The organism is Phenylobacterium sp. (assembly GCF_036963605.1).
Lineage (GTDB): Bacteria > Pseudomonadota > Alphaproteobacteria > Caulobacterales > Caulobacteraceae > Phenylobacterium.
This window is the reverse complement of sequence record NZ_JBALUY010000017.1, coordinates 1-45,564: the sequence shown is the minus strand read 5'-3', so window position 1 is coordinate 45,564 and position 45,564 is coordinate 1. Positions and strand designations below refer to the sequence as shown.

The window sequence follows — 45,564 nt, the reverse complement described above, 5'->3', positions numbered from 1 at the left end:
GGCGGCCTCGTCGGCGGGCGACCAGCCGGCGCCGCTCCTGGCCAGCCAAAGGGCGGCGGCGGCGTTGACGGCGTCCTCGGCCGAGCCGATATCGCGAAAGACCGGGTGCGGGAGGCTCATCGCAAGCGCCGCGCCAGGTGCGCCGCGGCGCGGATGACATGCTTTTCGACTGCGCTCACCGAGACGCCCAGCCGTTTCGCAATCTCCGCCTGCCGCATTTTCTCAACCCGAAATAGAATGAAGATGTCCCGCGTGCGCTCGGGCAACTCTCCGAGCGCGGCCAGCGCCTGACGCAGACGCTCCCGTTCTATCAGGACGGTTTCGGCCGACGAATCCTCAGAGGCCAGATCGAAAGGGGCCTCGCCGGCCACCAGGAGATCGAGGCTGACGTGCCGTCCGGCATGCCGCGCCGCCCGGGCGCGCGCCCGGTCGCGGGCCAGATTGGCCGCGATGGTGAACACATAGGCCTCGGCTGAACGCACGTCGGTCTCGCCCCCGCGGCGCATGGCGCGGACGAAGACTTCCTGGGTCATGTCCTCGGCTTCTGCGGGGTCGGCCGAGCGCCGGCGGAAGTAGGCCATGAGGGGTTTGCGCAGCCGTTCGCTGAGCTCGGCGAGGCCGTCGCCGACGATCGTGGGCGGGTGGAGATCGCTTTTCAAGGTCACCGAAACGCAGGCCCCAGCGTCGTGCGGCCGAGGGTGCGGAAGAGGTCACGGCCACCGCGGCGCGCCCCGCTCATTCCATTTCTGTGTGACAGTTTTCGCAGCGGACGGCGGAAAAAAACCGGTGAGGATTCCCTGAACCGCCTCGTCCTGCCCAGTGACGCCCCAAGCTGGAATTGGGGCCAAACGGGGGATTATCTGGATGAAATTCTGCAAAGCGCCGCTGCTGTGCGCAGCCTCGACCCTGGCCGTCAGCTGGGCCGCCGCCGCCGAGGCCCAGGACCTGGAGACCGCCGCCGCGCCGATCGAAATCGGCGAGGTGATCGTCACCGGCTCCCGCATCGTGCGGAAGGACTATGTGGCCGAAAGCCCCATCGTGACCCTGGAGCGCGGCGTTCTGGACGCGGCGGGGCCGGTTTCGCTGGACATGACGCTGAACCAGCTGCCGCAGTTCGCGGCCAATGCCGGCGCCAACTCCACCAGCCAGGCCCGCGGCGGCCGCGCCAACGCCAACCTGCGCGGGCTGGGCGCCGTGCGAACCCTGGTCCTGCAGGACGGGCGTCGCATGCAGCCCTCCGATCCCCTGGGCGGGATCGACCTCAACACCATCTCCGGCGCGCTCCTGCAGAATGTGGAGGTCATCACCGGCGGCGCCTCGGCGGTCTATGGATCGGACGCCATCGCCGGCGTCGTCAACTTCCGCCTGAACGACCGCTTCACCGGCCTGGTGGCGGACGCCCAGTATGGCGCCACCGAGCGGGAGGACGGCGAGACCCTCGATGTCAGCCTCGCCGCCGGCGGTCCGATCGCCGACGGGCGCGGCCACGCCATGTTCTCGGCCTCCTACATGGATCGGCAGCGGGTGAACCGGGGCAGCCGCGACTTCTTCGCCGACGGCGGCATCACCTCGGTCCTCCCAAGCGGCCTGATCTATCCCGACGCCGCCAATCTGCCGACCCAGGCGGCGGTCAGTGGGGTGTTCGCGTCCTACGGCGTGACGGGCTCGGTGCTGCGCAGCGCCGCCTTCAGCCGCAACACCGACGGCACCCTGTTCACCATCACCAACCCGATCCAGAACTTCCGCTTCCCGGAGGACGGCCTCTACACGATCACCGCCAACAATCAGGTGGCGCTGCCGATCGGCGAGTTCGCCCCGCTGCTCCAGCCGCTGGAGCGCCAGACCCTGTTTGGGCGGGTGAGCTATGATCTGACCGAGGACGTGGAGGCCTACGGCCAGTTCAACTACACCCACTATACCGCCGACCAGACCTGGTATGGCCGCAACCAGGCCATCACCCGCGACGTCTATGTGCCGGTCACCAATCCCTTCCTGCCCCAGGGACTGAAGACCATCGCCGCCTCGCGGCCCAACCCGAACGCGCCGCTACTGCTGTATTTCAACACGGGCCGCTATTCGCCGGACGTCGTCGAGAACACCTACAATGTCAGTCAGGTGCTCGGCGGCCTGCGCGGCGACCTGGACATCATCGACGGCGGCTGGGACGTCTATGCCAGCTTCGGCCGCACCGAGCAGAACACCCGCATGGGCGGCTACATCGACCGCGCGGCCTTTCTCTCCCTGGTGGAGGCGCCGGACGGTGGCGTGAGCCTCTGTCAGGGCGGCCTTGACCCGCTGGCCTTCGACCGCCCCTCGCAGGACTGCCTCGACTACCTGCTGCGGGAGATGCACGAGTCGACCGAGCTGCAGCAGACCGTCGCTGAAGGCAGCCTGCAGGGCCGGGTTTTCGATCTCCCGGCCGGCGAGGTCCGCTTCGCCAGTGGTCTCAGCTACCGCAAGAACACCTACGAATTCTCGCCGGACGCTCAGCGGCGGACGGGGGCGGTCCTGGCGACCAGCCTGTCCAGCCCGACCCTCGGAAAGACCTCATCGACGGAGTTCTTCCTTGAGATCCTGGTGCCCATCGCCCGCGACCTGCCGCTGATCCGCAGCCTCGACCTCGACCTGGCCTACCGCTACTCCGACTACGACTCCGTCGGCGGCGTGCACACCTACAAGGGGGGCGCCAACTGGGAGCTGACCGACAGCTTCAGCGTCCGCGGCGGCTATCAGCGCGCCATCCGGGCGCCCTCCGTCGGCGAGTTGTTCCAGCCTTCGGAACAAAGCGGGACGACCGTCGGCCGGATCTCGGCCGGCCTGGGCGATCCCTGCGATGTCGCCAGCGCCTATCGCACCGGTCCGCAGGCCGCCCAGGTCAAGGCGCTGTGCCTGGCCACCGGGGTGCCCCAGACGATCATCGACACCCACCGCTTCGCCGGCACGTCGGTGCAGTCGGAGGTGTCAGGCAACCGCAACCTGATCGAGGAGACGGCCGACTCCTACACCGCTGGTCTCGTCTGGCGTTCGCGCTTCGACAATCCGCTGCTCAGCGGCCTGACCGCGTCGCTGGACTATTACGAGATCAAGATCACCGATGCGATCGGTCTCATCACCGGCGACGTCATCGCCCAGCGCTGCTTCAACGGCGATAACGCTTCGAACCCCACCTACGACCCGCAGAACTACTATTGCCAGCTGATCAACCGCGGGGCCTCGGGCGGCTTTTCGACCATCACCACGCCGCTCCTGAATCTGGCCGGCTACGAGATCGCCGGCGCCGATCTGCAGGTGGACTGGAGAGCTGAACTCAGAGACTTCGGCTGGGCCGACGCGCCTGGCGAACTCGGCCTGAACCTCATTGTCTCCTACACCGACAAGTACGCCATCCAGACCCTCGCCGGCGGCGCCTTCGTCGACTATGCCGGCACGATCGGCAACGCCCAGATCAGCGCCGACGCCATCTCCCATCCCGCCTGGAAGGTGAACACCAGCGTCGACTACAAGATCGGCCAGGCCCGGCTCAATCTGCGCTGGCGCTGGATCGACAGCATGGACAACTCGGCCAATGTCGGCGCCGCCGTCGCCAGCGCGCCTGGCGTCAAGGCCATGGACTATTTCGACCTCAGCGGAACCTACCGGCTGAACGAGCGGGTCGAGGTCAGGGGCGGCGTTCTGAACATCGCCGACCGCCAGCCGCCGGCCTGGACCGGGGAGGGCGCCACCGACGCGGCCCTCTACGACGTGCTCGGCCGCCGCTTTTACGCAGGCGTCAAGCTCAGCTTCTAGCCTCCCTCGAACGCCCCAAGGAGAATGACCATGACTCAGACGAAGCGAGCCGCCGCCCTGGTCGGCGCGGCCCTGATCGCCCTGGCCGGCGCCGCCCAGGCCGCCCCCGCCAGCCCCGCCAAGACGCCGACGGCGGCCGGCATTCTGAAGGCGGCCGAAGGGCGGCTGCCGCAACTGCTGGCCTGCCTGCGCGACCAGAAGGTCGCCCTGGTGGGCGCCCACCGTGGCGGGCCGCTGGCCGAGCACCCTGAGAACGCCCTTGTCACCATGGACTACACCACGTCCCTCGCGCCGGTCTTCATCGAGACCGACGTGCAGCAGACCTTCGACGAGGTCCTCTTCATGAACCACGACGCCGTGCTGGACCGGAACACCACCGGCCACGGCGTCATCGCCGAGCAGCGGTGGACCCAGATCTCCACCCTCAAGCAGCGCGATCCCACCGGACAGCCGACCGCCTCTTCCCCGCCCAGGCTGGCGGACCTGCTCAAATGGGCCGATGGTCGGGTTCTGCTGCTTCTCGACGTCAAGCCACAGACCGACGCCGACCTGCTGATGGCCGAGGTGAGCAAGGCCGGCGCCGATGGCCGGGTGATGTTCCTCGCCTATACTGTTCGCCAGGCCAAGGCGATGAAGGCGCTGCGTCCCAACGCCGTGCTGGCCATTCCCATGTTTGATCGGGACATGCTCCAGGAGGCCAAGGCCGCCGGGCTGATCGGACCGAGCACCATCGCCATGGTTCGGCCGGCCAATGTCGACGCCAGGTTCATCCCGGAGCTTGAGGCGCTGGGGATGACGGTGATGTCGGGAACCTACGGTGGGCCGCAGACGCCTGACGCCGTCTACCGGACGCCCGGCGACGCGGGCGCCTACCAGGCCCTGGCGGCGTCCGGTCCGCGGCTCATCGTTTCCAATCGCCCGCTGGCGGCTGCGGAGGCCATGCTCGCCGATCCCACCTATGCCCAGCGGCTGGCCGTTTGCGGGGTGACGGGCTGATCCGCACGACGGCCAGGCGTCCTCTCGTCTGGCCGTCGATGACTTGGTGTTGAGGGGCCCTGCCTTTGGAACTCGCAGCTTGAGGTGGCTATCGATGGCGGGATCGCCGGGGGACAGGCGCCGCCTGCAGGTTGCCCTGGCCAGAGCAATGGCGCTCCTTTTCGGGTATTTCTAGCCGTCGGAGAACTGCTGGTAGGCGCACGGGTATGTCTAGAACCGGATGGTCATAAGATCTTATAATATATCCACAATTGCCAGATGTTTCGAGTCCCGCCGGGCCTGCTAGCGGAGCGGGGCCGTCACGGCCAGGCCAATGCGGGCTCATCCGCCGCCACACTTTTCTTATCGATCGCCAGAGAAGCGGTGACGGTTTTCCCTACGCTGCGTCTTCCCTTGGGAGGCCTGGAGCCTCATCGGGATTCAGGATCGTCTCATGCGTCAGCAGCACTTCGTCGCCACGGCCATTGGCCTGTCGCTTCTCGCCCAGGGCATGGCCTTCCCGGCGCTGGGCCAGACGTCGGGCGCCGTCGCGGCGACGCCTGCACGGCTGCCGGTCACCACGCCCAAGGCCGCCTACGGTTTCGGTATTGGCGATAACTATCACCTGGCCAACTACAGCCAGATGGCCAGCTACTGGCGCACCCTCGAGAGCCAGTCCGATCGCATGCGCGTAGTCTCCATGGGCAAGACGACCGAGGGCCGCGACCAGCTGATGGCCATCGTCTCGTCGCCGGACAATCTGGCGAACCTGGACCGCTATCAGGAGATCGCCCGCCAGCTCAGCCAGGTCGAGGGGCTGACCGACGCCCAGGCCCGGGAACTGGCCGCCGAGGGCAAGGCGGTGGTCTGGATCGACGGCGGCCTGCATTCCACCGAACAGGTCTCGACCCAGCAGCTGACCCAGACCCTCTACGAGATGGTCAGCGGGCAGGACCCCGAGACGCTGAAGATCCTGGACGACTGCATCATCCTCTTCGTGCACGCCAATCCGGACGGCAACGAGCTGGTCGCCGATTGGTACATGCGCAACCAGAAGCCCGAGGATCGCGAGTACGAAAGCCTGCCCCGGCTCTACAACTGGTATGTCGGTCACGACAATAACCGCGACTTCTTCATGTCGAACATGAAGGAGACGGTGAACATCAACCGGGTTCTCTATCGCGAGTGGTTCCCGCAGATCGTCTACAATCACCACCAGTCCGGCCCGGCCGGGACGGTGGTGTTCATCCCGCCGCACCGAAACCCCTACAACTACAACCTCAATCCCCTGGTTCTGACCGGCCTGGATTCGGTGGGCGCCCGGATGCTCGACAGGCTGATCGCTGAAGGGAAGCCCGGCGGCGTGCGGCGGGAATATGCGCCCTACACCAACTGGGCCGGCACGACGCTGCGCTCCAACGCCCTGTTCCACAATTCGATCGGGGTGATCACCGAGATCATCGGGGCGCCCAGTCCCGCTCAGCTTGAACTGGTGCCACGCCAGCAGTTGCCGACCAACGACAACCTGACGCCCATCCCGCCGCAGACCTTCACCTTCCAGGACGGCATTGACTATTCCGTCGCCCTGAACCGCGGGATGCTCAACTACGCGGCCAGCAACCGCGAGCACCTGCTGTATTCCATCTATCTGATGGGCAAGCAGAACATCGCCCTGGGCCAGAAGGACCACTGGACGATCAATCCGCGCAGCATCGCGGCTCTCGAGGCCGCCGCCGAGGGCGGGACCTACCGCCAGGGCGTGCCGCGCTGGGGCATGGGCTTCGCCGCCGACGCCATCGACCCGTCCCTGTACGACCAGGTGATCCGCGAGCCCGAGACGCGCGATCCACGGGGCTACATCCTCAGCGCCGACCAGCCGGATTTCCCCTCGGTGGTCATCTTCATGAACGCCCTGATCAAGAGCGGCCTGCAGGTCGATCGCGCGACCGAGGCCTTCACCGTGGGGGGCAAGACCTATCCCGCCGGCTCCTTCGTGGTGAAGACCGCCCAGCCCTATCGCGCCCAGGTCATGGATATGTTCGAGGCGCAGTTTCACCCCGACAACATTCCCTATCCCGGCGCCGATCCGATCCCGCCCCACAATGTCACCGGTTACACCCTGGCCTATCAGATGGGGGTCGAGTTTGACCGCGTCCTCGACGGCTTCGAGGCGCCGACCGCGCGCGTGCCGGACGTCCTGGCCCCGCCGCCGGGCCGCATCGTCGGCGTCGGCGCCGCCGGCTATGTGGTCAGCCACGAGGCCAACAACGCCTTCCTGGTCCAGAACCGCCTGCTGAAGGCCGGCCTCTCGGTCGAGTGGCTCACCGAGGCGGTGGAGGCGGGCGGCGAGTCGTTCGCGCCCGGCGCACTGTGGATCCCCGAGGCTCCCGGGGTTCGCGCAACCCTGGAAGGCGCCCTGCGCGATGCGGGCCTTGACGCCTATGCGGTGGCCCGGAAGCCGGATGCGCCGGCCCTGCCGATGAAGCCGATCCGCATCGGCCTGGTCGACCTGTATGGCGGGGTGATGCAGTCGGGTTGGAATCGCTGGCTCTTCGAATCCTACGAGTTCCCCTTCGAGGTGATCTTCCCGCAGCAGCTCGACGCCGGTGGGCTGAAGGACAGGTACGACGTCCTGGTCTTCTCCGACGAAACCGTGCTGGAGCCGCCGGCTCCCGACCGTCCGCGCCGGGGCCAGCCGACGCCGGCCGCTATCCCGGCCGAATGGCGCGACAAGCTCGGCCATGTGACCGAGGAGAAGACCGTCCCGCGCCTGGCCGAGTTCGTGAAGGCCGGCGGCGCCATCGTCGCCATCGGCAGCGCCACGCAGCTTGCCGAAGACCTGGGCGTGCCCGTCACCGACGCCCTGGTGGACGCGAACGGCAAGCATCTGCCGCGTTCGGAGTTCTTCGTGCCGGGCTCGGTGATGGCCAACAAGGTCGACAACACCCAGCCCCTGGCCTTCGGCCTGCCCGAGGAGGTCAGCGTCTACTACTACAATAGCCCGGCCCTGAAGGCGGGGGAGGGGGCTAAGCCCATCGCCTGGTTCGACAGCGCCGAGAGCCTCCGCAGCGGCTGGGCCTGGGGGCAACAGCGCCTCGAAGGGGCCGCGTCCATCGTGGAGGCGCCGCTTGGCGCCGGGAAACTCTTCCTGATGGGGCCGGAAGTCACCCAGTTGGGCCAATCCCAGGGCACCTACAAGTTCCTCTTCAACGGCCTCTACTACGGGCCGGCGAGCGCGGGCCGCTAGTCGGTACGGGCAATTCCCTGGCGGGGGCGACGTCCCACGCCAGGGCGCAGCCCCGGCCCCTTTCACGCCTTTCCGAACAGTGGAGCGTACGTCTTTGAGTCCCTCGTCCCTTCGCGTGGCCACGCGCCTGAAGAGCATCAAGGTTTCCCCGATCCTGACGTTGTCGCAGCGGGCCCGCGACCTACGCGCGGCCGGCCGCGACATCATCGACCTGACCGTCGGCGAACCCGACTTCGACACGCCCGAGGAGATCAAGGCGGCGGCCAAGGCCGCGATCGACCGCGGCCAGACCAAGTACACGGCCCTCAACGGCGCGCCGGAGCTCCTGGCCGCCATCGCTGATCGGATGATCGATCGGGGGATGAATCTCGCCGACCAGTCGATCATCGCCTGCGCCGGCGCCAAGCAGGTGATCAGCCACGCCCTGGAGGCGACCCTGGAGGATGGGGACGAGGTCATCCTGCCGGCGCCCTACTGGACCTCCTATCTCGACATGGTGCGTCTGAAGGGCGGCGAGCCGGTGGCGGCGTCCGGTCGCCACGATCCCCGCAGCGGCTGGCGCCTGGACGCCCGGTCGATCGAGGCGGCGATCACGCCTCGGACCCGGTGGCTGATCCTCAATACGCCGAACAATCCCACAGGCGTGGCGGCTACCGACGAGGAGCTGGCCGACGTCGCCGACGTCCTGCGCCGTCATCCTCAGGTCTGGCTGATGTGCGACGACATCTATGAGGACCTGGTCTATGGCCGCCGCGCCCGGCCGCTGCTGGTCAGCCATCCCGACCTCGCCGAGCGGGCCCTGGCGGTCAACGGGGCCTCCAAGGCCTACGCCATGACCGGTTGGCGGATCGGCTGGGGGGCGGGGCCCTCGGATCTGATCGCCGCCATGAGCGTCGTGCAGAGCCAGACGACCTCGGCGCCGTCATCGATCAGCCAGGCCGCCGCCCTGGCGGCCCTGACCGGCTCCCGGGCCTCGGTGGAGTCGATGCGTTCGGCTTTCCGCAGCCGGCGGGACCTGCTGGTCTCGCTGCTCAATGAGGTGTCGGGCATGAGCTGCCCGCTGCCGGATGGCGCCTTCTACGCCTTCCCCTCCGTCCGCGGCCTGATCGGCGCGCGCACGATGAAGGGCGAGATGCTGGCTTCGGATATCGATATCTCGACCTACCTGCTGGAGAGCGCGGGGGTGGCGACGGTGCCGGGCACCGTCTTCGGCGTTTCGGGCTATCTGCGGCTGTCCTTCGCCGCCAAGGCCGAGACCCTGGTCGAGGCGTGCGCCCGCATCGGCGCGGCCTGTGTCGCCGTAACGTCGGTGACGGCGACACAGGCCTGAGGGCTTGCCTGGCCAGGGGGTGAACCCGGCCAGGGCCCTGCATCAGAAGGCTATCTGCAGGCGGGCCAGGACCGCGTCGCCGGCGTCGCGCCGGAGGCCGGCGACTGTGCGGTTCTCCACCTGCCAATGGCTGGCGTTGAGCATCAGTCGCGCCCAGGATTCCAGCCGCCAGTTCAGGCCCACGGTCACGTCGTCGCCGGCGCCGCCCAGGGGCGCGTCGCGGTTGTCCAGCCTCTGCACCCGGCCGGTGAGCTCCAGGCTGCCCAGGCCGCCGCGGGACAGGGGGGCTGTGGGCGCGCGGCGCACGAAGGTTCCGCTGCGGGCGCCGTAGGGCGCCGGGTCGCCGGTCAGCATCCAGCCGGCCGAGAGGGTCCAGGCCCGGACCTCGGCGCTCAGACTGGCGGTCTCGATCCGGCGTTGGCCAAACTCCAGGAAGGCCCAGGTCGGTCCGCGCACGGCGCCGATCTCGCCGCCGAGGCCATCGGCCCGCCTGGGATCGACTAGGCTTCCCAGGGCGACCTGGACGTGGTCATTGACCGGGCTCACCCAGTTGGTGTTGCGCGACAGCCGCTTCAGATCCGGGGTGAAATCCTCATGGAACCCCCAGGCGCCAAGGTGGATGAGCCCTTCGCCGGAGCGGACAGGGTTCCAGTGACCTCGCACGGTGGTGGTCACCGCGCCTTCGGTGAGTTCCGGGCGGTTGACGTCGTCGCCGGCCACCTGGCCCGCCAGGTGCCAGTTGTCGGCGAACAGCTTGGCTGACAGGCCCATGCCATAGAGCCCCTTCTGGGGCGCCAGGGCGCCGGCCACGGCGTTGCGCTCGATGAAGGGAAGGCCCTCCGATGAGCTCGATCCCTCCAGACCGCGCTCGGTGAGGCGATTGCCCAGGGTGATCTCAAGATCTCCGGCCGGGGTGGGCTCGCTCCAGGCCAGGTAGGCGCTGCGCAGGGCCGGCTCGTCGCCGGCGAAGTCGGCCACCAGGGTGAAGGTCACCCTGTCAACGGCGCCTTCCACGCCGAAATAGAGGGTGCGGATGTCGTGCGCGCCGGCGTTGCGGGCTGGGTCGTCGGAACCGGAGATGCTCGCGCCGTCCAGGAAGATGCGGGCCTTGGGCCTGATCTGAACACGGCCGCCGGCGGACTCGTACTTCAGGGCGTCCAGGCTGATCGTCTGAGACGCCGCAACGGCCGGGACCGCCAGAAGGCAGGCCCCGGCCGCAAGAACAAGGCGCAGGCGAGGACGAGCCTCGCCTCGCCTCACCGACCGGCCCCGGCGGGGCTCGCGCCGCTCTGGGCCGCCGCGGCCGGTCCGTAGAACAGGCCGTTGAACAGGAACTTGTAGGTTCCGTGGGACTGGCCCCGCTGGGTCACTTCCGGGCCCATCAGGAACACCTTGCCGCGGCCAAGGTCGGCTTCGACGATGGAGCTGGCGCCGTCGAGCTTGGCCTGGCCCAGGGCCCAGCCGCTGATCATCGTGTCAGGACCAGGGAAGCTGGCCACGGTCCGGACGCCGTCGGCGCCCGGGGCGACCTTGAAGGCCGGGCTGTTGTAATAATAGACCTTTACCTCCTCGGTCATGCCGTAGGCCAGGGGATCGCTGACATCGACCACATTGGTCATGATGGCCCCGGGGACGAAGAACTCGGTCCGTGGCAGATGCTCGCCCTGGGCGTTGACCAGCGCGTCCTGCACCGGGAGGCCGAGGTCCTGGGCCAGGCGGGTTGAGCTGCCGATCGCGATCAACGCGCCCCCCTGCCGAACGAAGCGATCCAGCTGCGGCACGGTGGTTTCAGGCGTGATCTTGCCGAGCCAGCCGCGGAATTCGGCCGGGATCGAGGCCGCATCCGGCTGGCCCCGTTCGCGGCGTGGATCGGACGGGATGACGTCGTTGGCGAAGACGATGACGTCATACTTGGCGTTGAGGTTTCCGGCGTCCAGGCCTTGAGGATAGACCACCTCATAGGGGAACTCGAACTGCTCGAAGATCCAGCGGATCCAGCCCGACGGCATGACGCCGCCATAGGTGTCCACAAGGGCGATGCGCACCGGCTTGATCGGCAAGGTGGGGGACGCCGGCTGGGCGGCGGCGGCATAAGCATTAACCCCCGTGTCGCGGACCGCGTCTTCCAGCAGTTCGCGAACGCCGTCGCCGGCCGGGACCCAGAAGGCGCCCGGGGCGAAGGTCTCGCCGCCGTGGACGACTTCCGAAGTCAGCCAGAAGACCGGCTTGCCGGCCGCCAGCAGGCGGTTCTGGATGATGAAGGCGTTGTTGGTCTCGTGGCTGATCAGATAGCCGCCGGCGCCCTGGCCGAGGATGCGGCCCGGGGGCGGGGCGATCACGTCGGCGACCGGTTCCACTGGGGCCTCGAACCCGTCGAGGATGCGGTCGAAGTCCACGCCCATCTGGTAGGCCAGGGTGTAGCCGGCGACGTCATAGGGCGGGATCGGCGGGCCGCCCGGATAGGGGAAGTCGTCGGGATGGTTTTGCGGCTCGAAGATGTCGAGCACGGTGGAGCGGTAGGCCTGGCCGGTCTTCACCACATAGGAGCCGGCGGGATAGGTCTTGCCGCCGACGGTGAACGACCGGGTGGCCCGGTCCACGTCAACCCCGCCCTTGATCAGCACATTGACCAGGGCCACAGCCGTCGGAAGGTCGGCTTGGTCGGCAGGGATGATGTAGCCGCGGGGATCGCGGTCCGCGGGCGCGCGCAGCGTAGAGAACAGGGCCGGATCGACCGCCTCTGACCGCCGCCAGGTGTCCCCGGTGGGCTTGAAGGGCGGCGCAGCCTCAACGGCGGCCTCGAGCTTGGCGATGTCCGTGGGCGTGATGGTCCAGGAGTCCCGCTGGCCCTTCTCGATGCCGTTCCGCCCCATGCGGTACATGCCGAACAGCAGGTTTTCACGATTGCGGGACGCGAAGTCGAGCACCGCGCGGTTCATGCTGACCGAATAGGCGATGGGCTGGTGAAAGCGCCATTCCTGCGGTGCGATGGGCATGGGCAGGTCGTTGCGGGCGATCTGGTTCTTGGGCAGCAGGTCGATGGTCATCGGCGTCGGGGAGCCGGTGATCTCCGTCAGGATGCCGATGGCGTTGTGGAAGAGGGCCGTCGATCTCAGGGTGGCGTTGGTCCAGTTGGAATAGGTGGCGACGCTGCGGCGGCCAGATCCCGGCTTGCCCTCGCGGATCAGCCGGTCGGTCATGGCCGCGCCGACCCCGTCCAGCCCGGTGATGACCATGGGCTCGAGGTTGTAGTTGTAGGGGTCTCGGAAGGGCGGGATGAACACGACCATGCCGGGAGGCCCCGCCTGGTGGTGATTATAGACGATCTGGGGAAACCACTCCCGATAGAGCACCCGGTTGATATTGATGTTCTCGGGTTGGTTCGACATCAGGAAGTCGCGGTTGTTGTCGTGGCCGACATACTTTTGATAGAGCCGCGGAATGTCGCCGAAGCTGCGCTCGGCGGGATCGGACTTGCGCATGTACCAGTCTGAAACCAGCTCCATGCCGTCGGGATTGGCCGGCACGAACAGGATGATGTTGTCCTGCAGGAAGCGCTTGGTCTCGGCGTCCTGTCCGCTGACCATCTCATAGAGCGTCTGGGTCAGCTGCTGCGCGCCGACGGTCTCGGTGGCGTGGAGGCCGCCGTCGATCCACACCACCGTCTTGCCCTCGGCGGCAAGGGCCTTGGCCTGGGCCTCGGTCAGATCCTTGGCCTTGGCCAGGCGGCGGGAAATGCCCTTGTAATGGTCGAGCTGGGCGAGGTTTTCCGGGGCCGAGACGATGGCCATCAGCTGGTCGCGCCCCTCGGCGCTCTTGCCGATGGTGGTCAGCAGCATCCGGTCGGACTCACCGGCCAGCCGCTTCCAGTAGGTTTCGAGCTGGGTGTAGTCGGCGAGCTTGTAGTCGTCGCCGATATCGAATCCGAACACCGTGCGGGGCGGCGACACCGTCCCAGCGGTCTGCGCCTCCGCCCCTACGCCCGAAAGAAAGAGGGCCGTCCCAAGGACGGCCACAGCAAGTTTCCCACGCATCTCCACAACCCCAGTTCCATCGCCTGCGCGCCGTGCGCAGCCCATACAGGGGTAGACGCAGCCCGCCGGGACTTCGCCACCTGGGCGGCAGGATCGGGGGCCGCCGCCGTCCTTGGCGTCGGGCGCTCAACGGATCGGCGCCGGGACGTCGGGGGCGCCTGAGTTCAGGGCGTCTGTTTGCGCCGGCCTTCGACGGCGGCGCGGGCGCGCGCCCTCATGGCGCGGGCCAGTGGGTCCTCGGCGGCGTCGCCGAGATGAGTCCACAGCGCATTGACCTCATCCCAGGCCCACGCGTTTTCCGGCGATGCGCCGATCCACTGCTCGGCGGCGCCGCGGGTCTCAGGTGTGACGTCAGTTGACTGCAGACGCGCAAGCCATTCGGCGGCGGCGGCCAAGCACGCCGCGCTCGCAGGACTCGATGTCGGCTTGCGGTTCATGCCTCTCCAGGACCCGGGCCATCAGGTGGCGCATCGAACGCGTGACGTGCTTCTGAACGGCGCTGACGGAGATGTCGAGAAGCTCGGCCACTTCACTGTAGGACATGCCCTCCCATCGCAGAAGGATCAAGATGGTGCGGCTGCGCTCGGGCAGCTCCTCCATGGCCTGGAGCGTGGTCTTGAGCTGTTCCCGCGCCCGGAGAATCCGTTCGGGCGACATGTCGTCGGGCGGGTGATCATGTTCAAGCAGCTCGCAGTGGTCCTGGCGACGGCGGACCTGGTCGCGGCGGTAACGGTCGCGCAGGACGTTGCGGGCGACGCGGATCACGTAGTGCTCCAGATTGTCGATGCCGCTGGCGTCGCGGCCATGCATGCGGATCAACACCTCCTGGATGAGGTCGTCGACCTCGTCTTCCGGCGCCTTGTTTCGAAAAAAGGCGCGAAGGGAAGGGCGGAACGACAGCACCTCCCAAGCAGCGATATGATCTGAAGTCTGAATGCTGGTCTGTAAAGCGGACATCTCGCCCCCCGCAGAAGAAGTCACCTATTACCTAATGATGACTGTAATCCCGCGGTGACCCTAAGATAATGGCGACCACAATACGAAAATTCGTTATCTGCTTAGTTTTCTAACATCAGATGACGCCTTGGTGACGCCAGTTGATGATCGATTTTCATCGCCTCATGTCTTATGATCAACGTGTATTGATTTGAATTTCGCTCGTTCAAGTTGTGGGCTTGGCGAGGTAGATGTCGCGGTCGAGCTCGCCTTCCCATTTTGCGACGGTGACCGCCACGGCCAGGTCTGAGGTGCAGTTCGGCACGGTCCGCATCATGTCGAGGATCCGGTCGAACGGCAGGATGAAGCCGACCACCATGGCGGTCTGCTCGGGGCCGAGGCCCAGGGTCTGCAGCACTCCGGCCAGCAGGAACAATGAGGCTGATGGCACCGGCGCCGAGCCCACCGCGATGACGGCGATGGAGATGACCACCAGCAGGCCCTGCAACAGCGTCACCTCCACGCCGAAGGCCTGGGCGGCGAACATGGCCAGCAGGCCGACATACATGGCCGTTCCGTCCATGCTGATGGTCACGCCGATCGGCAGGCTGGTGGAGGCGACCACGCGGCTGACCCCCAGGTTTTCCTCGGCGACACGCATGACCACGGGCAGGGTCGCGGCGCTGGAGGAGGTCGAGAAGGCGACGACCACCGCGTCAGCGATGTCCCGCAGAAACGGCGTCACCGGCAGGCCGGCCGCCAGACGGATCAGCCCTCCATGGACCACCAGGACCTGCAGGGCGCACCCGGCGAGCACACAAATCGCCAGCAGGAAGACATGGATGAAGGCCGCCGGCCCGACCACGCCGGTCACCCAGGCGATCAGGGCGAAGACCCCGAAGGGCGCGACCTCCATCACCCCGCGGGTCATCTTCTGCATCACGTCGGCGAGCGCGGCGAAAGCCCTGGCCACCGGGCGGCCTGCTTCGCCGGCGGTGAGCACCGCCACGCCGAAGATGATGGCGAAGAAGATGACCGCCAGGATGTCGCCCTCGGCCAGGGCGGCCACAGGGTTCATCGGCACGATGGCCATGAACTGGTCGGTGAGGGAGAGGGGGGCGGTTACAGCCTGCGCCTCTGCCGGCTCGCCCAGCACCACGCCCACGCCCGGCTGCGCCAGCGCGCCCAGGCCAAGGCCAAGGGCCGCGCCGATCAGGGTGGTGACGAAGTAGAGGAACAGGGTCTTGGCCCCGATGCCGCCCAGGCGGCGGATGTCTCCCATGGAGACCACGCCAGCGACGATGGTGGCGAAGACTAGTGGCGTGACCAGCATCCGGATCAGCCGGATGAAGAGGTCGCCGATCCAGCGGATCTGTTCGGCCTGCTCCCCCAGCAGCAGGCCCGCGCCCACGCCGAGCGCCATGCCCAGAAAGATCCGCTTCCAGAGGGTCACCCCGAACCAGTAGGTTCCGAGGAAGGTCGACAGTCGGCCCCGCGGTCGCTCGTCTTCGACGGCCGCAGTCGGCAGGTCCAGCCTGGTCATCGCCGGACCATGGGGACGCTGGATGGATGGGACGTGACGAGAAGGCGGGCCGCAAAGCCCCGTTTAGTCTCGGACACGATCACCCCCGAACGAAAAACCCCTTGTTCGGATGGGAAGGTTTCACCCGATCGGCCATCCCCGAAAGCGATTTATTCTGTCCGCCTCATGACAAAACCGCATGGCGCCGGGCTCTTCGCGCGCGCGATTCCTAACCCCCGCATTGATCGCCGCGGCGCAAGTCCAGCGGCTCGGCCGTTGCGCGATCTTCGGATGTGTCGGTTTGTGCTGAGCCCGCGTCTTCCCTGCAGAGGCCCCACGAGCGGAGCCCTACGGCAGGACAAGGGGATAAGTTCATGCGCGGAATATCATCAGGACTTGGCGTCAAGCTCGGCCTCGTGGCCGGCGCGGCGATCGCGGCGCTTTCGGTGGGCGCGGCGTCAGCCCAGGAGGCCACCACCCAGGTCGACGAACTCATCGTCACGGCGACCCGGCGCGACACCACGGTGCAGACCACGCCGCTGGCCATCACCGCCCTGGGCGAAACCGCCCTGGAGAATATGGGCGCCACCGGACTGCAGGACATCACCTCCATGGTGCCCAGCCTGAAGATCGGCGGGGGATCGGACGGCGGCGGCCGCATCACCCTGCGGGGCATCCAGGCCTCCGGCGAAGCGACGGTCGGCCTCTATTACGACGAGACGCCGCTCACCGGCCCGTCCGACACCAGCCAGAATTCCGGCGGCCGCTCCCAGGACGGCAACCTGTTCGACGTCGAGCGGATCGAGGTCCTGCGCGGGCCCCAGGGCACCCTCTACGGCTCCGGCTCCATGGGCGGCACCGTGCGGGTCATCTTCAACAAGGCCGACACCCGGGAATATTCCGGCTCCGTGGACGTCATGGGCGCGGCCATGGAGGAGGGCGAGGCCAGTTACTACGCCAAGGGCGTGGTCAATGTGCCTCTGATCGAAGACAAGCTCGGCGCCCGCCTGGTCCTCTATGAAGAACAGCGCGGCGGCTTCATCGACAACATCCGTTACGGCGCCGAGGACATCAACGATCGCATCACTACCGGCGGTCGCGTCATGGTTACCGCCCTGCCGCTGGATAATGTCTCCTGGCACGGCATGTTCATGCGCCAGAAGACGGACTCGCCCGGCGGCGGCTCCACCTGGTATCCGTTGCTCGGCGAGAAGGAATACAGCACCGACCGCTATGTCATTCCGATCAACCGGGACGAGCTGACCCTCTATTCCAGCGACCTTGAATGGGATGTCGGGTTCGCCGACATCACCTGGGCGGCGGCCTATTACGAGTGGGATCAGGTCAACGCCAGCGACTACACCTATACGATGCTACGCAACTCGACGAGCGTGGCCAACTGCACAAACTGGTTCAACCTGTCGCTGGGCGTGCCGACCTCGTCGTGCAACAGCCAGCAACTCGCCCAGTTCACGGCCTTCGCCATCTCGCAGACGCCCACCACGCTTTACAAGCCGGCCTGGCTGCACACCTTCAACAGCGAACTGCGCATCAGCTCCAAGGGGGACTCGAAGCTTAACTGGACCTTCGGCGCCTTCATCGAGAAGCGCGAGGACTATGTGGACAGCACGCTGGCGGTGGTCGACTCCAGCACCGGGGTGATCGGCGTTCCGCCGACGATCTTCTTCCACCGCGACATCACCACCGAGACGGACCAGACGGCCCTGTTCGGCGACATCTCCTACGAGCTGATCGACGGCCTGACCTTCAATGTCGGTCTGCGGCAGTTCAAGTACGACAAGACCACGTTCGGCGAGACCGATATGCCCAACTGGGTGTCCGGCTCGCTGGTCGAGCCCTGGCGGAGCTCCAGCGCCGACGCCGAAGGTTGGCTGGAGAAGTACAGCGTCAACTACCAGCTCAATCCCGATCTGATGGTGTACGCCACTGCAGCCGAAGGCTTCCGTCCCGGCGGCGCGAACAACACGCCCAACCTGGAGCCCGAACTGGTGCCGTACGGGCCAGATGCGGTGTGGAACTACGAACTGGGCATAAAGACGTCCTGGTTCGATCGTCGGCTCACCCTCAATGCGGCCCTCTATCAGATCGACTGGAAAGATATCCAGACCTCGGCCCAGACGCTCAGCGGCTGCTGCAGCTTCATCGTCAACGCCGGCAAGGCGCGCATCCGCGGGGTCGAGTTCGAGTACATGGCGCGCCCGATGGCTGGCCTGTCGATCTCCGGCGGGCTCACCTTCTCCGAACCGGAACTCCTGGAAGACCAGCTGAACCCCAATATCCGCGACTCCACCTCGCTGGGGGACAAGGGCGACCAGATCCCGGACATCAGCAAGTTCTCGGCCTCGACCAGCGTCGACTATGTGTGGCCGGTTAACGACGCCTTCGATGGGATGCTGCGGCTGGACTACAGCTATATCGGCAAGTCCTATTCCCACTTCCGGCCGACCAATACCTACTATGAGAAGCAGGGCGACTTCGGTGTCGTGAACCTGCGGACGGGCCTGGAGGGATCGGACTGGGGCGCCTACGTCTTCGTCCGCAACGTCTTCGACATCTACGGGGCCTACTCGGTCAGCTCCGGCGCCGGGTCGGAGCAACTCGTCAACTCGACCCAGCCTCGGACCGTGGGCGTCAACCTTCGCAAGTCGTTCTAGCCCCCTCACGAACGACAGGCGCGGCCGCCGCCAATCCGACTGGCGGCGGCCTTGCGCTGTTCGTGTCTCAAGGCGCGCCTTGTTACACCCGTGGCGCCTGCAACGGCGGCACATGAGCACGGCTTCTGAACTTCTCACCCGGGCGCTGGGCGAAAGGGGGTCAATCTGCTGGCTTCCACCCCGGACGTGACGTCACGTGAGTTCTACGCATGACCTGTCAGTATCCATGTCCCGCCATTTTCTGCTTCCCTCCATCGGCGACCTGACGGCCTTCGAGGCCGCCGCTCGCCATGGCAGCTTCACCCGGGCGGCGGTGGAGCTGAACCTCACCCAGAGCGCCATCAGCCGCGCCGTGCGGATGCTGGAGGACCGGATCGACGTCGTCCTGTTCGAGCGGGTGCGCCAGAGAGTGGTGCTGACGGCGGCTGGGGTCGCCTATCTCAAAGAGGTGCAGCGCATCCTCACCGAGTTGCGCCAGGCGACCCACAAGGTGATGGCGTTCACCGAAGCCACCACAACGCTGAATATTGCGGTGCTGCCGACCTTTGCGACCCGCTGGCTCGTGCCGCGGCTGCCGACCTTCGTCGAGTCCCATCCCGACGTGACGCTCAACTTTTCGGGCCGGCTCGAGCCCTTCGATTTCGAGACGGAGATGTTTGACGCCGCCATCCACTACGGCGCGCCGACCTGGGCCTCGGCCCACTGCCACCACCTGATGAACGAGGTGACGGTGGTGGTGACCAGCCCGGAGTACCGGGCCGCCAGGCGCCTGCGTCAGCCCGAGGATCTTGAGCGGGCCACCCTCCTGCATCAGACGACGCGCGCCACGGCCTGGGCCGACTGGTGCGATGTGGCCGGCGTGGACCTCCCCGGGGTGAACCGCGGGCCGCGCTATGAGCAGTTCGCCATGATCGCCCAGGCCGCCGCGGCGGGTCTCGGCGCGGCGATCCTGCCGAAGGTGCTGATCGAGGACGAGCTGACCTCGGGGCGTCTCGTGACCCTGTTCGAAGACCAGCCGCTGAGCCTCAAGGCCTATTACTGGGTGGTGCCGGAGAATAGGGGCGCCTCCGAAGGCCTGCGAGCCTTCACCAACTGGATCATCGTCCAGGCCCATAGCTGATCGGGCCGCTCTAGCCGTCCAGTATGGAACGACGAACCCGCATGGGCTGATGAGAAACTATCGCTTGGTCAGTCTGCGCCGTGGGCGGAAAATTCCATCTCAATGTTCAGTCGAGGTGGGGGTCTTCCATGTGGCGGGGCGTACTGCTTGCTCTTGCGATAAGTCTTGGCGCGCCAAGTATCGCTTCGGCCCATCACGGCTGGGGATCCTATGCGGCCAACCGTAGCATCACCCTCGATGGCGCGGTTCAGTCGACGCGGTGGCGCAACCCCCATGCGGAGATGGCGATCACGGTGGGCGACGAGGTCTGGACCGTCGTTCTGGGCCCTGTGGCCCGGGTCGCGGCGCGAGGCCTGAGCGCCAAGGATCTTCCGGCCGGCGCCAAGGTCAAGATCGTGGGCTACCCCCGGACCGACGGAACCCTCGAGGTTCGCGCCGAGCGCATCATCGTGGCTGGCAAGACCGTCGAGATGCGCTGAGATGGTGCTGATCGAGGCGTTTCAGGCCTTCGCGGTCGCGTTTGAGCAATCGCCCCTGGGTGACGCGGCGCGCAGCGGCGGCGGGCTCTACCCGATCGCCAACCTCGCCCATCTTCTGGGCCTGATCCTGCTGATCGGCGGGATCGGCACGGTCGACCTGAGGTTGCTGGGCTTCGCGCGCGCCCTGCCGCTGGAGCCCTTGTCCCGATTCATGACCCCGCTGGCGGTCGTCGGGCTCGGACTCTTCGTGATCAGTGGCCTTGTGGTGTTTTCAGCCGACGCCGGTCCCCTGGCGCAGAACAATATCTTCCTCTGGAAGATGGCTGGACTCGCCCTTGGCCTCGTCAACGCCCTGGCGTTCAACCTGATGTACAAGAGCCGCCTGGCCGGTTGGGACGCGGCTCCGCCCCTGGCCGGACGCCTCATGGCCGCCTCTTCCCTGCTCATCTGGCTAACGGTGGGCGGGCTCGGCCGCTTCATCGCCTATAGCGCCTAGGTCGAACGCTCATGCTCGCACCACCTTTCGCCCTTGCCTCGGCCTTGACTGGCGTCGGGCTCGCCCTGGTCCTGGCGTCGTCGGCGGCCGCTCAGGAGGATGAGATCACCTTCTTCAGCGCCCCGGACTTTGCGGGCCAGAGTTTCACGACCCGGGAGGATCTCGCCGACACCAGGGCGGCCATCCCGTTTCAACCCCTGAGCGCCAAGGTGACCGGCTATTGGGACATCTGCGGCGCGCCTGAATTCACCAACCCGTGCACGGTGCTAAGACGCGACACGCCGAACTTCGACTATGTGCCCGCGCGCGTTGGGGCGGAGAGCTTCGAGGTCCGCTCGATCTTCGCGACCTATCGCGGGGTCGAGGGCGACGCCGCCGCCGCCGAGCCGCTGCTCGAACTCTACGCCCGCCGCGAATTCATGGGGCTGCGGCTCTCGGTGTCGGAGGCCGCCCCCGAACTCGAAGCGCCGGGCGAAGGCGGCGCGCCCCTGAGCGCCCATGTGACCGGCGCCTGGCAATTGTGCGAAGGCGTCGCCTTCACGGGCCGCTGCGTGGTTCTTGAGGCCGACAGGATCGGGTTTGAGCCCGCCGAGTTGCCGCCGGTCATCCGCTCGGCGCGTCCGGCGCCCTGAGATAAGGCCCTCTCAGCCGAGGGCGGCGAAATCCACGGCGCCGAGCGCACGGTGGGCGAAGGCCTCCTGGACGCGGGCGGCCAGGCCTCGCACGGGCGCTGGCGTGAGGGCCCGATACTGGGCGAGGTTCGCTCGGCCCAGGCCGTGCTCGCCGCTGAAGCTGCCGCCGAACTGCAGGCAGGCGATCTCATAGACCGCCTCGCGAAGCTGGGAGAGCCGGTCGGCGGTGGGCGGCGCTTCGGGATCACAGACCAGGTTGAAGTGAACGCCGCCATCCCCGATGTGGCCAAAGTCGCAGATCTCGAACTCAGGGAAGGCGACAGCCAGGCGGGTGACAGCCGTCCGCCGGAAGGCCGCCAGATCCGAGCGCCGGAAGGCCAGGTCGAAGCCGATGACCGGGCCCTTGGCCCGAAGGCCTTCGGAAATAGCGTGGCGGATCGCCCAGAGCGGTTCAGGCGCGCCGGTCAGGATATCGATCGCGCCGCCGCCATCGTCGGTCTCCAGCCAATCAGCCAGCACTTCCTCCAGATGATTGGTCAGGCTGGCGTCTCCGGGCTTCAGCGATCGGGTCGTGCTCAGCTCCACCAGCACGGCATAGGGGGGCAGGGGACCGGAAAACGGACTGCGCAGGCCCGGGCCATGGGCCAGCGCCGCGCTCAAGGCGGCCCGGGACATGCCCTCAAAGGCCGACAGGAGTTCGCCGCCCTCCCGCTCCATGTGCGACAGAAGGGGAAGGGCCGCCTCCAGATCCTCCAGCAGGACCAGGGCCGCTGCGGTCTGGGCGGGACGGGGATGAACCTCGAACTCCACGGCGGTGATGACGCCGAGCGCGGCGCCGGCCCCGATCACCACCTGGCGCAGGTCGAGCCCGGTATTGTCCTTTCGCAGCCCGCGGCGCAGTTGCACGATGGTCCCGGCCGCGTCGGCCAGGACCATCTCCAGGCCCAGCACCTGCCGGCGCATGTCGCCATAGCGGATGAAGCGGGCGCCGCCGGTGTTGGTCGCCGCCATGCCGCCGACGGTGGGATCGGCGCCCAGGTCAATGGGCAGGAAAAGGCGGTGCGTCTCCAGGACGGCGTTGACGGCCGAGAGCCGGACCCCGGCTCCGGCGCGGACGCTGCGGTTGACGGGATCGACCTCCAGCGGCGACTGCAGCCGTTCCAGGCTGAGCAGCACCTGGCGGCCGCTGGCATCCGCCGTCGAGGCGCCGACCAGCCCCGTATTGGCGCCCTGGACCGCCAAGTCCACCTGGTGGCCCACACACCAGGCGACGATCGCCGCGACACTGGCCGGGGTGCGGGGCCGAACCACCAGTGCGGCGCGGCCGCCCTCATAGCGCGCCGCCTGGTCATAGGCCGCCAAGTCCTCCGGCGCCTCCACCAGGGCGTCGTCGCCCACCAGTCCCGCGAGGTCGGCGGCCAGCTGGACGTTCATGCCTCAGCGATCAGCGCCGGCCGCGGCGGTCATCTTGAAGATGCCCTGGGCGTTGGAACTGTCGAAGGCGAGGTCCAGGCGAGGACGACCTGTCTTCTCGTCGGTCATCTGCATGCGGGTGATGAACTCGTAGAAGGAGCCGGGCGCTGGCCGCGTGACCGTGGTCCCATCGGCGTCCACGAAGTTCCGCATCACCTGGGCGGCGCGGAAGGCGGTCTGCCGCACGCGGCCTGAACCGGAGACTTCGACCGTGTCCTTCATCGGTCGGCCCAGGCCCTTCTGGGTCTCTGCCACGGCCTCGACGTCGTCCACCCGGTCGGTGGCGTGATTGAAGGCGTTCCCTTCGGTGGCGATCCAGGCCATCTCCGCCGACTCCGCCAGCAGGGCCTCGTAGTCAGCCTGGGTCGGGGCGTCGTGCTGACGATCAAAGCAGGCGGCCAGGACGGGCAGCACGGCGGCCGCAGCGGCGAGATCGATCTCGCCCTCGGCCTGGAATGTCGCCAGCACGGCCTTGGCCTCGTCCGAAAGCGGGTCGCGGGACGTGGCCGTGATGGCGCGGGCGGCTTTCACGAAGTCCGGCGAGAACCGGTCGGTGTGCAGTTCACTGACGAAGAACTGGGCGATGTCCTCGGGATAGTCGAGCTGGGCGTAGGAGCGTCCTGTCATCTTCAGGCGCTCGAGGGGATAGAGTCCGTTCTGCTGGTACCCCAGAGGCTTGAGCACCCGCACGATGGCGCCCTCACCGGAGGGGAGCGCGCCCATGCCGCTCATCACGACGGTGCGCACCGCGCCATGGTCATGGAAGATGGTCCGACCGTCCCGCAGGCAGTCCGCTGCATATTCCGCCGCGGCCGGCACCCGAAGCAGCAGGTCGCTGAACAGGACCATGTTGAGAGCCTGGGCCATGACTGCGCGGCTGACCCGCTCGGCAGGCGCCGTCAGGTCCCGATGGACCACCAGAAGCCTGAACATCTCATCGGAGCGGTCGGCGCCCAGCACCGTCTCGACCAGATCTTTCAGCGGCGATGCGCTCATCGGTTCTCTCCCTCATCGTTCAGCGGGAGGCTTGAAGCCGGGGGGGCCAACTGAAAAGCGATATGTTCTCAGGACTCCATGAGGCCCAAGAATGAGCTGCGTCGCAGCCCTGCGGTTCAGGGTCGCCGCCGGCCTTGGACCTGGAAGGCTTTATTCTCCCATCCACCGATAGCCGACGCCGGGCTCGGTCAGGATCAGGCTCGGGGTTGTGGGATCGGGTTCGATCTTCTGGCGCAGCTGGCCGATGAAGACGCGCAGGTACTGGACGTCGGTCTCATGCGCGGGACCCCAGACGGCGGTCAGCAGCTGGCGGTGGGTGACCACCTTGCCGGCGCCTTGAACCAACTGGGCCAGCAGGTCGTATTCCCGGGGCGACAGGCGAACAGCCTCGCCAGCCCGGGTGACCAGACGCTTGACCAGATCGATGGTCAGGTCGCCCGCGACGACCACCGGCTTGGCCCCTTCGCGGGTGGCGGCGTGGCGCAGGGCGACCCGGAGACGGGCCAGCAGTTCGCCCACGCCGAACGGTTTTTCCACATAGTCGTCGGCGCCCAGGTCGAGGGCGTCGATCTTCTCGGTCTCCCGGTCCCGCGCCGACAGGATCAGGATCGGCCCGCTATAGAAGGCCCGCGCCTTGGCCAGCACCTCCTTGCCGTCCAGGTCGGGCAGTCCCAGGTCGAGCACCACGGCGTCGGGCGCCCGCCGCGCCAGTTCACGCAGGCCTGCTTCGGCGGTGTCGGCGCGGACCGGCTCATAGCCGGCCGCATCAAGGGCGGGGCCCAGGAACCGGTGAATCTGCGGCTCGTCGTCGATGACGAGGATGCGGGGACGGGAGCCGCTCACAGGAGTCCTTCCGGCGTGGCCCGCGACTTGGGCAGGCTGATCAGGATACGTGTGCCGCGGCCCTCATCGATCGGCGAGGCCGCGGCGATGCGGCCATCCATCACCTCGATGAAGCCCTTTGAAATGGCCAGGCCCAGGCCCGATCCCTTGCCGCGGTCGCTGGCCTCGTCCAGTCGGCGGAACTTCTCGAACACCCGTTCCAGGTCTGGGGTCGGGATGCCGCGGCCCTCGTCCTCGATGCTGATGACCACATTGCGATGGTCCTCATAGCAGGCGACCTCGATCGTGCTGTCGTCGGGGCTGTAGGCGATGGCGTTCTCCAGGATGTTGACCAGGGCCTGCTCCAGTAGGGTGGGGTCAGCCATGACCAGGGTGACCTTGTCGGGAAAGTCCCACTCGACCTTGCGGCCACCCATCCGGCGCCTCACCCGCTCGACGGCGGCGCGCAGCACGTCGCGGGCGTCGAGCCAGTCGCGCCGGGCCACCAGGGCGCCGCCCTCCAGCCGGGTCATGTCCAGCAGGTCGCCCACATAGCGGCTCAGCCGTTCGGCCTCCTCGCGGATGGACTGCAGGAGATCGTCCCGCACCGCCGCCGACAGGCCCCCGCCGTAGTCGATCAACGTTGTGACGGAGCCTAGAACCGTTGAAAGCGGCGTGCGCAGGTCGTGGCTGACGGAGTTTAGCAGGGCCGCGCGCAGGCGATCGGTGCGGCGCAGGGCCTCGGCGTCGGCGGCCGTGGCGGCGAACTCGGCCCGCTCCAGGGCTACGGCGCCCTGGTCGAGCAGCGCAGCCACGAACCGCTCGCCATCCTCCGTCGCCACGGCGGAAGCGCTGACCGCGGCCACGCCGGCGCGCGCCTTCACCCCCTGGAGGGGCCGGAAGACCCAGGCGAGGTTCGGCATGGTGCCGGTGCCGGCGCCGGCCGGCTCGCCGCGTTCCCAGGCCCAGCGCGCAGCGGCCATGTCGCCGGGGCTCAGGGGCGGCGCGCCGGGGGAGGCGGCGCTGAGTTGAAGGTCATCATCGGTCGGGGTCAGGACCACGGCCTCGCCGCTGGTGGCCGCCGCCAGCTGTTCGGCCAGGGCGGTCGCCGCGCCCTGGGCGTCCGGCGCCGACGACAAGCGGCGGGTGGAGGCCAGCACCGCCGAGATGGCCGAGGCGCGGCGTGACACGAGCCGCGCCTGATCCCGCACGCGGCCGGTCAGCCAGCCGGTCGTCAAGGCGACGGCGAAGAAGACCGCAAAAGTCAGCACGTCGGCGGGATGGCCGATCCAGACCGTCAGCCGCGGCTGGAGGAAGAAGAAGTTGTAGAGAAAGGCCGAGGCCGCCGCCGCGGCGATCGCCGGCCAGAGGCCGTAGGCTAACCCTGCGACCAGGACGCTGAGCATGAACACCATGGCGAGGTTCACGCTCTCCACGTATCGGTCCAGGCCATGGGCGATGGCGAAGCCGATGGCCACCAGGGCCAGGGCGCCGGCCTGCGGCCGCCAGGCGAAGCCAGCCGGTTGGGCCGGGGCGGGGGCCTTGGGGGCAGGCGGTTCGGAACCCTCGGTCACCACGTGCAGGGCCGCGCCCTGGGTGCGGGCCAGCAGCGCCTCGGCCAAGCCTGGCCTGAAGGGGCGCCTCACTTGGCTCTTGCCGATGACGATCTGGGTGACGTTGTTGCGCCGGGCGTAGTCGAGGACGGAGCCCACGATGTCGTCGCCGGTCAGGGTGACGGTGGAGGCGCCCAGCTGTTCAGCCAGCTTGACCGCCTCGCGAAGCCGCTGAGCGGCCTCGGCCGAGATCCCGGCGCGATTGGGCCGCTCCACATGGGCCACGCTCCAGGGCGCGTCCATCATCATGTCGGCCAGCCGCCGGCCGGCGCGGACCAGGGAGCCGGCCATGGGGTTCGGGCCGATCAGCACCAGGATGCGCTCTCCCGCCGCCCAGGGGCCTTCCACGCCCGCCCGCCTCATGGCGCCCATCAGCTGGTCGTCCACCGTCTGGGCTGCCCGGCGCAGGGAGAGCTCCCGAAGGGCGGTCAGGTTCTCGATCTTGAAGAAGCGCTCCGCCGCCAGGCGGGCGGTCTCGGGCACATAGACCTTTCCCTCGCCCATTCGCTCCCGCAGCTCGGCCGGCGTGATGTCGACCAGCTCGATCTCGTCGGCGCGGTCGAGCGCCATGTCCGGAACGGTCTCGCGCTGGCGCACGCCGGTGATCTTCCAGACCACATCCACCAGGCTTTCCAGGTGCTGGATGTTCAGCGTCGTCCAGACGTCGATCCCTGCGGCCAGCAGTTCGTCCACATCCTGCCACCGCTTGGCGTGCCGCGACCCGGGGGCGTTGGAGTGGGCGTACTCATCGACCAGCAGCAGGGCGGGCCGTCGCGCCAGGGCGCCGTCGAGGTCGAACTCCAGAAGCGTCGCCCCGCGGTGTTCCAGGGGCGCCCTGGACAGAACCTCCATGCCTCGCAGCAGGGCCTGGGTCTCCTTGCGCCCGTGGGTATCGACCAGGCCGACCACCACGTCCTGACCTTCGGCCTTCCGGCGGCGTGCGGCGCGCAGCATCTCGTAGGTCTTGCCCACACCCGGCGACATGCCCAGGAACACCTTCAGCAGACCACGCCCCGCCCGCGTGGCCGCGAGCAGGGCGTCAGGATCGGGCCGGCGGGGCGTGTCGGGGGTCATTGCGGCGCAGGTTGCTCCGGCGCGATGGCGGCGTCGAGGGCGAGGTTGGTCCGCAACACATTGACCCTTGGTTGCCCCAGAACGCCGAAGGTGCGGCCTTCGACATGATCGGCGATGACCGCGCGGACCTGTTCGATGTCGGCCCCACGAGCCGCCGCGATGCGCCGCGCCTGCGCCAGGGCGTTGGCCGGTGAGATGTGGGGATCCAGGCCTGAGGCTGAGGCGGTGACCGCGTCGCCGGGGACCTCGGCGCTTCCGGTCGCGGCCCGCCATGCCGCCGCGCGGTCAGAGGTCTCGGCGATCAGCTCGGCGTTCAGCGGTCCCAGGTTCGAGGCGCCGGAGCCTGCGGCGTCATAGCCGACCACCGAGGGCCGGCCCTGCAGGTAGCGGGCCGAGGTGAAGGCCTGACCGACCAGGGCCGAGCCGATCACGCGCCCATCCCTGGTGACAAGGCTGCCGTCAGCCCGGGCCGGAAAGGCGGCCTGGGCGGCGCCGGTGATCGCCAGGGGGTAGGCGAGGCCGAGCAGGAGGGTGAACAGGCCCACCGAAGCGAGGGCCGGGCGGAGCAGGGAGGGCATGGGGTCACTCATGTTCAAGGCTGAGGGAGTCGCGGCAGGAAGGGAGGGCGGAACGCGCGGGCGGTCCATCAGGCGAGCCCCAGGGCCGACAGGGCCACGTCGATCAGCTTGATGCCCACGAAGGGCGCGACGAGCCCGCCCAGGCCGTAAACGGCGAGGTTGCGCGACAGGAGCTTGGCGGCCCCCAGCGCCCGGTAGCGGACGCCGCGGAGGGCCAGCGGGATCAGCAGCACGATGATCAGGGCGTTGAAGATCACCGCCGAGAGGATCGCGCTCTGCGGGCTCGATAGGTCCATGATGTTCAGCGCGCCCAGGGCGGGCAGGGCGGTGACGAACATGGCTGGGATGATGGCGAAATACTTGGCCACGTCGTTGGCGATCGAGAAGGTGGTGAGCGCGCCGCGGGTGATCAGCATCTGTTTGCCGACCTCGACGATCTCGATGACCTTGGTCGGGTCGGAGTCGAGATCGACCATGTTGCCGGCCTCGCGGGCGGCCTGGGCGCCGGTCTGCATCGCGACCCCCACATCGGCCTGGGCCAGGGCCGGGGCGTCATTGGCCCCGTCGCCGCACATGGCCACCAGACGACCCTTAGCCTGTTCGGCGCGGATCAGGCGCAGCTTGTCCTCCGGGGTCGCCTCGGCGAGAAAGTCGTCGACGCCGGCCTCGGAGGCGATGGCCGCGGCGGTGACGGGGTTGTCGCCGGTGATCATCACCGTGCGCAGGCCCATGCGGCGCAGGTCGGCGAACCGGGCCTTCACGCCGGGCTTGACCACATCCTTCAGGTGGATGACGCCGACCAAGACCCCGTCCTCGCTCACCGCCAGGGGCGTGCCGCCGGAGCGGGCGATACGGTCCACCGCAGCGGCGACCTCTGGCGGCATGGCGTCGGCCGACAGGCCCACCGTGCACAGCACCGCATCGACCGCGCCCTTGCGCCAGGCGCGCGCGCCAGCGTTCAGGCCCGACAGGCGGGTGACGGCGGAAAAGGCGATGGGCTCGGCTCCTCGCGGCGCTTCGGCGACCTCGCCCTGGGCGCGGGCCAGTTCGACGATGGAGCGGCCTTCCGGCGTTTCGTCGGCCAGAGAGGCCATCAGCGCCGCCCGCAACGCCTGTTCGGGCCGCACGCCTGGCGCCGGGATCACCTCCGTGGCCATGCGGTTGCCGAAGGTGATGGTGCCGGTCTTGTCCAGCAGCAGGGTGTCGACGTCGCCCACGGCCTCCACCGCCCGGCCTGAGGTGGCCAGCACATTGACCTTCAGCAAACGGTCCATGCCGGCGATGCCCACCGCCGACAGCAGGCCACCGATGGTGGTCGGAATGAGCGTGACGAACAGCGCGCCGAGCACCAGGGGCGAGAGGGCTATGCCCGAATAGGCGCCCAGCCCGACCAGGGTCAGCACGGCGATCAGGAAGACCAGCGTGAGGCCCGCCAGCAGGACGGCCAGGGCGACCTCGTTGGGTGTCTTGCGACGGTCGGCGCCCTCGACCATGGCGATCATCCGGTCGAGGAAGGTCCCGCCGGGCTCCGAGGTGATCCTCACCTTGATCCAGTCAGACACGACAGTGGTGCCGCCGGTGACGGCCGAGCGGTCGCCGCCGCTTTCCCGGATGACCGGCGCGCTTTCGCCGGTGATCGCCGCCTCGTTGACCGAGGCCACGCCCTCGATGATCTCGCCATCGGCGGGGATGACGTCGCCCGCCTCCACCAGCACCACCTGGCCGGCGCCCAGCTCGTGGGCCGGGGTAGGCAGGATGGTCCCGGTCGTCTCGTCGATGATCAGCTTGGCCCGGGTGGTGACCCGGCTGGCCCGCAGGCTGTCGGCGGCGGCCTTGCCGCGGCCCTCGGCGATGCTTTCGGCCAGGTTGGCGAACAGCACGGTGGCCCAGAGCCAGCCCGCCAGCTGGACGGCGAAGGCGCCGGTCTCTCCGCGCCCGATGATCAGGGCGGCCGAGATCGTGGTCAGTCCAGCCACCAGCCAGGTGGCGAAGATGACCGGATTGCCGGTCAGCCGGCGGGGGTCGAGCTTGACGAATGCGTCCTTGGCCGCTCGCCCCAGGACTGGGCCATCGAGGCCCGCGGCGAGGCTGGAGGCCCGGCGGCGATTGTCGCCCAGGGAGGTGTCGGTTGTGCTCATGGGACTGTGCTCCGCGAGACTTAGAGGCCGGCCAGGGCGTCGAGCGCCTGGAAGTGCTCGACGACCGGGCCGAGCGCGAGGGCCGGGAAGAACTGCAGGCCGCCGAGGATCAGGATCACCCCGGTCAGGAGGCCGATGAAAAGGCCGTTGTCGGTGGGCAGGGCGCCGGCCGAGGGGGCGAGCTTGGGCTTGGCCGCCAAGGCGCCGGCGATGGCCAGCATGATGACGATGCCGGGGAAGCGACCCATCAACATGGCCAGGCCGAGCGTCGTGTTCCACCAGGGCGTGTCGGCGGCTAAGCCCGCAAAGGCCGAGCCGTTGTTGGCGCTGGCTGAGGTGTAGGCGTAGAGGATTTCCGACAGACCGTGCGGGCCGGGATTGGCCAGGCTCTCCAGGGCTACGGGCAGGACGGCCGCCGCCGCCGAAAATCCGAGAATGGTGAGCGGCAGGACCAGCACGGCCAGCATGGCGTACTGGACCTCACGAGCCTCGATCTTCTTGCCCATGTATTCGGGCGTGCGGCCGACCATCAGGCCGGCCACGAAGACCGCCAGCAGGGCCATCATCAGCATGAAGCCGACGCCCGTGCCGACCCCGCCAGGCAGGATCTCGCCCAGCTGCATCAGGAACATCTGCACCCCGCCGCCCAGCGGCATGTAGCTCGCATGCATGGAATTGACCGAGCCGTTGGAGGCGCCGGTGGTCATGGCGGCCCAGACGGCCGAGGCCGGGGCGCCGAAGCGCACCTCCTTGCCCTCCATGTTCACCGAGGCCTCGACTCCAGCCGCGATCAGGGCCGGAGGGGCCTGGGTTTCGGTCCAGTACAAGGCGGCCGCGCCCGCTGACAGCAGGACAAGCGCGGCGATGGCGATGGCCCGCAGGTTGCGCCCCGCCAGGGCGGTGCGCCCAAAGGCGAAGAAGGCCGCCCAGCCCAGGACGTTGATCGAGATGGCGGCGATGAAGTTGGCCAGCGGCGTGGGACCTTCCAGCGGATGGGCCGAGTTCACGCCGAACACCCCGCCGCCATTGATGCCGAGCTGCTTGATCGCCAACTGGCTGGCCGTGGCGAACAGCGGAATAGTCTGCTCGCCGCCATCAATCGTGGCCGCGGTGGCCGAGGCCGAAAGCGTCTGCGGCACGCCGAGCGCAGCCAGGAGCAGCGCCACCACAATCGAGATGGGCAGCAACACCCACAGCGTGGTGCGCACCAGATCGGCCCAGAAGTTGCCAAGCCCCGTCTGCCGGTCGGCGGCGAAGGCGCGGGCGAGCGCTGCGGCCACTGTCGCGCCGGTGGCGGCCGACAGGAAGTTCTGCACCGTCAGGCCGGCCATCTGGCTGAGGTGGGTCAGCGTCGTCTCGCCGCTATAGGCCTGCCAGTTGGTGTTGGTGACGAAGCTGACGGCCGTATTGAAGGCGAGCGGTTCGGACAGCGCGCCGAACCCTTGCGGGTTCAGAGGCAGCAGGCCCTGCAGCCGCAGAATGGCGTAGAGCAGGACAAAGCCCGCCGCATTGAAGGCGAGCAGGGCGGCGGCGTAGCCGGTCCAGGTCTGAGATTGGTCGGGGCGCACGCCGAGGGCGGCGTAAAAGCCGCGCTCGACGGGTTGCAGCACCGGATCGAGCCAGGTGCGCTCCCGGTTCCAGACCCTTGAGATGAAGATCCCTACGGGCCAGCCGAGGAGGAACGGCAGCCCCAGAGTCAGGGCGATTTCCGCCCAGCCTTGCCAGTTCATGATGTGGGTTCCGTCAGAAGCGGTCGGGCCGCAGCAGGGCGGCCAGCATGTAGCCGCCGATCACGAGGGCGCCGGCGCCCCAGAGCACGAGCTCGGCCATGTCAGAGCCGCCGAAGCCCGGCGACCAGCGCGCCGAGCAGGCCAAAGGCGCCGAGCGCCAGAGCCAGATAGAGGATGTCGAGCATGTCCCACCGCCATCAGTCTGCGATGGGGCACTTTCGGTCCGAGCCGCATAAGGGCGCGAGACGGCGTTGCGCGCCGCCCCATAAGGGACACGTAAGGGCTGCCGTCGTGGCCTGAGCGGCGGCTGAGGCCGCGGGTAGGGGCCGGCCCGTGGGCGGGCGAAGGCGGCAGGCTCAGAGCCTGCCGGACGGCTTTGACCCCGCCGAGGAGAGATTCTGTTTGCGGGTCCGCTCAGGCGGGCGTGCTGACACCCACGGTCATCTTTGAGTTGCGTAGGTGCGCAACCCGACAGACAGGCGAGCGTTGGTAATTCAAACGCAATCCTCTCGCCCCGCCAGCGAACGGGCAGGTGTCGCCATCCGCGTGGTGGAAATGCGGAAAATCATGGGACAGGGCGTGGCTTTCGACTCCAATGAATTCTTAGGAAGACTTTCAGCGGAGACGCTTGGTCTCCTCACGCCATACCTGATGGAAGTCTCGCTGCATCGTGGGGCTCAGGTCGCCGGGCCTGGCGAGGAATTGGTGTGTGCCTGGTTTCCCACCTCGTCAGTTCTTTCGGTCGTGACAACGATGGAGAGCGGACACGATGTGGAGGCCTGCACAATCGGGCGCGAGAGCGCCTACGGCATCCTGAACGCCCTCGGCTCCTCCATCTCCACCGATCGGGTCGTCGCTCAAATCGCGGGACGCGCGTTCAAGATTCCGGCGTCGCGCCTACGCGCGGCGGCGGCGCTTAGCTTGGGCCTCACCGACCTCATCATCCGCCATGCCCAGGCCAATGCGGCGCAGATTCAGCAGACGGCGGCCTGCAACGCGCTTCACAGCGTCGATGAGCGCCTATGTCGCTGGCTGCTCATGACGCAGGATCGGGTCGGCGGCGACCAACTCCCGCTCACACAGGAATTTCTGGCCCTGATGCTCGGTGTCCAGCGCACGACCGTCAGCCGGGTCGCCAGCGGTCTGCAGGACGCGGGTCTGGTGCGGTATTCTCGGGGGCAAATCCAGGTCATCGATCGCCCCGGTCTCGAAGCTCATGCCTGCGAATGCTACGAATCAGTCCGCCAGAAGTACGACGAATTGCTCAGCGTTCATCCAAAAGGGCGCGGGTGATCCGGGATCGAAGCGCCGAGAAGACGGTTCTTCCCTAAGCTGAAGTCCAGGGTCGGACGAGAAGGAGCGCCAGACCCCCGGCCTGCCTGCCCAGCGCCTGCCGTTTCAGGGCGTTCAAAGTCTTCCTGCCTGTTGTCACTAGGATGGCCCGTGCCAGACCAAAGATCGAAGTTTCTTATTGTCGGCGTCGGCGCTTCGGCAGGCGGAATCGAGGCTCTAGAGGGATTCTTTCAAGGGCTCCCACCGCATCCTGGACTGGCCTTTATCGTAGTCACCCACCTCAGCCCTGACCGCGAGAGTCTGCTTCACGAGATTATCGCGCGCTACACCGATCTCGGCGTCGTGGTGGCCGAGCACGATGTCGAGGTGCAGCCGAACTGCGTCTACGTCCTCCCCGCCGACGCGATCATCACCCTCAAGGATGGCCGGCTTCAGCTGAGCCGCTCGAGCAGCACGCGCCGCGAGCGCAAGCCGATCGACATATTATTCAGCTCGCTGGCGCTGGATCAGGAGGAGTACGCCGCCTCGGTGGTGCTCTCCGGCGGCGACGGCGACGGCACCCTGGGGACCAAGGTCATCAAGGAGCGTGGCGGGCTGACTCTGGCTCAGGTCGCCGACGGTCATGGACCGGCTCACCCTTCCATGCCAGCGAGCGCCATCTCGACAGGCCATGTCGATCTGGCGCTGCCCGCCCTGGAGATGGGCGCCAAGCTCGTCGAATTCGCCCGCCGGCTTGACGGGGGGTTGGGCCGCTGGCGCGATCGCGACGACGGCGACACCCAATCGGCGATTTCGTCCATCATCCGTAACCAGATCGGACATGACTTCGCCGGCTACAAGTCGAAGACCTTCCTCCGCCGGGTGCAACGGCGGATGCACGTGGTGCAGGCCCAGGATCAGAACGCCTATGTCGCGCATCTGAAGAGCGACCCCAAGGAGGTCGCGGCGCTGTTCCGCGACCTCCTGATCAACGTGACGGATTTCTTCCGCGACAAGGAAGCCTTCGACAACCTCAACCGGCTGGTCATTCCGAAGCTGTTCGAAGAGCGCAACCCAGACGAGGCGATTCGGGTCTGGGTGCCGGGCTGTGCGACGGGAGAAGAGGTCTATTCGATCGCCATCCTGCTTCGCGAACACATGGATCGCCTCGGCGTCACGCCCCGGGTCCAGGTGTTCGCCACAGATATCGACGAGTTGGCGCTGGGCGTCGCCCGAGCTGGCCGCTACCCCGAGGCCCTGTTGCAGAGCGTGTCGCCCGAGCGGCGGGAGAGGTTCTTTGTCCAGGAAGGCGGAAGCTATGTCCTGAGCAAGGACATCCGCGACCTGTGTATCTTCTCGCCCCACAGCGTCATTCGCGATCCGCCCTTCTCGCGGGTCCAACTGGTGTCATGCCGAAACCTGCTGATCTATTTCGGACCCGAGATCCAGGACCAGGTTCTGCCGACCTTCAGCTACGCCCTCCGTGGCGGCGGTTATCTCTTCCTGGGCCTTTCGGAGAGCGTGGGGAGGTTTGGCGACCTTTTCGAGCCCGTCGACAAGAAGAGCCGGATTTTCCGCAGTCGGGACGATGTCAGCGTGGCGATCCCGTCCCCGGCGCCGGTCCGCCGACATGCCGAGGGTGGTCTCCCCGAGCATCCACGCCGACACCCGATGGATGCGACGCCTGGTCTGGCCCTGCGGCAGGCGCTCGAATTCCAGATCCTGGAGCGGTTCGCGCCCGCCCACGCGCTGGTGAATCGCGATGGCGACATCGTCCACCTTTCAGCCCGCACAAACCGTTACCTGGAGCTCGCGCCCGGGGCGCCGACTCGACAGCTGCTCACCCTGGCCCGCAAGGGGCTGAGGCTGGAACTGCGGGCCGCATTCCGTGAGGCCGTAGAAACCGATGGCCTGGTTACGCGCAACCCGGTTCCGGTCACGTCGGCCGAGGGACGGGTCCAGATGGTGGCGATCACTGTCGAACCCCTCGTTCAGCGTCGCCATGGATCGCCGCTCTATGTGGTGGTCTTTACCGATGCAGGACCCTCCCTCGACGCCGAGGAGGCGGAGGGACGTACCCCGCCGGGCGAAACCGGGGCGCAGGCCCTGCTTGAGCGAGAATTGCGTGACACCAAGGAGCGCCTGCAATCGTTGATCGAGGAGTATGAGACCGCCCTGGAGGAGCTCCGCTCCTCCAATGAGGAAATGCTGTCGGTCAATGAAGAGCTTCAGTCGAGCAATGAGGAGCTGGAGGCGTCCAAGGAGGAGCAGCAGTCCCTCAACGAGGAGCTGAACACCGTAAATTCAGAGCTCCTGACGAAGATCGAGGCGCTCGATCGCGCCAACGGCGATCTGCAGAATCTGTTCGAGAGCACACAGATTCCCACGGTGTTCCTGGACCGAGATCTTAAAATCCGCAGCTACACGCCTGCGGTCAAGGATCTCTTCAATATCCTTCCGAGTGATCGTGGTCGCCCCCTGACGGATCTCAACAGCCGGCTGTCGCTGCATGGATTTGTCGAAGAAATACGGGCGGTCTTCAACGGCGGGCCGCCTCGGGAGCGAGAGGTGTTTCACCCAGACCTCCACAAGAACTATACGCTGCGCATCGCGCCGTACCGCTCGCTCGAAGGGGTCACTGAGGGAGTCGTCGTGACGTTCATTGACGTCACGCGGCTGACCGAGGCGCAATCTCACCAGCAGACCCTGATCGCCGAGCTCAACCATCGGGTGAAGAACATGCTGATGGTGGCGATCGGGATCGCTCAGCAGACCCATCGCTCGTCGGCGACACCCGAAGCCTTTCTCGAAGCCTTCATCGGCCGTCTCCAGGCGATGTCCCGATCCTACGAGCTGTTGTCGCGGGAAAACTGGACCGAGAGCTCCCTGCAAGATCTCATCTTCACGGAGTTGTCGCCCTTCGGCATGGACCGGGTGCAGCTCGCCGGGCCAGCCGTAAGCCTGAAGCCCAGGCACGCGCTGTCGCTGGGGATGATCCTGCACGAACTGGCCACCAATGCGGCCAAGTATGGCGCGCTCTCAACGCCGGCCGGCAAGCTTGCGATTGAGTGGACCCGATCGGCGGCCGCCGATGGCGATCATCTCACCCTCTGCTGGCGTGAAATCGGAGGCCCGCCAGCCGTCCAGATGAACCGCCAGGGCTTTGGTCTGAAGCTCATCGAACGGGAAACCTCATACAATCTGGGCGGGGAGGCCTCGGTGGACTTCGGCGCCACGGGCGTCAGCGTTCAACTCAGTATCCCCTTGGCCGACAGGTGACCACGATGGGCAGGCGCGCCAAGGTTCTTGTTCTGGAAGATGAGTGGCTGATCGCCGAGCAGATCGGAACCGCCATCACCGGGGCCGGGTACGAGATCGTCGGCCCGGTGGGGCGCGTGCGCCAGGCGATGGATCTGCTGGAGCGAGAGGCCGTGGACCTGGCTGTCCTCGACATCAATGTGCACGAGGATCGGAGCTTCGAGGTCGCGGGCAGGCTCGCGGCGAAGGCGACGCCCTTCGTGTTTCTCAGCGGCTATTCCGACCTTGAGATTCCCTGCGGTTTCAGCGACCGGCCGCTTTTGCAGAAGCCGGTCGATCCGGACAATCTCTGCCGGTTGTTGGGTCGCCTGCTGGGGCGATGACGGGCGCCAAGCCCCGAGGCGCTTCCGGTCTGCAGTCTGGCTCCGATCTCTAGGTATTGATTGCGTTTCGCCCGATCACCGGGCGTTCACCTGGTAGATCTGGCGCTCTGGGCGCTCGCTTCGGCGCGCCCCGGGGGATGTTCCCGGCCCGCGCAAATGCGATCTCTGAGGTCCAGGCCCGTGGCGGCATGTCGCAAGGCCCCGTTCCTTAAGGAGCCATTTACCTCATCGCCCGACTTTCGGCATGGTTGTGCTCGCGCCGGAAAACCACGGGTCCGCGAGTTTGGGAGACCGTGCACAATGTTCAATCGCAAGGCGGAAGCGGCGGCGGCCGCTCATTCGGCTGAGATGGCGGCGGTCCTGGGCGCCATCTCGCGCTCCCAGGCCGTCATCGAGTTCACGCTCGATGGGACGGTTATCAAGGCAAACGACAATTTCACCCAGTTCACCGGCTACGGGCTCGACGAAATCGTCGGGCGTCACCACTCAATGTTTTTGGATCCGGCAGAGCGCGATAGTCCGCAGTATCCTCTGTTCTGGAAACGGTTGAACGCGGGCGAGTTCGTCGCGGCGAAGTTTCGGCGCCTGGTGAAGGGCGGCCGTGAAGTGTTCATCCAGGCCTCCTACAACCCGGTCATCAACGCCGACGGTTCGGTGGTGAAGGTTATCAAGATCGCCACCGACATCACGGCCGAAGAGCAGGCCGCGCACGCTGCGGAGAAGGCGCGCCGTCAGGCTGAAGCTCAGCGGCAACTGGTGGTGAGTGTTCTGGGCTCGGCTCTGGAACGTCTACGCGCGGGGGACCTCACCGGCCGCGTGGATGAAGCCTTCCCGGCCGAATACGAGAAGCTGCGAACGGACTTCAACGCGACGGCCGCGGAGTTGCAGGAAACCCTGGCCCAGGTCAGCGCCGCCGTGGGCGTCATGCGCAGTGGCAGTGACGAGATCAGCCGGGCGGCCGATGACCTCTCGCGGCGCACTGAGCAACAGGCCGCAACCCTGGAGGAGACGGCCGCCGCCCTCGAAGAAATCACGGTCACTGTGCGGCGGACCGCCGAAGGTGCGGGGCAGGCGCGCGAGGTTGTGTCGCAGGCCAAGGCGGATGCGCAGCAGTCGAGCGGGATCGTGCACGACGCCGTCACCGCCATGGGCGGGATCGAGCAGTCTTCCCGCGCGATCGGCCAGATCATCGGGGTGATCGACGAGATCGCCTTCCAGACAAACCTCCTCGCCCTCAATGCCGGCGTTGAAGCCGCCCGCGCCGGCGATGCAGGCAGGGGATTTGCGGTTGTCGCTTCCGAGGTGCGGGCCCTAGCCCAGCGGTCGGCCGGGGCGGCCAAGGAAATCAAGGGGTTGATCTCGGAATCGGAAGCGCAGGTGTCCAAAGGAGTCGCGCTCGTCGGCGCGACCGGCGAGGCGCTGAACCGCATCGCAGGCCAGGTCGCGGCCATCAATGGCGTGGTCAGCGACATCGCCGCGAGCGCGCACGAGCAGGCGACGGGGCTGCATCAGGTCAATACGGCCGTCGGTCAGATGGACCACGTCACACAGCAGAACGCAGCGATGGTCGAGCAGTCGACCGCCGCTAGCCACGGCCTCACTCAGGAGAGCCTGGAGTTGGCCCGGCTGATCGCGCGCTTCCGGCTTGTCGAGTCTTCGGCCCGGCCGCGGAACTTGAAGGCCGTGGCCTGACGCGCGGGAGCCGATCAGTGTCCGCCAACTAGCGGCGGGGGGCGTCTGTTGGGGAGCGGCTGGGGAGCGGCGCCGATGAGTTTGCCGCCGTCGCCGCAGCCTGGGACCAGAAAGCCTCGGCAGCGGGGCTTTGCCGCGCGCGGGGGCGGTACAGGCGGATGCTCATGGGGATGTCCCAGTCGCCGCAGGGCGCGCTGCGCACCAGGCGCCCGGTGTCCAGGTCTTGGCCGGTCAGGCTGAGCGGCAGCCAGGCCATGCCCCGTCCCTCCCGCGCCATGATCAGCAACACCATGGCGAGGTGAGCGGTGAAGACGGGGTTGAGCCACGTCGCCGGCGCCCCGGCGCCCCGCGTGGCCGAGACGATGCGCCCCATGCCGGAGGCGGCGCTGAAGGCCAGGTGCGCGGTGGGCGCCTCAGGCGATCCAGGCAGGGGATGCAGGGGCGCGGCCGGCTCCAGCCCGGCGGGCGCGCTCACGGGCGTCAGCAGATCGGAACCGATGTCCAGGGCGAGGAAGGCGGCCGAGTCCAGTTCCGTCGTCGCCGCCGGGTGATGATGACAGAGGATGAACTGCGCCTTGCCATCGATCATCAGCCGCTCGCAGTCGGCCATGCTGTCGGTGACGAGACTGATGTTCGAGGGCGTGGCCGCCCGCTCCAGCACCTGCAGCCAGGCGGGGAAGAAGGTCAGGGACAGGACGTTCGTGCAGGCGATGCGCAGGCTGCTGGCCGACAGGTCGGCGACCTCACGGACTCGGTCTCGGCCGAAACCGACGCGGCGCACGATCTCCTCGGCGATCGGCAGGAATTCCGCGCCGGCCGCCGTCAGCTCTACGCGGTGGGTGTCGCGGTCGAAGAGCGGCGCCTGCAGCCAGTCCTCCAGCATCCGCACGCGGCGGCTGAAGGCGGGCTGCGAGATGTGGCGGGTCTCGGCGGCGCGCGAGAAGTTCCGCTCACGGGCGAGCGCCAGAAAGTCTTCCAGCCAGGCCAGTTCCATCCGCCGTCTCCTTCGCCGCGCCTGCCGGCTGAGGCCTGTAAGCCTATCACCGACCTCGACACCAGGGTCAGCAGGCGCTGCAATCTCCCTCTAGTGGTGTATCTGGGGCGCTTTCCCCGCCGGGGGAACGGACGAGAGGAAGGCTGGAATGACAGGTGACGGATGGCTGGCGTCGTTCGGAGCGGCGAGTTCCGAACCCTATACCGAGCCTGCGACCTATACCGTCCTGACGCACCTGCGCGAACAGATCGTCCTGGGCCGCCTGCCGCCGGGTAGCAAGCTGCGCGCCGAGGCCCTGGCCACGGAGATGAACGTCTCGCGCACGCCGGTGCGCAGCGCCCTGGCCGTTCTCTCCGCCGAGGGTCTGGTCAGCTATGGGGTCAACCGCGGCTACACCGTCCAGAGCATGAGGCTCAGCGACATCCTCGACGCCATCGAGGTGCGCGCCGGGCTCGAGGGGCTGGGGGCGCGGCTGTCGGTGGAGATGGGCTGGACGCCCGAGGCCCTGGCGGAGATCGAACGGATGGTCGAGCGTGGCCGCGCCATCCTGGTCGAGGGTCGCTGGTCGGAGGCGATCGAGCGGGACTGGTACGCCATCAACCGCCTGTTCCACCGGGCGATCCAGCTGGCGCCGCAGAACGCCGTCCTGCGCAACGCCATCCGCATGACCCTCCTCTATCCGCTGTTCGGGGACCCCGCCCGGCTCTGCCCGACGGTGGCCGACCATGTGCCGCTGCGCCTGCGCGAAGTGCCCGATACCCCGCCGGACTTCATCCTGGATTCGCAGAGCGACCACGAAGCCATCCTCGAAGCCATCAGGCGCGCTGACAGCGCCGCCGCCGGCGCCCTGATGAGCGAGCACGTCCTGCGCACCAAGCGGCGCCTGCACAGCATCGCCACACGCTGACCCCTCGCGGTCGCGCATAAGCTTATGCGCAAGCGGCCTTGGCCTGCGAGGCTTGGCCTGCGGTACCGCACCCTCGGTTCACGGGAGGTGCAGAATGACGCTCAGCAAGCGGCGGGTCGTGGTGACCCAGCGGTTTTTCGACGAGGCCGCTCTCGCCTATCTGGAGCAGGCCGGCTGCGAGGTGGTGATCGCCGACTTGCCTCAGGGCCAGGCCGATGGCGGTCTCGACCACGACAGTCTGGCGGCGCTGCTGACCGGCGCTCAGGGCTGGATCGTCGGCCATGCCAAGGTCACGCGCTTCCTGCTCATGGCCCTGCCGCACCTGGCGGTGATCGCGCGCCGGGGAGTCGGTTATGAGCGGGTGGACCTCGAGGCGGCCAACGAGCTGGGGCGGGTGGTGACCATTGCGGCCGGCGGCAATGACGCATCGGTCGCCGACCAGGCTATCGGCATGATGATCGCTCTGGGGCGCCGCTTTCGGGAGGCCCAGGCGCAGATGAACGCCGGCTCGTGGTCGATCCTGATGGGGACAGACCTCTATCGAAAGACCGTCGGCGTTATCGGCCTGGGTCGGATCGGGCGCAGCGTGGTTCAGCGTCTCAGCGGCTTCGAGGCCGAAGTTCTCGTGGCCACATCGCGGCCCGATCCCGAGTACGCCGCCCGGACGGGCGTTCGCTACGTGGATGTCGAGACCCTGCTGGCGCAGAGCGACTATGTCACCCTTCACGCACCGCTCAGTCCGGCGACCCGGCACACGATCGACGCAACGGCCATCGATCGGATGCGGCCCGGCGCCTTCCTGATCAACACGGCCCGCGGCGGCCTCGTCTCGGATCGTGATCTGCTGGCCGCCCTTGAGGCGGGACGTCTGGGCGGCGCCGGCCTCGACGTGTTCGAGAGCGAGAGCGACCCGGCTCTTCAGCCCGTCACCGACGCCCTGATCGCCCGGGCCGATGTCATCGCAGCGCCCCACGCCGGCGCCTCCACCCGCGAAGGCCTGGGCCGCACCAACATGGTCGCCGCCCGCTGCGTGGTCGCCGTGCTCGATGGTCAGGATCCGCCGGCCCAATGCGTCGTCGCCGACGGGCGCAGGCCCGCGGGTGGGCGCGCATGAGCCCGCCGCGCAGCCTCTATGACAAGCTGGTGGACGACCACACGGTGGCTCGCCTGGACGAGGACGGCGCCACGGTGCTGCTCTATGTCGATCGCAGCGTCCTCAACGAATATACCAGCCCTCAGGCCTTCACCGGACTTCGCGACGCCGAGCGGAAGGTGTGGCGGCCCGAACGTCTGCTGGGGGTGGTCGATCACGTCAACGGCACGGCCCCCGTCCGCACCGACCGGATGCCAGATGCCGGCGGAGCAGGGCAGGTGGCCTATTTCGGCCGCAACTGCCGCGACTTCGGCATCGAGCTGTTCGACATCCTGCACCCCAATCAGGGGATCGAGCACGTGGTCGCTCCCGAGCTCGGCCTGATCCTGCCGGGCATGGTGGTGGCCGCCGGCGACAGTCACACCACCACCTATGGCGCTTTCGGCGCCCTCGGCTTCGGCATCGGCACGTCTGACATCGAGCACATGCTGGCCACCGCCACCGTGGTCTATCGCCGGCTCAAGCCCATGAAGGTGGAGGTCACCGGCCGCCTCCCGGTGGGCGTCACCGCCAAGGACGTGGTGATGGCCCTGATCAGCCGCATCGGGGCCGACGGCGCCACCGGCTGCGCCATCGAATTCTGTGGCGACACCATAGAGGCGCTCAGCGTCGAGGGCCGCATGACCCTTTGCAACATGGCTGTGGAATGCGGCGCCCGCGGCGCCCTTGTGGCGCCGGACGACAAGGTGATCGCCTACCTTTCCGGGCTGCCGAGGGCGCCAAAGGGGGCGATGTGGGACGCCGCCGTGGCCTCGTGGAGGGGACTGAAGGCCGATCCAGGCGCCGTCTATGTCCGCCACGGGGTGCTGCGGGCCGAAGAGATCGAGCCCATGGTCACCTGGGGCACCAGCCCCGACCAGGCCGCCTCGGTCCTGGGGCGCATTCCCGATCCTGCGGCCGAGGCCACCCCGTCGCGACGGCGCGATGCGGCCCGTGCGCTGGACTATATGGGCCTTCAGCCCGGCGCGGCCTTGGAGAGCGTGCGAATTGACCGGGCCTTCATAGGCTCGTGCACCAATGCGCGGATCGAAGATCTGCGCGACGCCGCAGCCGTGCTGCGAGGAAGGCGGGTGGCGCCGGGCGTGCGGGCCATGGTGGTGCCCGGCTCCACGAGCGTCCGCCGTCAGGCGGAGGCCGAGGGCCTCGACCTGATCTTTCAGGCGGCTGGCTTCGAGTGGCGGCAGTCGGGCTGCTCCATGTGCCTGGCCATGAACGACGATGTGCTGGCGCCGGGCGAGCGGTGCGCCTCGAGCACCAATCGCAATTTCGAGGGCCGACAGGGCGTCGGCGGACGCACCCATCTGATGAGTCCGGCCATGGTGGCCGCCGCAGCCGTCTGCGGCCGCCTGGCCGACGTGCGCCGACTGGGGAGCTAGGGCATGGAGCCGTTCAAGCGGGTCGAGGGGGTCGCCGCCCCCCTGCCGGCCGCCAATATCGATACCGACGTCATCATGCCTAAGCAGTTCCTCAAGGGCATAGATCGCGCAGGCCTGGCCCGGGGCGCCTTCCACGACCTCCGTTTCGATGAGGCGGGCGCGCCGCGACAGGACTTCATCCTCAACCAGGCGGCTTGGCGTGAGACCCGCTTCCTGGTCACCGGTCCGAACTTCGGATGCGGCTCCAGCCGCGAGCACGCGGTCTGGGGGCTTTCGCAGCTCGGAATCCGCGCGCTGATCGGGACCAGTTTCGCAGGCATCCTCTTCGACAACTGCGCCCGCAACGGCCTGCTGGCCATCACCCTGCCGCCCGAGGAGGTCGAGGCTCTGCTGGCCTTGGTGTCGCAGCCGAAGACCAACCGGCTCACTGTCGACCTGGAGACGCAGACCATCGAAGGCGCGGCCGGCGTCTGGGGGTTCGAGATAGATCCGTCGCGCCGACACGCCCTGTTGAATGGCCTCGATGCTGTGGGCGTGGCCCTGGCCCGCGCAGACGAGATCAAGGCCTTCGAAACCGCGCATCTGAAGCGCCATCCCTGGCTGGCCTGAGACGCCGGCGGGCGGCGGAAGGCGACTTCCGGCCTTCAGGGCCGGGGTGAGAAAAGAAGACGGCGGCTGACGCGTGCGTCTGGCCGCCGTCTCAAGCCGTCGGGGGGAAGGACGCCGCTCCCGACGGCGAGGGCCGCGCATCCCAGGAAAGACGCGCGGCCTCCGTCGCTCCGATCAGTCGAGCTCCACTTCCAGCAGGCGGACATATTGCTGGCCCCGGTGCATGTCGCGCTCGACCATGCCGCCCTGGGGCTCTGTCCGGGCGTAGGAGATCTTGACCATGTTCAGGCTCGCCACCGGATAGCGCTGAACGAAGGCTGGATCGGCCCCGAACAGGCGCTCGAACAGCTGCGGACCCAGGGCCGGAGCCTCGCCATATTTCGCGAAGCTTTCCGGTCCGTCGAAGAACAGGTCGAAGGTCACCCAGAAGGGGCCCGCATTCTTGGAGCGGACATGGTGGCAGACGTCCCTAACGGTCGACATAGGTGGTCCTTTCGTCAGCCAGGTCGATCCATTGTGTGCGGACGAGCTCCAGCGGGTCATCGGTCTCCACGACGTGGTTGAGCTTGAACTCGTAGATCGGTCCGCGCTCGACCTCGGCCGGCGTGAAGGCGAAGCCGTAGCTGGGCAGTTCCTTGTCGCGCAGCAGGGGGAAGTGGAAGAAGTAGGCGTTGCAGGTGTTGGCGATCTGGGTCGCCATGGCCTGGGTTTCGGCGGTGGCGATGAACAGTACGCCCACCTCCCGCGGCGCCGGCGTGCCCGGTGGCGGCTTGTCGCCCGAGACGGCGTTCCAGCCGTAGAGTCGCAGCGAGATGTGGAAGTCGCCGGCGGCCTCGCCGATCGTGCGGTGCGTGCGCTGATAGAGGGCGTGCAGAAGCTTGTCGTGGAATTCGTCCAGGCGCGACAGCACCTCGGGGTCCTGGATGCCGATCAGCATGATGGTCTGGAACCGCCCGGCGGCGGCGCCTTCCAGCTTCATGGTGTAGGGCTGAGGCTCCCAGCGGGACCCGGTCACGCGCACGGTGCGATCGTTCACCGGCGTATAGGTCGAGTCCGTGACGTCGAGGACGCCTCCAGGTTCGGTAAGCCGGAAGGGGTTGCTGTTCTCATAGAGCATGTGAGCCGAGACGCTGTGGGGGCTGCACCGGTTGGAGGTGCTCAGAGGCTCGACCTCGAATCCGTCGGCGCCGATGGAGATCAGCACGCCCGCGCCTTCACCGGTGTTGACCGTGCACTGGGCGCCGCACTCGGCGACCTTGGCCGCATGCCAGGACGCCGCCGTATGGGCGCCGCGCCAGAGGGCGAACGAGCCGATGACCGCGGTGTCGGTGGTCCGGCCTCCCAGGATCAGGTCGGCGCCCGATCGCAGGGCGGCGATATAGGGCTCAGCGCCCATCGCGGCCACGATATGGTCGCAGGCCTCGATGGTGGCGTCGTCCAGAGGCCCAAGGGGCGGTAGGGGGCGGATCTTGCCCGCTGCGTTCTTCGCCTTCAGAACGGCCTTGTCCTGCTCGGAATAGAGCAGGGCGATCTTCGGTTTCAGGCCGAGTTCGCCGGCGATCTCCAGGGCGATGTCTCGAGTCCAGTCGAGGTTGCGATCGCCGCCGGCCTGACCGCAGGTGCCGACGATCACCGGGATGCCGGCCTCGGCTCCGGCCTTCATCAGCAGCGCCAAGTCCCGCTTCACAGAGCCCCGGTCGTTCTTGGACTTTCCGAGCGCCAGATAGGCCGCGCCGCTGTCGGTGGAGCCGGCGTCGGTGGCGATAGCCTGGGCCCCCTGTGCAAGCCCGTATTGCAGCTCCTCCTCGCGGACGCCCGCGCCCAGCGAGCCCACCGGGACCAATATCTTGATTGGGCCGTCTTCCATCCCAAACCCCTCTTTGACCGTTTCCATTCGCGCCGAGCCTTAACGGGATCGGCTTCATTGCGTCAACAAATTGGATCCAAAATGTTGACGTACTGCGTTCAACCCCAGTAAGCACCCTGGCAAAGCTGCACGCCAGCGAGAACAAGACGGGGAGTTGAAACGTGAGAGATCATCGAGGCCTTTGGGCGGGCGGCGCGGCCGCGGCAGCTCTGCTCAGCGGGCAGGTCGCCCTTGCCCAGGACGCCCAGGTCAGCACCCTGGAGGAGGTGGTCGTCACCGCCCAGCGGCGCGCGCAGAGCCTGCAGGACGTCCCGGTCACCGTCACCGCCTTCGGCGCCGAGCAGGTGGAGGAGGCGCGCATTCGCGAGGTCCAGGACGTCGCGACGCTCACGCCCGG

At 67.6% G+C, this 45,564-nt stretch carries 34 protein-coding genes and 1 pseudogene; 18 read left to right on the top strand and 17 right to left on the bottom strand.

Annotation, left to right across the window (positions count from 1 at the left end; all coding sequences use genetic code 11):
• Positions 1–116: 116 nt before the first annotated feature.
• Positions 117–659 (bottom strand): RNA polymerase sigma factor, encoded by a 543-nt coding sequence (locus tag V7702_RS05100; RefSeq protein ID WP_335649060.1) that lies wholly within the window; start codon positions 657–659, stop codon positions 117–119.
• Positions 660–864: 205 nt separating this feature from the next.
• On the opposite strand from V7702_RS05100, the gene V7702_RS05095 reads away from it, so the two are divergent.
• From V7702_RS05095 to V7702_RS05080, 4 genes are all read left to right on the top strand, one after another.
• Complete coding sequence (locus V7702_RS05095) at positions 865–3,786, top strand: TonB-dependent receptor domain-containing protein (RefSeq protein ID WP_335649059.1); 2,922 nt, start codon at positions 865–867, stop codon at positions 3,784–3,786.
• Between the two features lie 30 nt (positions 3,787–3,816).
• Positions 3,817–4,782 carry a glycerophosphodiester phosphodiesterase family protein gene (locus V7702_RS05090; RefSeq protein ID WP_335649058.1) on the top strand — a complete coding sequence of 322 codons (966 nt, stop codon included), beginning with the start codon at positions 3,817–3,819 and terminating at the stop codon, positions 4,780–4,782.
• Positions 4,783–5,215: 433 nt separating this feature from the next.
• The gene (locus tag V7702_RS05085) at positions 5,216–8,008 is read left to right on the top strand and encodes a M14 family metallopeptidase (RefSeq protein ID WP_335649057.1); all 2,793 of its coding nucleotides are present in this window, start codon (positions 5,216–5,218) and stop codon (positions 8,006–8,008) included.
• A gap of 94 nt (positions 8,009–8,102) precedes the next feature.
• Positions 8,103–9,338 (top strand): pyridoxal phosphate-dependent aminotransferase, encoded by a 1,236-nt coding sequence (locus V7702_RS05080; RefSeq protein ID WP_335649056.1) that lies wholly within the window; start codon positions 8,103–8,105, stop codon positions 9,336–9,338.
• Between the two features lie 42 nt (positions 9,339–9,380).
• On the opposite strand, the gene V7702_RS05075 is transcribed toward V7702_RS05080, so the two are convergent.
• The 5 genes from V7702_RS05075 to V7702_RS05055 all read right to left on the bottom strand — a co-directional run bounded on the left by V7702_RS05075 (position 9,381) and on the right by V7702_RS05055 (position 15,851).
• Entirely contained in the window at positions 9,381–10,598 is a 1,218-nt protein-coding gene (locus V7702_RS05075; protein WP_335649055.1) for an OprO/OprP family phosphate-selective porin, read from the bottom strand.
• Entirely contained in the window at positions 10,595–13,372 is a 2,778-nt protein-coding gene (locus V7702_RS05070) for a M14 family metallopeptidase (protein ID WP_335649054.1), read from the bottom strand. Before V7702_RS05070 ends, V7702_RS05075 begins: the two co-directional genes overlap by 4 nt.
• A gap of 164 nt (positions 13,373–13,536) precedes the next feature.
• Positions 13,537–13,767 carry a FecR/PupR family sigma factor regulator gene (locus V7702_RS05065; RefSeq protein WP_335649053.1) on the bottom strand — a complete coding sequence of 77 codons (231 nt, stop codon included), beginning with the start codon at positions 13,765–13,767 and terminating at the stop codon, positions 13,537–13,539.
• The gene (locus tag V7702_RS05060; protein WP_335649052.1) at positions 13,724–14,353 is read right to left on the bottom strand and encodes an RNA polymerase sigma factor; all 630 of its coding nucleotides are present in this window, start codon (positions 14,351–14,353) and stop codon (positions 13,724–13,726) included. Before V7702_RS05060 ends, V7702_RS05065 begins: the two co-directional genes overlap by 44 nt.
• Positions 14,354–14,534: 181 nt before the next feature.
• The gene (locus V7702_RS05055; RefSeq protein ID WP_335649051.1) at positions 14,535–15,851 is read right to left on the bottom strand and encodes a dicarboxylate/amino acid:cation symporter; all 1,317 of its coding nucleotides are present in this window, start codon (positions 15,849–15,851) and stop codon (positions 14,535–14,537) included.
• 353 nt (positions 15,852–16,204) lie between these two features.
• Between V7702_RS05055 and V7702_RS05050 the strand changes: the two genes are divergently transcribed.
• The 5 genes from V7702_RS05050 (at position 16,205) to V7702_RS05030 (ending at position 21,232) form a co-directional block, all read left to right on the top strand.
• Positions 16,205–18,505: a TonB-dependent receptor gene (locus V7702_RS05050; RefSeq protein ID WP_335649050.1), complete on the top strand. Its 2,301-nt coding sequence runs from the start codon at positions 16,205–16,207 to the stop codon at positions 18,503–18,505.
• A 226-nt stretch (positions 18,506–18,731) separates the two neighbouring features.
• A complete protein-coding gene (locus tag V7702_RS05045; RefSeq protein WP_335649049.1) occupies positions 18,732–19,625 on the top strand; it encodes a LysR substrate-binding domain-containing protein in 894 nt (297 codons plus the stop codon).
• Positions 19,626–19,753: 128 nt separating this feature from the next.
• Positions 19,754–20,104 carry a DUF6152 family protein gene (locus V7702_RS05040; protein WP_335649048.1) on the top strand — a complete coding sequence of 117 codons (351 nt, stop codon included), beginning with the start codon at positions 19,754–19,756 and terminating at the stop codon, positions 20,102–20,104.
• A 1-nt stretch (position 20,105) separates the two neighbouring features.
• Positions 20,106–20,600, top strand: coding sequence for a DUF6644 family protein (locus V7702_RS05035; RefSeq protein WP_335649047.1), 495 nt, complete (start codon positions 20,106–20,108; stop codon positions 20,598–20,600).
• An 11-nt stretch (positions 20,601–20,611) separates the two neighbouring features.
• The gene (locus tag V7702_RS05030) at positions 20,612–21,232 is read left to right on the top strand and encodes a beta/gamma crystallin-related protein (protein ID WP_335649046.1); all 621 of its coding nucleotides are present in this window, start codon (positions 20,612–20,614) and stop codon (positions 21,230–21,232) included.
• Positions 21,233–21,244: 12 nt separating this feature from the next.
• Here the strand turns inward: V7702_RS05030 and V7702_RS05025 are convergent, their stop codons facing one another.
• From V7702_RS05025 to V7702_RS04990, 8 genes are all read right to left on the bottom strand, one after another.
• On the bottom strand, positions 21,245–22,666 hold the full coding sequence (locus V7702_RS05025; RefSeq protein ID WP_335649045.1) for an FAD-binding oxidoreductase: 1,422 nt from the start codon (positions 22,664–22,666) through the stop codon (positions 21,245–21,247).
• Positions 22,667–22,669: 3 nt separating this feature from the next.
• Positions 22,670–23,701: a 2-oxoadipate dioxygenase/decarboxylase family protein gene (locus tag V7702_RS05020; protein ID WP_335649044.1), complete on the bottom strand. Its 1,032-nt coding sequence runs from the start codon at positions 23,699–23,701 to the stop codon at positions 22,670–22,672.
• 150 nt (positions 23,702–23,851) lie between these two features.
• Positions 23,852–24,544, bottom strand: coding sequence for a response regulator (locus V7702_RS05015; protein ID WP_335649043.1), 693 nt, complete (start codon positions 24,542–24,544; stop codon positions 23,852–23,854).
• Positions 24,541–27,210, bottom strand: coding sequence for a sensor histidine kinase KdpD (locus tag V7702_RS05010; protein ID WP_335649042.1), 2,670 nt, complete (start codon positions 27,208–27,210; stop codon positions 24,541–24,543). The genes V7702_RS05015 and V7702_RS05010 overlap by 4 nt, the downstream gene beginning before the upstream one ends.
• Complete coding sequence (kdpC, locus tag V7702_RS05005) at positions 27,207–27,788, bottom strand: potassium-transporting ATPase subunit KdpC (protein WP_335649041.1); 582 nt, start codon at positions 27,786–27,788, stop codon at positions 27,207–27,209. The genes V7702_RS05010 and kdpC overlap by 4 nt, the downstream gene beginning before the upstream one ends.
• Positions 27,789–27,856: 68 nt before the next feature.
• On the bottom strand, positions 27,857–29,926 hold the full coding sequence (gene kdpB, locus V7702_RS05000; protein ID WP_335649040.1) for a potassium-transporting ATPase subunit KdpB: 2,070 nt from the start codon (positions 29,924–29,926) through the stop codon (positions 27,857–27,859).
• 20 nt (positions 29,927–29,946) lie between these two features.
• Positions 29,947–31,656 carry a potassium-transporting ATPase subunit KdpA gene (kdpA, locus tag V7702_RS04995; RefSeq protein WP_335649039.1) on the bottom strand — a complete coding sequence of 570 codons (1,710 nt, stop codon included), beginning with the start codon at positions 31,654–31,656 and terminating at the stop codon, positions 29,947–29,949.
• Positions 31,657–31,669: 13 nt separating this feature from the next.
• Positions 31,670–31,801 carry a potassium-transporting ATPase subunit F gene (locus V7702_RS04990; RefSeq protein ID WP_335649038.1) on the bottom strand — a complete coding sequence of 44 codons (132 nt, stop codon included), beginning with the start codon at positions 31,799–31,801 and terminating at the stop codon, positions 31,670–31,672.
• A gap of 314 nt (positions 31,802–32,115) precedes the next feature.
• Here V7702_RS04990 and V7702_RS04985 point away from each other — a divergent pair, with 314 nt between their 5' ends.
• The 4 genes from V7702_RS04985 to V7702_RS04970 all read left to right on the top strand — a co-directional run bounded on the left by V7702_RS04985 (position 32,116) and on the right by V7702_RS04970 (position 38,261).
• Complete coding sequence (locus tag V7702_RS04985) at positions 32,116–32,949, top strand: Crp/Fnr family transcriptional regulator (RefSeq protein ID WP_335649037.1); 834 nt, start codon at positions 32,116–32,118, stop codon at positions 32,947–32,949.
• Between the two features lie 150 nt (positions 32,950–33,099).
• Positions 33,100–36,207 carry a CheR family methyltransferase gene (locus V7702_RS04980; RefSeq protein ID WP_335649036.1) on the top strand — a complete coding sequence of 1,036 codons (3,108 nt, stop codon included), beginning with the start codon at positions 33,100–33,102 and terminating at the stop codon, positions 36,205–36,207.
• Positions 36,208–36,212: 5 nt separating this feature from the next.
• Positions 36,213–36,569: a response regulator gene (locus tag V7702_RS04975; RefSeq protein ID WP_335649035.1), complete on the top strand. Its 357-nt coding sequence runs from the start codon at positions 36,213–36,215 to the stop codon at positions 36,567–36,569.
• 300 nt (positions 36,570–36,869) lie between these two features.
• On the top strand, positions 36,870–38,261 hold the full coding sequence (locus V7702_RS04970; protein ID WP_335649034.1) for a methyl-accepting chemotaxis protein: 1,392 nt from the start codon (positions 36,870–36,872) through the stop codon (positions 38,259–38,261).
• Between the two features lie 28 nt (positions 38,262–38,289).
• On the opposite strand, the gene V7702_RS04965 is transcribed toward V7702_RS04970, so the two are convergent.
• Positions 38,290–39,255, bottom strand: coding sequence for a LysR family transcriptional regulator (locus V7702_RS04965; RefSeq protein WP_335649033.1), 966 nt, complete (start codon positions 39,253–39,255; stop codon positions 38,290–38,292).
• Positions 39,256–39,403: 148 nt separating this feature from the next.
• Here V7702_RS04965 and V7702_RS04960 point away from each other — a divergent pair, with 148 nt between their 5' ends.
• From V7702_RS04960 to leuD, 4 genes are all read left to right on the top strand, one after another.
• Entirely contained in the window at positions 39,404–40,162 is a 759-nt protein-coding gene (locus V7702_RS04960) for a GntR family transcriptional regulator (protein ID WP_335649032.1), read from the top strand.
• Between the two features lie 94 nt (positions 40,163–40,256).
• Positions 40,257–41,276 (top strand): phosphoglycerate dehydrogenase, encoded by a 1,020-nt coding sequence (locus V7702_RS04955; RefSeq protein ID WP_335649031.1) that lies wholly within the window; start codon positions 40,257–40,259, stop codon positions 41,274–41,276.
• Positions 41,273–42,691, top strand: coding sequence for a 3-isopropylmalate dehydratase large subunit (gene leuC / locus V7702_RS04950; RefSeq protein WP_335649030.1), 1,419 nt, complete (start codon positions 41,273–41,275; stop codon positions 42,689–42,691). The genes V7702_RS04955 and leuC overlap by 4 nt, the downstream gene beginning before the upstream one ends.
• Positions 42,692–42,694: 3 nt before the next feature.
• Positions 42,695–43,300, top strand: a complete 606-nt coding sequence (leuD, locus tag V7702_RS04945) for a 3-isopropylmalate dehydratase small subunit (protein ID WP_335649029.1) — start codon at positions 42,695–42,697, stop codon at positions 43,298–43,300.
• A gap of 174 nt (positions 43,301–43,474) precedes the next feature.
• Here the strand turns inward: leuD and V7702_RS04940 are convergent, their stop codons facing one another.
• Both V7702_RS04940 and V7702_RS04935 read right to left on the bottom strand, forming a co-directional pair.
• Positions 43,475–43,783, bottom strand: a complete 309-nt coding sequence (locus V7702_RS04940; protein WP_335649028.1) for a DUF4387 domain-containing protein — start codon at positions 43,781–43,783, stop codon at positions 43,475–43,477.
• Positions 43,770–45,167: an acyclic terpene utilization AtuA family protein gene (locus V7702_RS04935; protein ID WP_335649027.1), complete on the bottom strand. Its 1,398-nt coding sequence runs from the start codon at positions 45,165–45,167 to the stop codon at positions 43,770–43,772. The genes V7702_RS04940 and V7702_RS04935 overlap by 14 nt, the downstream gene beginning before the upstream one ends.
• A 161-nt stretch (positions 45,168–45,328) precedes the next feature.
• On the opposite strand from V7702_RS04935, the pseudogene V7702_RS04930 reads away from it, so the two are divergent.
• Positions 45,329–45,564: pseudogene (locus V7702_RS04930) on the top strand (TonB-dependent receptor); the annotation flags it as partial.

What these genes read in the sequence shown, in the direction of transcription:
- V7702_RS05095 (WP_335649059.1), top strand. Translation starts at nt 865, where the DNA reads ATGAAATTCTGCAAAGCGCCGCTGCTGTGCGCAGCCTCGACCCTGGCC.
- V7702_RS05010 (WP_335649042.1), bottom strand. Translation starts at nt 27,210, where the DNA reads ATGACCCCCGACACGCCCCGCCGGCCCGATCCTGACGCCCTGCTCGCG.
- V7702_RS04935 (WP_335649027.1), bottom strand. Translation starts at nt 45,167, where the DNA reads ATGGAAGACGGCCCAATCAAGATATTGGTCCCGGTGGGCTCGCTGGGC.
- V7702_RS05045 (WP_335649049.1), top strand. Translation starts at nt 18,732, where the DNA reads ATGTCCCGCCATTTTCTGCTTCCCTCCATCGGCGACCTGACGGCCTTC.
- kdpC (WP_335649041.1), bottom strand. Translation starts at nt 27,788, where the DNA reads ATGCCCTCCCTGCTCCGCCCGGCCCTCGCTTCGGTGGGCCTGTTCACC.
- kdpA (WP_335649039.1), bottom strand. Translation starts at nt 31,656, where the DNA reads ATGAACTGGCAAGGCTGGGCGGAAATCGCCCTGACTCTGGGGCTGCCG.
- V7702_RS05050 (WP_335649050.1), top strand. Translation starts at nt 16,205, where the DNA reads ATGCGCGGAATATCATCAGGACTTGGCGTCAAGCTCGGCCTCGTGGCC.
- V7702_RS05055 (WP_335649051.1), bottom strand. Translation starts at nt 15,851, where the DNA reads ATGACCAGGCTGGACCTGCCGACTGCGGCCGTCGAAGACGAGCGACCG.
- V7702_RS05090 (WP_335649058.1), top strand. Translation starts at nt 3,817, where the DNA reads ATGACTCAGACGAAGCGAGCCGCCGCCCTGGTCGGCGCGGCCCTGATC.
- V7702_RS05035 (WP_335649047.1), top strand. Translation starts at nt 20,106, where the DNA reads ATGGTGCTGATCGAGGCGTTTCAGGCCTTCGCGGTCGCGTTTGAGCAA.
- V7702_RS04975 (WP_335649035.1), top strand. Translation starts at nt 36,213, where the DNA reads ATGGGCAGGCGCGCCAAGGTTCTTGTTCTGGAAGATGAGTGGCTGATC.
- V7702_RS04955 (WP_335649031.1), top strand. Translation starts at nt 40,257, where the DNA reads ATGACGCTCAGCAAGCGGCGGGTCGTGGTGACCCAGCGGTTTTTCGAC.
- V7702_RS04940 (WP_335649028.1), bottom strand. Translation starts at nt 43,783, where the DNA reads ATGTCGACCGTTAGGGACGTCTGCCACCATGTCCGCTCCAAGAATGCG.
- V7702_RS05030 (WP_335649046.1), top strand. Translation starts at nt 20,612, where the DNA reads ATGCTCGCACCACCTTTCGCCCTTGCCTCGGCCTTGACTGGCGTCGGG.
- leuC (WP_335649030.1), top strand. Translation starts at nt 41,273, where the DNA reads ATGAGCCCGCCGCGCAGCCTCTATGACAAGCTGGTGGACGACCACACG.
- V7702_RS05070 (WP_335649054.1), bottom strand. Translation starts at nt 13,372, where the DNA reads ATGCGTGGGAAACTTGCTGTGGCCGTCCTTGGGACGGCCCTCTTTCTT.
- V7702_RS05020 (WP_335649044.1), bottom strand. Translation starts at nt 23,701, where the DNA reads ATGAGCGCATCGCCGCTGAAAGATCTGGTCGAGACGGTGCTGGGCGCC.
- V7702_RS05085 (WP_335649057.1), top strand. Translation starts at nt 5,216, where the DNA reads ATGCGTCAGCAGCACTTCGTCGCCACGGCCATTGGCCTGTCGCTTCTC.
- leuD (WP_335649029.1), top strand. Translation starts at nt 42,695, where the DNA reads ATGGAGCCGTTCAAGCGGGTCGAGGGGGTCGCCGCCCCCCTGCCGGCC.
- V7702_RS04970 (WP_335649034.1), top strand. Translation starts at nt 36,870, where the DNA reads ATGTTCAATCGCAAGGCGGAAGCGGCGGCGGCCGCTCATTCGGCTGAG.
- V7702_RS04965 (WP_335649033.1), bottom strand. Translation starts at nt 39,255, where the DNA reads ATGGAACTGGCCTGGCTGGAAGACTTTCTGGCGCTCGCCCGTGAGCGG.
- V7702_RS04960 (WP_335649032.1), top strand. Translation starts at nt 39,404, where the DNA reads ATGACAGGTGACGGATGGCTGGCGTCGTTCGGAGCGGCGAGTTCCGAA.
- kdpB (WP_335649040.1), bottom strand. Translation starts at nt 29,926, where the DNA reads ATGAGCACAACCGACACCTCCCTGGGCGACAATCGCCGCCGGGCCTCC.
- V7702_RS05040 (WP_335649048.1), top strand. Translation starts at nt 19,754, where the DNA reads ATGTGGCGGGGCGTACTGCTTGCTCTTGCGATAAGTCTTGGCGCGCCA.
- V7702_RS05025 (WP_335649045.1), bottom strand. Translation starts at nt 22,666, where the DNA reads ATGAACGTCCAGCTGGCCGCCGACCTCGCGGGACTGGTGGGCGACGAC.